This window comes from Bacteroides sp. 1001136B_160425_E2 (genome assembly GCF_015559655.1).
In the GTDB taxonomy this organism is placed as follows: domain Bacteria; phylum Bacteroidota; class Bacteroidia; order Bacteroidales; family Bacteroidaceae; genus Bacteroides; species Bacteroides luhongzhouii.
Genome location: NZ_JADMQH010000012.1, coordinates 115344 through 173014, shown reverse-complemented (window position 1 = coordinate 173014; position 57671 = coordinate 115344). Strand labels below are relative to the sequence as shown.

The 57671-nt window shown below is 42.4% G+C and carries 50 protein-coding genes, 3 tRNA genes and 5 pseudogenes (2 of these 58 cut by a window edge); 32 read left to right on the top strand and 26 right to left on the bottom strand.

The window, feature by feature from the left end:
- The 5 genes from I2I04_RS13885 to I2I04_RS13865 all read left to right on the top strand — a co-directional run.
- Nucleotides 1-487: the 3' portion of a pirin family protein gene (locus tag I2I04_RS13885; RefSeq protein WP_004314524.1), read on the top strand. Its footprint begins 218 nt before the window's first position; the window shows 487 of its 705 coding nt (coding positions 219-705); its start codon lies beyond the left edge, outside the window; it ends in the stop codon at nucleotides 485-487.
- 43 nt (nucleotides 488-530) lie between these two features.
- A complete protein-coding gene (gene pdxH / locus I2I04_RS13880) occupies nucleotides 531-1178 on the top strand; it encodes a pyridoxamine 5'-phosphate oxidase (protein WP_195473053.1) in 648 nt (215 codons plus the stop codon).
- Nucleotides 1179-1245: 67 nt separating this feature from the next.
- Nucleotides 1246-1977 (top strand): MBL fold metallo-hydrolase, encoded by a 732-nt coding sequence (locus I2I04_RS13875; RefSeq protein WP_143259481.1) that lies wholly within the window; start codon nucleotides 1246-1248, stop codon nucleotides 1975-1977.
- Nucleotides 1978-1990: 13 nt separating this feature from the next.
- Nucleotides 1991-3136, top strand: coding sequence for a DUF4468 domain-containing protein (locus I2I04_RS13870; RefSeq protein ID WP_195655274.1), 1146 nt, complete (start codon nucleotides 1991-1993; stop codon nucleotides 3134-3136).
- 14 nt (nucleotides 3137-3150) lie between these two features.
- Nucleotides 3151-3528, top strand: a complete 378-nt coding sequence (locus I2I04_RS13865; RefSeq protein ID WP_004304308.1) for a VOC family protein — start codon at nucleotides 3151-3153, stop codon at nucleotides 3526-3528.
- 166 nt (nucleotides 3529-3694) lie between these two features.
- Here the strand turns inward: I2I04_RS13865 and I2I04_RS13860 are convergent, their stop codons facing one another.
- Nucleotides 3695-4162: a DUF3592 domain-containing protein gene (locus I2I04_RS13860; RefSeq protein ID WP_143259479.1), complete on the bottom strand. Its 468-nt coding sequence runs from the start codon at nucleotides 4160-4162 to the stop codon at nucleotides 3695-3697.
- Between the two features lie 4 nt (nucleotides 4163-4166).
- The gene (locus tag I2I04_RS13855; protein ID WP_143259478.1) at nucleotides 4167-4352 is read right to left on the bottom strand and encodes a hypothetical protein; all 186 of its coding nucleotides are present in this window, start codon (nucleotides 4350-4352) and stop codon (nucleotides 4167-4169) included.
- Nucleotides 4353-4447: 95 nt separating this feature from the next.
- On the opposite strand from I2I04_RS13855, the gene I2I04_RS13850 reads away from it, so the two are divergent.
- The gene (locus I2I04_RS13850; RefSeq protein ID WP_195655273.1) at nucleotides 4448-5179 is read left to right on the top strand and encodes a class I SAM-dependent methyltransferase; all 732 of its coding nucleotides are present in this window, start codon (nucleotides 4448-4450) and stop codon (nucleotides 5177-5179) included.
- Nucleotides 5180-5324: 145 nt separating this feature from the next.
- Here the strand turns inward: I2I04_RS13850 and I2I04_RS13845 are convergent, their stop codons facing one another.
- A complete protein-coding gene (locus tag I2I04_RS13845; RefSeq protein WP_143259476.1) occupies nucleotides 5325-5927 on the bottom strand; it encodes a TlpA family protein disulfide reductase in 603 nt (200 codons plus the stop codon).
- Nucleotides 5928-6023: 96 nt separating this feature from the next.
- On the opposite strand from I2I04_RS13845, the gene I2I04_RS13840 reads away from it, so the two are divergent.
- Nucleotides 6024-6097: transfer RNA gene (locus I2I04_RS13840), tRNA-Thr, on the top strand.
- Nucleotides 6098-6458: 361 nt separating this feature from the next.
- On the opposite strand, the gene I2I04_RS13830 is transcribed toward I2I04_RS13840, so the two are convergent.
- The 3 genes from I2I04_RS13830 to feoB all read right to left on the bottom strand — a co-directional run bounded on the left by I2I04_RS13830 (nucleotide 6459) and on the right by feoB (nucleotide 9280).
- Nucleotides 6459-6530: transfer RNA gene (locus I2I04_RS13830), tRNA-Cys, on the bottom strand.
- A gap of 51 nt (nucleotides 6531-6581) precedes the next feature.
- The gene (locus I2I04_RS13825) at nucleotides 6582-6797 is read right to left on the bottom strand and encodes a hypothetical protein (RefSeq protein WP_143260700.1); all 216 of its coding nucleotides are present in this window, start codon (nucleotides 6795-6797) and stop codon (nucleotides 6582-6584) included.
- Nucleotides 6794-9280, bottom strand: a complete 2487-nt coding sequence (gene feoB, locus I2I04_RS13820) for a ferrous iron transport protein B (protein WP_195473063.1) — start codon at nucleotides 9278-9280, stop codon at nucleotides 6794-6796. The genes I2I04_RS13825 and feoB overlap by 4 nt, the downstream gene beginning before the upstream one ends.
- A gap of 146 nt (nucleotides 9281-9426) precedes the next feature.
- Here feoB and tilS point away from each other — a divergent pair, with 146 nt between their 5' ends.
- On the top strand, nucleotides 9427-10707 hold the full coding sequence (gene tilS / locus I2I04_RS13815) for a tRNA lysidine(34) synthetase TilS (protein ID WP_195655271.1): 1281 nt from the start codon (nucleotides 9427-9429) through the stop codon (nucleotides 10705-10707).
- Here the strand turns inward: tilS and I2I04_RS13810 are convergent.
- A complete protein-coding gene (locus tag I2I04_RS13810; protein ID WP_195655270.1) occupies nucleotides 10692-11528 on the bottom strand; it encodes a 4Fe-4S binding protein in 837 nt (278 codons plus the stop codon). The genes tilS and I2I04_RS13810 overlap by 16 nt on opposite strands.
- Before the next feature lie 235 nt (nucleotides 11529-11763).
- On the opposite strand from I2I04_RS13810, the gene rho reads away from it, so the two are divergent.
- The 13 genes and pseudogenes from rho to I2I04_RS23670 all read left to right on the top strand — a co-directional run.
- Nucleotides 11764-14010, top strand: coding sequence for a transcription termination factor Rho (gene rho, locus I2I04_RS13805; protein ID WP_195655269.1), 2247 nt, complete (start codon nucleotides 11764-11766; stop codon nucleotides 14008-14010).
- 286 nt (nucleotides 14011-14296) lie between these two features.
- Nucleotides 14297-15763, top strand: coding sequence for a sulfatase (locus I2I04_RS13800; protein ID WP_195655268.1), 1467 nt, complete (start codon nucleotides 14297-14299; stop codon nucleotides 15761-15763).
- A 90-nt stretch (nucleotides 15764-15853) separates the two neighbouring features.
- Nucleotides 15854-17704, top strand: a complete 1851-nt coding sequence (locus I2I04_RS13795; protein ID WP_195655267.1) for an ATP-binding protein — start codon at nucleotides 15854-15856, stop codon at nucleotides 17702-17704.
- Entirely contained in the window at nucleotides 17701-19659 is a 1959-nt protein-coding gene (locus I2I04_RS13790) for a histidine kinase dimerization/phospho-acceptor domain-containing protein (protein ID WP_195655266.1), read from the top strand. Before I2I04_RS13795 ends, I2I04_RS13790 begins: the two co-directional genes overlap by 4 nt.
- 39 nt (nucleotides 19660-19698) lie before the next feature.
- Entirely contained in the window at nucleotides 19699-21021 is a 1323-nt protein-coding gene (locus I2I04_RS13785) for an MATE family efflux transporter (protein WP_143260687.1), read from the top strand.
- 104 nt (nucleotides 21022-21125) lie between these two features.
- Entirely contained in the window at nucleotides 21126-22448 is a 1323-nt protein-coding gene (gene ffh, locus I2I04_RS13780) for a signal recognition particle protein (protein ID WP_004312925.1), read from the top strand.
- Nucleotides 22449-22656: 208 nt separating this feature from the next.
- A complete protein-coding gene (locus I2I04_RS13775; RefSeq protein WP_195655265.1) occupies nucleotides 22657-23535 on the top strand; it encodes a cytochrome c biogenesis protein ResB in 879 nt (292 codons plus the stop codon).
- Nucleotides 23519-24307: a cytochrome c biogenesis protein gene (locus I2I04_RS13770; RefSeq protein WP_195655264.1), complete on the top strand. Its 789-nt coding sequence runs from the start codon at nucleotides 23519-23521 to the stop codon at nucleotides 24305-24307. Before I2I04_RS13775 ends, I2I04_RS13770 begins: the two co-directional genes overlap by 17 nt.
- Nucleotides 24308-24324: 17 nt before the next feature.
- Nucleotides 24325-25707, top strand: a complete 1383-nt coding sequence (locus tag I2I04_RS13765; RefSeq protein ID WP_195655263.1) for a cytochrome c peroxidase — start codon at nucleotides 24325-24327, stop codon at nucleotides 25705-25707.
- Nucleotides 25708-25837: 130 nt separating this feature from the next.
- Nucleotides 25838-26719, top strand: a complete 882-nt coding sequence (folD, locus tag I2I04_RS13760) for a bifunctional methylenetetrahydrofolate dehydrogenase/methenyltetrahydrofolate cyclohydrolase FolD (RefSeq protein ID WP_143260679.1) — start codon at nucleotides 25838-25840, stop codon at nucleotides 26717-26719.
- Nucleotides 26716-27870, top strand: coding sequence for a CapA family protein (locus tag I2I04_RS13755; RefSeq protein WP_195655262.1), 1155 nt, complete (start codon nucleotides 26716-26718; stop codon nucleotides 27868-27870). The genes folD and I2I04_RS13755 overlap by 4 nt, the downstream gene beginning before the upstream one ends.
- A gap of 64 nt (nucleotides 27871-27934) precedes the next feature.
- A tRNA-His gene (locus I2I04_RS13750) sits at nucleotides 27935-28010 on the top strand.
- 238 nt (nucleotides 28011-28248) lie between these two features.
- Nucleotides 28249-28353 (top strand): annotated as a pseudogene (locus tag I2I04_RS23670) (VOC family protein); the annotation flags it as partial.
- On the opposite strand, the gene I2I04_RS13745 reads toward I2I04_RS23670, so the two are convergent.
- Nucleotides 28345-30210 (bottom strand): DNA polymerase III subunit gamma/tau, encoded by a 1866-nt coding sequence (locus I2I04_RS13745; protein ID WP_195655261.1) that lies wholly within the window; start codon nucleotides 30208-30210, stop codon nucleotides 28345-28347. The pseudogene I2I04_RS23670 and the gene I2I04_RS13745 sit on opposite strands and share 9 nt — an antisense overlap.
- Before the next feature lie 158 nt (nucleotides 30211-30368).
- On the opposite strand from I2I04_RS13745, the gene I2I04_RS13740 reads away from it, so the two are divergent.
- Together I2I04_RS13740 and I2I04_RS13735 are read left to right on the top strand one after the other, a co-directional pair.
- Complete coding sequence (locus tag I2I04_RS13740) at nucleotides 30369-30665, top strand: FtsB family cell division protein (RefSeq protein WP_143259457.1); 297 nt, start codon at nucleotides 30369-30371, stop codon at nucleotides 30663-30665.
- A gap of 3 nt (nucleotides 30666-30668) precedes the next feature.
- Nucleotides 30669-31010 carry a hypothetical protein gene (locus tag I2I04_RS13735; RefSeq protein WP_143259456.1) on the top strand — a complete coding sequence of 114 codons (342 nt, stop codon included), beginning with the start codon at nucleotides 30669-30671 and terminating at the stop codon, nucleotides 31008-31010.
- 111 nt (nucleotides 31011-31121) lie between these two features.
- Here the strand turns inward: I2I04_RS13735 and I2I04_RS13730 are convergent, their stop codons facing one another.
- Both I2I04_RS13730 and I2I04_RS13725 read right to left on the bottom strand, forming a co-directional pair.
- Complete coding sequence (locus I2I04_RS13730) at nucleotides 31122-31724, bottom strand: OmpH family outer membrane protein (protein ID WP_008771479.1); 603 nt, start codon at nucleotides 31722-31724, stop codon at nucleotides 31122-31124.
- Between the two features lie 28 nt (nucleotides 31725-31752).
- Nucleotides 31753-31986, bottom strand: a complete 234-nt coding sequence (locus tag I2I04_RS13725; protein WP_143259455.1) for a hypothetical protein — start codon at nucleotides 31984-31986, stop codon at nucleotides 31753-31755.
- A gap of 133 nt (nucleotides 31987-32119) precedes the next feature.
- On the opposite strand from I2I04_RS13725, the gene I2I04_RS13720 reads away from it, so the two are divergent.
- Together I2I04_RS13720 and I2I04_RS13715 are read left to right on the top strand one after the other, a co-directional pair.
- A complete protein-coding gene (locus I2I04_RS13720; protein WP_143259454.1) occupies nucleotides 32120-33580 on the top strand; it encodes an aminoacyl-histidine dipeptidase in 1461 nt (486 codons plus the stop codon).
- Nucleotides 33561-34763, top strand: a complete 1203-nt coding sequence (locus I2I04_RS13715; RefSeq protein WP_195655260.1) for an endonuclease/exonuclease/phosphatase family protein — start codon at nucleotides 33561-33563, stop codon at nucleotides 34761-34763. Before I2I04_RS13720 ends, I2I04_RS13715 begins: the two co-directional genes overlap by 20 nt.
- Nucleotides 34764-34987: 224 nt before the next feature.
- Here I2I04_RS13715 and I2I04_RS13710 read toward each other — a convergent pair whose 3' ends face one another.
- From I2I04_RS13710 to I2I04_RS13665, 10 genes and pseudogenes are all read right to left on the bottom strand, one after another.
- Nucleotides 34988-36163 (bottom strand): mechanosensitive ion channel family protein, encoded by a 1176-nt coding sequence (locus I2I04_RS13710; protein ID WP_143259452.1) that lies wholly within the window; start codon nucleotides 36161-36163, stop codon nucleotides 34988-34990.
- A gap of 120 nt (nucleotides 36164-36283) precedes the next feature.
- Nucleotides 36284-36442: a hypothetical protein gene (locus I2I04_RS13705; RefSeq protein WP_195655286.1), complete on the bottom strand. Its 159-nt coding sequence runs from the start codon at nucleotides 36440-36442 to the stop codon at nucleotides 36284-36286.
- Between the two features lie 240 nt (nucleotides 36443-36682).
- Nucleotides 36683-37732 (bottom strand): PD-(D/E)XK nuclease family transposase, encoded by a 1050-nt coding sequence (locus I2I04_RS13700; protein ID WP_195655259.1) that lies wholly within the window; start codon nucleotides 37730-37732, stop codon nucleotides 36683-36685.
- 661 nt (nucleotides 37733-38393) lie between these two features.
- A pseudogene (locus tag I2I04_RS13695) lies at nucleotides 38394-38801 on the bottom strand (response regulator); the annotation flags it as partial.
- The gene (locus I2I04_RS13690; protein WP_185911517.1) at nucleotides 38798-39532 is read right to left on the bottom strand and encodes a nucleotidyltransferase family protein; all 735 of its coding nucleotides are present in this window, start codon (nucleotides 39530-39532) and stop codon (nucleotides 38798-38800) included. The gene I2I04_RS13690 and the pseudogene I2I04_RS13695, both read right to left, overlap by 4 nt.
- A gap of 35 nt (nucleotides 39533-39567) precedes the next feature.
- Nucleotides 39568-40998, bottom strand: coding sequence for a phosphotransferase (locus I2I04_RS13685; protein WP_143259449.1), 1431 nt, complete (start codon nucleotides 40996-40998; stop codon nucleotides 39568-39570).
- Nucleotides 40999-41125: 127 nt separating this feature from the next.
- Nucleotides 41126-41779, bottom strand: coding sequence for a flavodoxin (locus I2I04_RS13680; RefSeq protein WP_195470930.1), 654 nt, complete (start codon nucleotides 41777-41779; stop codon nucleotides 41126-41128).
- A gap of 210 nt (nucleotides 41780-41989) precedes the next feature.
- The gene (locus tag I2I04_RS13675; RefSeq protein ID WP_195655258.1) at nucleotides 41990-42928 is read right to left on the bottom strand and encodes an EFR1 family ferrodoxin; all 939 of its coding nucleotides are present in this window, start codon (nucleotides 42926-42928) and stop codon (nucleotides 41990-41992) included.
- A gap of 63 nt (nucleotides 42929-42991) precedes the next feature.
- Nucleotides 42992-43486, bottom strand: coding sequence for a cupin domain-containing protein (locus tag I2I04_RS13670; RefSeq protein ID WP_195655257.1), 495 nt, complete (start codon nucleotides 43484-43486; stop codon nucleotides 42992-42994).
- 9 nt (nucleotides 43487-43495) lie between these two features.
- Nucleotides 43496-45172 carry an alpha/beta fold hydrolase gene (locus I2I04_RS13665; RefSeq protein WP_195655284.1) on the bottom strand — a complete coding sequence of 559 codons (1677 nt, stop codon included), beginning with the start codon at nucleotides 45170-45172 and terminating at the stop codon, nucleotides 43496-43498.
- 342 nt (nucleotides 45173-45514) lie between these two features.
- On the opposite strand from I2I04_RS13665, the gene I2I04_RS13660 reads away from it, so the two are divergent.
- The 6 genes and pseudogenes from I2I04_RS13660 to I2I04_RS13635 form a co-directional block, all read left to right on the top strand.
- Nucleotides 45515-46411 carry a helix-turn-helix domain-containing protein gene (locus I2I04_RS13660; RefSeq protein ID WP_143259445.1) on the top strand — a complete coding sequence of 299 codons (897 nt, stop codon included), beginning with the start codon at nucleotides 45515-45517 and terminating at the stop codon, nucleotides 46409-46411.
- Between the two features lie 333 nt (nucleotides 46412-46744).
- Entirely contained in the window at nucleotides 46745-47611 is an 867-nt protein-coding gene (locus I2I04_RS13655; RefSeq protein WP_195655256.1) for a hypothetical protein, read from the top strand.
- 35 nt (nucleotides 47612-47646) lie between these two features.
- A complete protein-coding gene (locus tag I2I04_RS13650) occupies nucleotides 47647-48729 on the top strand; it encodes a FimB/Mfa2 family fimbrial subunit (RefSeq protein ID WP_143259443.1) in 1083 nt (360 codons plus the stop codon).
- Nucleotides 48730-48763: 34 nt separating this feature from the next.
- Nucleotides 48764-49789: a hypothetical protein gene (locus I2I04_RS13645; protein ID WP_195655255.1), complete on the top strand. Its 1026-nt coding sequence runs from the start codon at nucleotides 48764-48766 to the stop codon at nucleotides 49787-49789.
- 14 nt (nucleotides 49790-49803) lie between these two features.
- The gene (locus I2I04_RS13640; protein WP_195655254.1) at nucleotides 49804-51336 is read left to right on the top strand and encodes a FimB/Mfa2 family fimbrial subunit; all 1533 of its coding nucleotides are present in this window, start codon (nucleotides 49804-49806) and stop codon (nucleotides 51334-51336) included.
- 41 nt (nucleotides 51337-51377) lie between these two features.
- Nucleotides 51378-51674 (top strand): annotated as a pseudogene (locus tag I2I04_RS13635) (hypothetical protein); the annotation flags it as partial.
- A gap of 182 nt (nucleotides 51675-51856) precedes the next feature.
- Here I2I04_RS13635 and fsa read toward each other — a convergent pair.
- The 4 genes and pseudogenes from fsa to I2I04_RS13615 form a co-directional block, all read right to left on the bottom strand.
- Nucleotides 51857-52513, bottom strand: coding sequence for a fructose-6-phosphate aldolase (gene fsa / locus I2I04_RS13630; protein ID WP_143259441.1), 657 nt, complete (start codon nucleotides 52511-52513; stop codon nucleotides 51857-51859).
- A 67-nt stretch (nucleotides 52514-52580) separates the two neighbouring features.
- Nucleotides 52581-53633 (bottom strand): class I fructose-bisphosphate aldolase, encoded by a 1053-nt coding sequence (locus I2I04_RS13625; RefSeq protein WP_143259440.1) that lies wholly within the window; start codon nucleotides 53631-53633, stop codon nucleotides 52581-52583.
- A gap of 27 nt (nucleotides 53634-53660) precedes the next feature.
- Nucleotides 53661-54407, bottom strand: a complete 747-nt coding sequence (gene gpmA / locus I2I04_RS13620; RefSeq protein WP_195655252.1) for a 2,3-diphosphoglycerate-dependent phosphoglycerate mutase — start codon at nucleotides 54405-54407, stop codon at nucleotides 53661-53663.
- A 114-nt stretch (nucleotides 54408-54521) separates the two neighbouring features.
- A pseudogene (locus I2I04_RS13615) lies at nucleotides 54522-55182 on the bottom strand (DUF5117 domain-containing protein); the annotation flags it as partial.
- Between the two features lie 155 nt (nucleotides 55183-55337).
- On the opposite strand from I2I04_RS13615, the pseudogene I2I04_RS13610 reads away from it, so the two are divergent.
- Nucleotides 55338-55590: pseudogene (locus I2I04_RS13610) on the top strand (ATP-binding protein); the annotation flags it as partial.
- 39 nt (nucleotides 55591-55629) lie between these two features.
- Here I2I04_RS13610 and I2I04_RS13605 read toward each other — a convergent pair.
- Both I2I04_RS13605 and I2I04_RS13600 read right to left on the bottom strand, forming a co-directional pair.
- Nucleotides 55630-57084, bottom strand: coding sequence for an ATP-binding cassette domain-containing protein (locus I2I04_RS13605; RefSeq protein ID WP_195655251.1), 1455 nt, complete (start codon nucleotides 57082-57084; stop codon nucleotides 55630-55632).
- 130 nt (nucleotides 57085-57214) lie between these two features.
- Nucleotides 57215-57671: the end of an alpha-glucuronidase family glycosyl hydrolase gene (locus I2I04_RS13600; protein WP_195655250.1), read on the bottom strand. It continues 1685 nt past the right edge of the window; only the last 457 of its 2142 coding nucleotides appear in the window; its start codon lies off the right edge, out of view — the gene reads right to left on this strand; it ends in the stop codon at nucleotides 57215-57217.

The following is a 57671-nucleotide window of genomic DNA, read 5'->3' as shown; positions in this document are numbered from 1 at the left end:
TCTGCAACATGGAGACAGCAAGAAGAACAGCCGCATTATTACTGTCGGAGAAATTCAGACAATGAGTGCAGGAACAGGAATCTTCCATAGTGAAGTAAATGCAAGTCCGGTAGAACCGGTGGAATTCCTGCAGATTTGGATTATGCCGAGAGAACGGAACACCCGTCCCGTATATCAGGATTTCAGCATTGCAGAACTGGAGCGTCCGAACGAACTGGCAGTCATCGTATCTCCCGACGGTAGCACGCCTGCTTCCCTTTTGCAAGATACCTGGTTCTCCATCGGCAAAGTAGAAGCCGGAAAGAAATTAGGTTATCACATGCATCAAAGTCATGCAGGTGTCTATATTTTTCTCATTGAAGGAGAAATAGTAGTAGACGGTGAAGTTCTGAAACGTCGTGACGGCATGGGTGTTTACGATACGAACAGCGTTGAACTGGAGACATTGAAAGACTCACATATTCTATTAATAGAAGTACCTATGTGATCTCATCATTAAAAATAATAAACTAAAGCTGCCAGATAATCTTATGGCGAAATTAAACATAGCAGATATCCGACAGGAATATACGAAAGGCGGGTTGCGGGAAAGTGAACTTCCCGGCGACCCGCTTTCGCTTTTCAGTCGTTGGCTGCAAGAAGCGATTGGCGCAGAGGTGGACGAACCGACTGCGGTCATTGTAGGGACTGTATCCCCCGAAGGAAAACCGTCCACACGTACAGTATTGTTAAAAGGACTCCATGATGGAAAATTTATCTTTTATACCAATTACGAAAGCCGCAAAGGCAAACAATTGGCACAAAATCCATATATCTCCCTCTCTTTTGTCTGGCACGCCCTCGAAAGACAAATACATATAGAAGGAATAGCAACGAAAGTTTCACCGGAAGAATCGGATGAATACTTCCGGAAGCGTCCTTATAAAAGCCGGATTGGTGCACGAATTTCTCCGCAAAGTCAACCGATAACAAGTAGAATGCAGTTGATACGATCCTTCGTCAAAGAAGCCGCCCGATGGATTGGAAAAGAAGTGGAAAGACCTGATAATTGGGGCGGATATGCCGTCGCACCTACAAGGATTGAATTCTGGCAAGGACGCCCCAACCGACTGCACGACCGCTTTCTATACACCCTACAACCGGACGGAGAATGGAAAATCAGTCGTCTTGCTCCTTGATTTCGTCGATTTTTCTTGGCAACTCCAACTAGAATACGTAATATTGCAACTATAAAATAGTCAGCTTATGACACTGGATTATATTTATCACAGCGGTTTCGCCATCGAAATGGAAGGTGTAACCGTTATCATCGATTACTACAAAGATTCTTCCGAAACGGAACACAACCGGGGAATCGTGCATGATTATCTCCTGCAAAGGCCGGGTAAACTGTACGTATTGGCCACTCATTTCCATCCCGACCACTTTAACCGTGAAATATTGACTTGGAAAGAGCAACGCCCCGACATTCAATATATCTTCTCCAAAGATATTCTGAAGTCCCATCGCGCTAAAGCCGAAGATGCTTTCTATATAAAAAAAGGAGAAACATACGAAGACGACACGATCCGCATCGACGCCTTCGGATCGACGGATGTCGGCAGTTCGTTCCTTCTTCACTTACAAGATTGGAGTATCTTCCATGCCGGCGACTTGAACAACTGGCACTGGAGTGAAGAATCGACCGAAGAAGAGATACGAAAAGCCAATGGTGATTTCCTTGCAGAAGTTAAATATTTAAAAGAAAAAGTGCCAAATATCGATCTAGTGCTATTCCCGGTGGATCGGAGAATGGGAAAAGATTACATGAAAGGGGCAAAACAGTTCATCGAACAAATAAAAACTACTATATTTGTGCCCATGCACTTCAGTGAAGATTATGAAGGAGGAAATGCGCTCCGTAGTTTTGCTGAAAATGCAGGATGCCGTTTTATCAGCATCACCCGTCGGGGTGAAAGTTTTGAGATTACCAAATAAACACATTATAATTATGAATAAATTTACGATTCTGTTTCTTACCCTGTTTCTCGCATTGCCGATGGCAATGAAGGCAGATTCTGCAAAAGAGAAGAAAGATGACACCAGGTACCTTGCAGGAGCTGTTCCTGAAGTAGAAGGTAAAGTAGTATTTTCCAAAGAGTTCCAGATTCCCGGAATGAGTCAGGCACAAATCTATGACACAATGACAAAGTGGATGGATGAGCGTCTGAAAGAGAATAAAAATATCGACAGCCGCATTGTTTTCTCCGACGAAGCAAAAGGAACAATTGCCGGTATCGGAGAAGAATGGATTGTTTTCAGTTCCAGTGCCCTGTCATTAGACCGTACATTAATTAACTATCAGATTACAGTTACCTGTAAACCCGGAAATTGCCTGGTAGAGCTTGAAAAAATCCGTTTTACTTATCGTGAAACAGAAAAATATAAAGCCGAAGAATGGATTACTGATAAATATGCGCTCAATAAAGCTAAGACTAAATTAGTACGTGGCTTGGCTAAATGGCGTAGAAAAACCGTAGACTTCGCTGATGATATATTTATGGATGTAGCGGTAGCTTTCGGAGCACCCGACACCCGTCCGAAAACAGAGAAAAAGAAGAAAGAAGAAGAGCAGCAAAAACCATCAATCGTTGCAGCCGCAGGTCCTATTGTCATTGGTGGCGCAGATAAAAAGACTGACATAAAAGTGACAACTGGCGAACCTGCTCAAACCACTATTCCGGCGGCAACATTAACTCCTGCCACTCCGGCTGCCAAAGTTTCATCTGACGCATCCGGCTATACAGAAGTTGATTTGAAACAAATTCCGGGCGAAGTATATGCTTTGATGGGAAGCGGCAAATTAGTGATCAGCATTGGAAAAGATGAGTTTAACATGACTAATATGACAGCAAACGCAGGTGGTGCACTCGGCTATCAATCAGGAAAAGCAGTTGCCTATTGTACGCTTTCACCCGATCAAGCTTACGATGCAATAGAAAAGGCAGATAGCTATACATTAAAATTGTACGCTCCGAACCAAACGACACCTTCAGCTGTTATCGAATGTAAGAAAATGCCTTCACAGACAACCCCGCAAGCCGGACAACCGCGCACATATGTCGGAGAAATCGTGAAGCTCTTAATGAAAAAATAAGGAAAATCGCAACAATGGAAATAAAAAGTAAATTTGACCATTTTAATATCAACGTTACCAATCTGGAGCGGAGTATCGCTTTTTATGAAAAAGCACTCGGCTTAAAAGAACATCATCGGAAAGAAGCATCCGACGGCTCGTTCACATTAGTCTACCTGACTGATAACGAAACAGGTTTCTTGCTGGAATTGACGTGGTTGAAAGATCATACTGCCCCATATGAACTGGGAGAAAACGAAAGCCATCTCTGCTTTCGTGTAGCCGGCGATTACGATGCAATCAGAGCTTATCACAAAGAAATGAATTGTGTATGTTTTGAGAACACTGCCATGGGGCTTTATTTCATCAATGACCCGGATGATTACTGGATTGAAATACTTCCACAAAAGTAAAAGGCCGTCCGTAAAGTTCCTAAAAAGAAAAGGGATGTCTAAAAGTCTCTTTTTTACAAGTTCACCCACGTTACAGATAATTGTAGCGTGGGTGAATTTTCGTTTTTAGAACTTTTTAGACAACCCCTTTATAATATCAAGATTTTCCGAACAGCCTTTACTGTTTCTAAAAAACAAAGGATAGTCCCAAAATTGCCGCCAGTATAAAAAAACAACCAGGAACAAATTGGTTAACAAGCAGCCTCATTAGTTGCATTCTGGGCAACACAAACATATCATTCGCCTTATCTTTATCATACAATATGGTAACCTTATCATCTATATGATACTGTTTTGGATAAAGGTAAATGTTATTTTCCTCTTCACTCTTTAGATTAGAAGGAAAAAATTGGCAACACTTCTCGTCTTCTCCCTCCAATTTATATTTTATTTTTGGTATACATACATCAGTAATATTCATACCATCAGACTTTACCTGTGTCTCTATATCCACTACCTTTCCATGTGTTTTCCTGCTATACGCTTTTATTATCCTGCAATGAAGCATCCACAAGAGTCCCATTTTCAGAATTAGAAAAGCACCCCGCAACATAAGTATAACAGATACTACACAAATTATTATATTTATAACCATACTTTTATTTCTTATGACGGTTAGCTCTTTTCTTCCGGATATCTGCTTTCATCTTCGCTGCACCCGAACCATGCTGTCCGCGAATATACGTCGCTTTTTTTGCTTTCGTTTTCACCTTTTCCTCTTCTTGGGGCTTATCTTTCTTACCTTTAAAGACGATTCCACCCATGATTGCTTCTTCTATACTCATATAATCATTGATTAGTATTCAACATTTCCGACGGCAAAGATAACCCTTTTCTGCGGATTTATTTATCTTTGCAGAGTTAACAATCGTAACCACCAATGGCAACAACAACTCTTTCTGCAGAAAAGGACCCGATGGGAACCGCTATTTCTGATTATTTTAATCATCACAGAGCTGATCGTTTGCGGGTATTTTCTTCTCAATTCGAAGAAGATGAAATTCCCGTCAAAGAACTGTTTCGTAGTACACAGTCTATGCCTATACTAGAGCGTACTGCCCTACAAATGGCTACAGGGCGAATATTGGATGTAGGTGCCGGAAGCGGATGTCATGCACTGGCACTTCAGGAAATGGGAAAAGAAGTGTGTGCCATTGATATTTCTCCGCTATCCGTCGAAGTGATGCAACAACGTGGAGTGAACGATCCGCGCCTCATCAATCTTTTTGACGAAACATTTACCGAAACATTCGATACGATCCTGATGCTTATGAATGGCTCCGGAATTATCGGAAAACTGAATAATATGCCCGGATTCTTCCAACGGATGAAACGTATTCTCCGCCCCGGTGGATGTATACTCATGGATTCCAGCGATTTGCACTATCTTTTTGAAGAAGAGGACGGCAGCATAGTTATTGATCTGGCCGGAGATTATTATGGAGAGATTGACTTCCAAATGCAATATAAAAATGTAAAAGGAGACACATTCGACTGGTTATATGTAGATTTTCAGACTCTTAGCTTATACGCTTCCGAATGTGGTTTTAAGGCAGAACTGGTGAAAGAAGGAAAACATTACGATTACCTGGTCAAACTTAGCATTGCTTGAGAAGCTCATCATTATATAGTGACGGTATGCTTCCCGGATAGCGACACTATATAACCAAAATAGTGACACCATCACATCAGGATAGCGTCACTATTTTTATATACTCATAAATGTTCTGTCAGAAACATCTGATGAAGGCTTTCTTTTATTTCAGCATTTCATTAATCGCCTGTACAAGAGAAGCAAACTCTTCTTCATTATACAAACGAGTCAGTTTTACAATTTTCCCTTCCTTGTCGATTAACACATTTCTTGTTATTCCTGATTCACGTAATGCATATTTCGCAAAAATATCAGCACCCGGGTCCAGTCCTAACGGATAAGTCACTCCGGTGGCCTTAGCAAAAGCCAGTACTTTGTCAAGAGGTTCGTCACGATCAATGCCAATTAAAGCAAAGTCAGGATTATTTTTATGCTTCAGCCAAATATCCTTTTCGATAAACGGCATTTCTTTACGACAAACTCCACACCAACTGGCAGTAAACTGCAACATGACCACTTTACCACGAAGGGAAGATAAACTCACTTGCTTACCATCTGTCAAGGTAATCGTAAAATCCGGAGCCGTCTCTCCTACCCGAACAATATATCCTGTACTGTCTGCCCGAACAGATATAGTATCCGCAGCTACTTCTACACTATCTGTTGCAACCTCTACATTTGCCGTCCCCTTTTTCTGTCCGGAACAAGCCCATATACCTATGGCTAAAAGCGCCATATTACATACATTCATAATTTTCATTTTCATCTAATCATTGGTAACTTTGCAAATATAAAAAAAGTGTGCGATGTATTTGCATTTTTAAAAGAAATTCATACCTTTGCACCCGCAAAAGAAAAAAATGCCTCTTTAGCTCAGTTGGCCAGAGCACGTGATTTGTAATCTCGGGGTCGTTGGTTCGAATCCGACAAGAGGCTCTCCAGAATAAATGCTGTTTATCACATCAGATAAGCAGCATTTTTTATTAAGTCTCCTCTCAATATCTCTGTTTACAAAATGCTACCATACTCACAGCCAACAGAATTAATATCTTAAAAGTAAACTTATCCAAAGTTTGCCCCCTATTTGCGTCCCTCAAAAATGGAAAGATTTCTTCCATTTCTTCTTTTATAGTGAGCCTAAACCAGGATAGACAAATACTTCCATAAAGCAGTTGTCTCGGCTTCAACAATCAACTTCTTAAAATCTTCCGGCAACTGTTCCGTATATGACTTTTCCAAAGCCTCCTGAATCGGATATAGAAAAACCCTTCCAGAAAACATCTGAAAGGGCTTCGTGAGGTTCCTGGCGGATTCGAACCGCCGTACACGGTTTTGCAGACCGCTGACTAAGCCACTCATCCAAGGAACCATTATTTCTCGTTTGCGGTTGCAAAGGTAGTACAAATTTTGAAACTACCAACTATCCGCAGCAATTTTTCTTTGTACTTTTTTTCTTTACATCACATTCTCTGCGTTTCTTCTCCATCATATCCTTTAGTTCACAGCCACTTACGCAGCTGTCACAAGGATTCTGATTTTCTCGCGTATGACGAAAAAAAAGAAATATCCCATATATGACGCGGGCAATGCAGAGCACAACGAGTACTCCGACTACCCACTCTTGCCAATTATTCATACAAACAATCCTCCAATCTGATAAACAGCAAATGATACAAGCCAAGCTAATGCCGTTGTATAGCAGGCAGCAAAAAGTGCCCATTTCCAACTACCCGATTCCTGTTTGATAGCCGCTATCGCCGCAATACACGGGAAGTAAATTAATACAAACAGCATATAACAGAAAGCAACCAATGGAGTAATCGGAATACGTTCTGCCAAACTTACCGAATCAGCATCCGGATCATCTGCATACAAAACGCCTAACGTACTTACCACCAATTCTTTCGCCCCTACACCGGAAAGCAAGCCAATACCTAATTTCCAATCAAATCCCAATGGCTTTATTACCGGCTCTATTCCACGCCCCAACTGACCGATATAGGAATTTTCCTGCTGCTCGGCAACCGTTTCATAGGCATCGTGATTCGGATAATATCCCAAAAACCAGATAATAATAGAAGCAATCATAATAATTCCTCCCATCTTTTTCAGATACTGTGCTCCCTTTTCCCATGTATGACGGAAGATAGACTTCGCAGTCGGCATTCGGTAAGGAGGAAGTTCCATCACAAACGGTGTATCATCACCCTTTATCAGAAACTTGCTAAACAAGCGAGCCATTACCACAGCCAGTACAATACCAATCACATAAATACTTAACAACACCAAACTTGCATTGTTCGGGAAGAAAGCACCCACCAATAATAAATAAATCGGCAGACGCGCACTACAAGACATCAATGGATTCACCAACATGGTAATAAGACGACTCTTCCGGTTCTCAATAGTACGGGAAGCTATAATCGCAGGCACATTACATCCGAATCCCATAATCAGAGGAATAAACGACTTTCCGTGCAGCCCCATTTTATGCATGATCTTATCCATGATAAAAGCCGCACGAGCCATATAACCGGAATCTTCCATGATAGAAATACAGAAATACAGAATCAGGATATTCGGTAAGAAAACAATGACAGCTCCTACCCCACCGATAATTCCATCAATCAGCAGATCTTTAAATGGACCTTCCGACATATTATTGCGCAGCAATTCACCAATCTGTTCTACCACCCATTCAATCCCCATCATCGGATATTCGCCAATAACAAATGTACCTTCAAACATCAGATACATAAAAAGAAAGAAAATAGGAAATCCCCAGACACGATGAGTTACAATCGAATCCAGCACTTTTGTTGTCTGCGCCTGTTCCAGATGATTATCCGTGAACGTTTCTTTCAACGCGCCACTGATAAATCCATATTTAGCATCAGTAATAGCCGATTCACAATCCTCATTCATTGTCTCCTGAACACGCTTCGACATCTTGTCGCGGACATGGAAAATTTCATCCGCATTCGGCAGTGTGCGTACAATACGCTCAATGTCAGGATCATTCTCCAACAACTTAATGGAAAGGAAACGGGTGGAATATTTATGCCGGATAAACTCGTTCTTGGAGACTTCACTTTTTACAGCCTCAATCGCTTTTTCTATATCAGGACCGTGATTTATATGAATATGCCGGAAGACACGCCCCGTCTTTTTATGTTCACGCACATAATCTTCCAAATGCTCTTCCTCATGGTTCTTACGATCTTCCAAAGAGTCATGCCATTCAGTCAAATCTTTGAGAACTTCCGGATTCATGTTTCCCTGTTTATCAAAGAAGTCTACTCCTTCATACAGATTGATAACCACATGAAACAACGTATCCAATCCACGATTTTTCTTACTGACAGTAGGCAACATCGGTACCCCGAACAACTTGCTCAACAGATGATAATCCAATGTATTTCCACTGGCTTCCAACTCATCATAAATATTCAGAGCCACTACCATGCGGACATTCATATCGATCAATTGAGTAGTCAGATATAAGTTTCGCTCCAGATTAGAAGAATCGACGACATTAATAATCACATCAGGAGTTTCATCAATAATATGACGACGAACATAGATTTCTTCCGGTGTATAAGCAGATAAAGAATAAGTTCCCGGCAGATCGACAATACGGAAATGATAACCTTCGAAGTCAAAATAACCTTCTTTGGCATCCACGGTCACACCGCTGTAATTTCCTACATGCTCATGAGCACCGGACGCAAGATTAAACAACGAAGTCTTACCACTGTTCGGATTTCCGACCAAGGCAACATTGATGGTACGACGTTTACCTAACGCCAACCGTTTCATATCTTCTTCTTTCACAGAAAGGTCTTCGGGTAATCCTTCATGATAAACAGTCTTTTCAGCCAGTTCCTTTGCCTCCTCCTCGCTGATTACTTCGATCATTTCAGCTTCCTGACGACGAAGAGATATTTCATAACCTAAGACTTTATATTTTATGGGATCTTTTAGCGGAGCGTTCAACAGCACTTCAACCGTTTTACCTTTAATGAAGCCCATCTCCACAATACGTTTACGAAAACCACCGTGCCCCAATACCTTTACAATAACACCTTTTTCTCCTGTTTTTAATTCGGACAAACGCATAATTCTCAAAATTTTCGGCAAAGATAATTCATAACTTCGGAGCACGCAAATTATTTAGAATGTTTTTAAATAGCAGTCATTTTTCTCCTCCAAAAGATTTAGAAAAAAATAAAAAAACTTATTGATAAACTCGTATCTTTGCAAGTATGATACAACAACGGGTTACAAAATATATAGAAAAGGAACATTTGTTCTCATTGGATGCCAAAGTCTTGATTGCATTGAGTGGTGGTGCCGATTCGGTGGCACTGTTATGTATTCTACACACAGCAGGTTATCATTGCGAAGCCGCACATTGTAATTTCCACCTGCGAGGCAAAGAATCAGACCGGGATGAACTGTTTGTACGTCAACTTTGCGAAAGAACCGGAATCCATTTGCATACAATTGATTTTAACACGACACAATACGCAAAGGAAAAACATATTTCGATTGAAATGGCTGCACGGGAATTACGCTATGACTGGTTCGAGAAAACGAGAAAAGAATGCCAGGCAGAGGTGATCGCCGTAGCACATCATCAGGATGACAGCGTAGAAACCATACTACTTAACCTGATTCGAGGAACAGGAATTACCGGTTTATTAGGAATCCGCCCACGCAACGGAGCAATCGTACGTCCTCTGCTTTGCGTCAATCGGGAAGATATCATCCATTATCTGGAGAGCATCGGGCAAGATTATGTAACAGACAGCACTAATCTGGAAGACGAATATACCCGTAATAAAATCCGGCTCAATCTCCTTCCACTTATGCAGGAAATCAATCCGTCAATCAAAAACAATCTGATAGACACGAGCAACTATCTGAATGATATAGCCACAATATATAATAAATGTATAGAGGAAACCAAAAAGAATATTGTGACAACAGAAGGTATCCGAATCAGTGATTTAGTAAAGGAACCGGCACCCAAAGCTATTCTATTCGAAATTTTGCATCCTCTAGGCTTCAATTCTGCACAAATCAAAGATATAGCCCATTCACTTCACAGCCAACCGGGCAAACAATTTTGCAGTAAAAAATGGAGAGTGATAAAAGACAGAGAATTCTTATTAACAGAAGCTATCGAATCTAAAAATGAGACTCTTCCTCCTTTTCAAATCATCAAAGAAGAAAAAGAATACACTCCTGATTTTCTAATTCCACGCGAAAAAGGAATAGCCTGTTTTGATGCCGACAAACTGAATGGAGATATTCATTACCGGAAATGGCAGACAGGAGACACTTTTATTCCTTTTGGAATGAAAGGAAAGAAAAAAATAAGCGATTATCTGACCGACCGCAAATTTTCTATCAGTCAAAAAGAACGCCAGTGGGTACTCTGCTGTGGAGAACACATTGCGTGGCTGATAGGCGAACGAACAGACAACCGCTTTCGTATTGATGAAACGACTAAGCGCGTCGTGATCTACAAAATAGTTTGAGGTAATTTCTGTTTCTTGAAGCAATCTGACAACAAAGCCGCAAAAGGAGTATCATACACCCGTGCTTTCTTAACACAGGTTTTTACACAGGCACAACACTTAATACATTTAACTTCATCCGTATGCAGTTCATCCCCTTTCGTTATAGCCCCTACCGGACAATGAACTACACACAGCCCACAATGGGTACACAAATTTTCATCCTCCACCCAAGGTGTGCGGGGAAGCGGTGTTCCACTTTTACGCAACTTGATAACTTTCCTCAAAAAACGGAACAAAGGAAAGAATGGCTGACTCGGACGTTTGATAGCACGTACATCTACCGGATAAAGGGTATCCATACTATCGGCAGTCTGTATTTTTTCCATGATTTTCTTCCCAAATTCCGCAGCAAAGGCTAAATCCGACTCATCAGGACGTCCCATCGCAATCGGATGTTTATCAGTACTATACGAATGTTCTCCAATAAAAGTTGCCCCAGCAATCACTTTCAATCCATGAGGAATAGCAAAAGCATCCAATTCCATTAAAGCTTTTTCATAAGCACGGTTCCCATACACCACCACCAAAACGGTCGGAGTATCCACTCCCCGGATGTACTGCAAACGCTCCATTGCCAGAGGAGCGACATGACCTCCATACACAGGCACTACAATAACGGCCAAAGCAGATGCAGGAATTACAATTTCATCTGCAATCTGCTGCGTCACATTAATAGGAAAGATATTTTTTATGCCCGTGCCGTGAACAATCGCTTCCGCAACTTGTTTAGATGTGTGTGTAGGCGAAAAATAAATTAAATGAGCTTCATTTACTGTCATACTATTTTCTTTTATGTAGCAAAGATACACTTTTACGTGGAAAAAAATGGTTGATTGTTCATGAAACCAAAAAAAATTATTATCTTTGCCCCGTTGAAACATTCTACGATTCAACATATACATCCCTAATTCAGAATAAAAAACAAAACGTATGCTTGCATATCTGTAGCCATGAGCTGTAGTAATGCTGTCCATAATTCAGCAAAAAAGAAATATTAATAACTTACCATACTATATGTATAACATTATCCAATTAAACGACAAAAATCTGTCGGAACTTCAAGTTATTGCCAAAGAGTTAGGCATAAAAAAAGCAGACTCATACAAAAAAGAAGACCTTGTTTATAAGATACTCGATGAACAGGCTATTGTAGGAGCTACTAAGAAAGTTGCCGCAGATAAACTCAAAGAAGAACGCAAAAATGAAGAACAAAAGAAAAAGCGTTCACGGGTAGCTCCTACCAAAAAAGAAGACAAGGTAGTTTCCGCAACAAAGAGTGGAGAGGTTAGTAAAACAAAAGAAGCCACTCCTGCAAAAGCACAACAACCTTCCAAGAAAGAAGAAAGTACAAACAAAGAAAAAGAAGCTCCTGTTGTAGAAGTTAAAGCAGAAAACACAGCAGCTCCCAAGCGTAAAGTAGGCCGTCCACGTAAAGGCGCTGACACAGAAGAGAAGAAAGAAGTAGAAAATGCAAAACTAACTGTTCCCAAAGTAGTGGAAACTAAGCCTGTTGTTGCAGAGAAAACTACTGAAACGAAAGAAAAAGCTGCTCCAGTACAACAGCCGACTGCTGAAAAGAAAACAAAAAGCAAACCGGCTGCAGAAACAAATAAACCAGCCGCAGAGCCAAACAAACCTGCTGTAGAGAAAAAGGTTATAGATAAACCACAAAAGAAAGCTGCACCCGTTATCGACGAGGAAAGCAATATCTTATCCAGCGTTGACGATGATGATTTTATTCCAATCGAAGATCTGCCTTCTGAAAAAATAGAGCTTCCTACCGAACTCTTCGGCAAATTCGAAGTAACTAAAACAGAACCTGTACAAACAGCGTCTGAACAACCGTCTCATCCTCAACAACAACCATCTCAACAACAGCAGCAACGCCCGCGTATTGTCCGTCCACGCGACAATAACAACGGTAATAGCAACGCTAACAATAATAGTAATAACGCTAATAATAATTTCCAGCGTAACAATAATCAGAATCAGGTTCAGAATCCAAATCAAAATCAAAACCCGAATCAGAACCAACAGCGCTTACCGATGCCACGCGCCACTCAACAGAGTAATGCGAGCGAAAATCTTCCGGCACAGCTGCAGGAGCGCAAAGTTATTGAGCGCGAAAAGCCTTACGAATTCGACGATATTCTCAACGGAGTAGGTGTTTTGGAAATTATGCAGGATGGATACGGATTCCTCCGTTCTTCCGATTATAACTACCTTTCTTCTCCGGACGATATTTATGTATCACAGTCTCAAATCAAACTCTTTGGTTTGAAAACCGGTGATGTAGTGGAAGGCGTTATCCGTCCACCCAAAGAAGGAGAAAAATATTTCCCGTTGGTAAAAGTGTCGAAAATCAACGGACGTGACGCAGCTTTCGTTCGCGACCGTGTTCCTTTCGAACATCTGACACCTCTCTTCCCGGATGAAAAGTTCAAACTTTGCAAAGGCGGTTATTCAGACTCTATGTCTGCACGCGTTGTTGATCTTTTCGCTCCTATCGGTAAAGGACAGCGTGCTTTGATCGTCGCCCAGCCAAAGACAGGTAAGACTATCTTAATGAAAGATATCGCTAATGCTATCGCAGCCAATCACCCGGAAGTTTACATGATCATGCTGCTGATTGACGAACGTCCGGAAGAAGTAACCGATATGGCACGTAGCGTTAATGCAGAAGTTATCGCTTCTACTTTCGACGAACCGGCAGAACGTCACGTGAAAATTGCAGGTATTGTATTGGAAAAGGCAAAACGTTTGGTAGAATGTGGTCACGATGTAGTGATCTTCCTTGATTCTATCACCCGTCTGGCTCGTGCATACAATACAGTATCTCCTGCATCCGGCAAAGTTCTTTCCGGTGGTGTTGATGCAAATGCACTTCATAAACCTAAACGTTTCTTCGGTGCTGCCCGTAATATTGAAAACGGCGGCTCGTTGACCATCATCGCTACCGCATTGATCGACACCGGTTCTAAAATGGACGAAGTTATCTTCGAAGAATTTAAGGGTACCGGTAACATGGAGTTACAGCTCGACCGCAACCTGTCCAACAAACGTATCTTCCCGGCAGTCAACATTACTGCATCCAGCACTCGTCGCGACGACCTGTTGCTTGATAAGACAACTCTTGACCGCATGTGGATATTACGTAAATATCTTGCCGACATGAATCCGATCGAAGCAATGGACTTCGTTAAAGACCGTTTGGAAAAGACCAGAGATAACGATGAATTCCTGATGAGCATGAACAGCTAATTAGCAATAAATTATAAATGATGAACGGTGAGCAAACTACAATTATTATGACGCAGTTTGTTCACCGTTCTCTTTTTTAGCCGCCCGGTTAATCAATGACCACTTACCGTTTATCCTTTACAATCCAACATTCATCAGCAATAGTTTCCCCTAATAGCCCATCACATATTACATTTTTGTACAAAATACTTTCATTTGCGTCCAAAACCACTACTTCCCCCTTTTTTGCGTTTCCTTTTTTCCTACTTTTGTTTCAAAATCAAATATTACTTAATTCTAGCCAGTAATGAAAACTATTTATCCATTCATGGGATTAGCCCTGTGCGGCGTAGCAGCCCAGGCTCAAGAAAAACCCAATTTTCTGATTATCCAGTGCGACCATCTGACACAACGCGTCGTGGGAGCTTACGGGCAAACACAAGGCTGCACCCTCCCTATTGACGAAGTCGCTTCACGAGGAGTTATCTTCTCCAATGCTTATGTAGGCTGCCCTCTCAGCCAACCTTCACGCGCAGCTTTATGGAGTGGCATGATGCCTCATCAAACGAATGTGCGTTCGAACTCCAGCGAACCTATCAACCCACGTATCCCCGAAAATGTACCGACATTAGGAAGCCTTTTCTCTGAAAACGGTTACGAAGCCGTACACTTCGGAAAAACACACGACATGGGATCCCTAAGAGGATTCAAGCACAAAGAACCGGTAGCCAAACCATTCACTGATCCGGAGTTCCCGGTTAATAACGACAGCTTCCTGGACGTAGGAACATGCGAAGACGCTGTTGCTTATTTAAGCAATCCTCCCAAAGAACCATTCATCTGCATTGCCGATTTTCAGAACCCTCACAACATTTGCGGATTCGTAGGAGCAAATGAAGGAGTACATACCGACCGTCCCATCAGCGGAACTCTTCCTGAACTACCAGCCAATTTTGACGTGGAAGACTGGAACAATATCCCCAAACCGGTGCAATACATCTGTTGCAGCCATCGGCGTATGACTCAGGCATCTCATTGGAATGAAGAGAATTACCGTCATTACATTGCCGCTTTCCAACACTATACCAAAATGGTTTCCAAACAAGTAGACAGCGTATTAAAAGCTCTTTACTCCACTCCTGCCGGAAAAAATACCATCGTTGTTATCATGGCCGATCATGGCGACGGAATGGCTTCACACCGCATGGTGACCAAGCATATCAGTTTTTACGATGAAATGACAAACGTTCCGTTTATCTTTGCAGGCCCCGGCATCAAACAACAGAAAAAACCGGTAAACCAACTATTAACACAGCCCACGCTGGATCTTTTACCTACTCTTTGTGATTTGGCAGGAATTTCCGTTCCGGCCGAAAAAACGGGAATCAGTCTCGCGCCTATATTAAAAGGAGAGAAACAGAAAAAGACTCACCCTTATGTAATTTCCGAATGGCACAGCGAATATGAATATGTCGTTACCCCCGGACGTATGGTACGCGGACCGAGATACAAGTACACGCACTATTTGGAAGGCAATGGAGAAGAACTATATGATATGAAAAAAGATCCGGGAGAACGCAAGAATCTCGCCAAAGATCCGAAATACAGTAAAGTTCTAGCAGAACACCGTGCCATGCTTGATGATTACATCGCCCGCACAAAAGATGACTACCGAAGCTTGAAAGTAGATGCTGATCCACGATGCAGAAACCATACTCCCGGTTACCCCAACCACGAAGGTCCTGGAGCCCGGGAAATACTCAAAAGAAAATAAATAATAAAAAAGAGTGAAGATTTCTTTGTAATCTTCACTCTTTTTAGTTCTTTTGCAAGTAAACTTACAAGCAAGCAATTCTTATATCAAGTGAAAGAACACAGTCATCATATAATTGCAGTGGTCGTAACCGTATTTATATCGGTCACCTTATATGCAACACACACAAGTACAGACCATCTTTCTTTATTACAACCATTGCTTGAATACAATCATCCATTCAGTCCGGAAACGCCTACAGACAGTATCATTGTTTGGGAAAAACTTTTAGAACCGGAATTACAAAGACAACAGCAATACCCACTTCTGTTCCAGATAAATCTGCTGACAGTCCAGGCTTTGATAGCAGAAGGGAATATCAGTCTGGCTATTAACCAAGCCAACCAGATGTATCAAAAAGCCAGAGAAATGGATTATCCTTTGGGAACAGCACTCGCATTACACGCCATCGGAAACACTTACTTAAGTTCATCCACACCACAAGCTGCCATCAAATCGTATAAGGAAGCATTAGAAATTGTTCAGAAAATCCCTCATGCCAACCCATACGCCAAAGCGATCTTGGTCCAGCTCATTCTGTCTAAGCTCAAATATCATCAAATGACAGATATAGAGAACAATATACGGGAACTCGAATCAATTACCAACAAGGACGGAAATCCCCAGGATGGTTTTCATCTTGTTTATAGTCAGGCATTCTACTGTATCCAGACACACCATCTTCCTGAAGCATTAAACCATATACAGCAGGCCGAGCAAATTAACCGGCAACACCCATATCCATATTTTCATTTAATGATTCAATACCTGTATTCGTGCTACTACACTGAATCCAAAGAGTACACTCAAGCATTAGCCATACTTGATGAAATTCTATCGCATACGAAATCAGCCGACTCATATAAATCCTTGGAAATACAAAAAGAGCGTGCACATATACTTACACTGATGGGTAAAAATGAGGAAGCGTGCGAAACTTATGAAAGGTTTAATACGCGCAAAGATTCTTTGGACGCAATGAATTATATTCGCCAAATCAATGAATTGCACACCCTTTACCAAATAGATAAAAACGAACTGGATAACCTAAACAGGCAAAAAACAATCCTCTATTGGAGCTGGTTTACAATCCTGTTTATAGTCATGATGATTGTATTTTTCATCCTTTTGGTTAAACGGAGCAATAAGAAGCTGCGTCAATCTCAGGAAGAACTGGAAAAAGCCAAGAAACAAGAAGAAAATTCCATCCGGGCAAAGAGCCTTTTCCTTTCCAACATGAGCCATGAAATCCGTACGCCACTCAATGCGTTGGCAGGCTTCTCTTCCATTCTGACAGAAGAATCGATCGACAACGAGACACGAAAACAATGCAGTGACATTATTCAGCAAAATTCAGAGCTCTTACTCAAACTGATTAATGACGTAATCGACTTGTCCAGTCTCGAAGTTGGCAAGATGAAATTTAAATATGAGCGATGTGACGCAGTGGCAATATGCAGGAATGTTATCGACATGGTTGAAAAAATAAAGCAAACGAATGCCAATGTCCGTTTTTCATCTTCTCTCCATTCATTGGAATTAATAACAGACAATGCAAGGTTGCAACAATTATTAATCAACCTTCTCATCAACGCGACCAAATTTACTCCGCAAGGTTCTATCACCATGGAATTGGAAAAACAGACAGAAGATATAGCACTGTTTTCCGTGACCGACACCGGTTGCGGAATCTCTTCGGAGAATCAGGATAAAATATTCAATCGTTTTGAGAAATTGAACGAAAACGCTCAAGGAACGGGACTTGGTTTGTCTATCTGCCAACTCATTATCGAGCAGTTGGGCGGTAAAATATGGATTGACTCCAATTATAAAGAAGGAGCCCGCTTCCTGTTCATACACCCCATTTGTCATGAGCAACCAAGAAAGGAGGAAGCTGAATGAAACAAGTCCTGCTCCTGTTCGTCCTATTATGCTACACCGTCACCGGGAAAGCCAGTACCGAAATCGCTCTGGAGTCAGACAGTCTGATAGAGGTGTTGCAAACTTTACCACACGATACGACACGACTGAATGTTCTTAACCAAATCATCAGAATAGAACAGAACAACTATCAATGTATCCAATATTCAGATACATTAATGAAAGAAGCCATACAACTGGGCAATGACAAATATGCCGGTATGGCTGCCTATTACCATATCTTATACTATTACAATCGGAATAATCAAGACAGTGTCACCAAATGGCTCACCATCATGGAACCTTATGTCCGGAAGTCCGATTTATGGAATTACTTCTTTGATGCCAAGCGTTTCCAGATAGACTTGTACACATTCAATGAACAATACGAGCTTGCTATCAACGAATCTCAAAAAATGAAACAGCAAGCTTCCCTAATAAATAGTAACCGGGGTACCATAGCTGCCTATCAATGCTTGAGCAATGCATATATCGGCAGCCAGCGCTGGGACAAGGGAATAGAAGCACTCGAAGCTGCCTATCAAATGCTTACCCCGACAGAAAATCCGGTAGTCCGTATCTCGGTATTATCACAGTTAGTATCCGTTACCAAAGAAAAGAAAGATAATAAAAGGTTACTCAAATATTTGCGGGAGCTGGAAAACACTCTACATAACCATATCAGTGCGAACCCATCTTTAAAAGGAGGATTTGCCGACGTATATCTGTTCAATGAACTTTTCTACAGCTATTATTACCTGAATATCCATCAGCCACAACAGGCTTATGAACATCTCATAAAGTCTAAGGAATATCTGGACGAGAATACATATTTCATGTATAAGGTACTCTATTTCGACACATTTGCCAGATATTATCAGGCCACAGGAGCCTATCAGCAAGCATCGGATTATATCGATACAACCCTGACAATGTTGAAGAAAGACTTCCCCAGCGACTATGCCGAACAGCTACTCGAAAAGGCCAGAATATGGAAACAGGCAGGACAAAGCGAAAAAGCCATCCCTATGTATGAGCAGGCACTAGCCATCAAAGATTCGGCAGCTACTGAACTTGCCAACAATCAGATGGAACAGATACAGAGCAAATACAATATCGATAAAACGGAACTGGAACAAAAAAGGGAAAACAACAAAACCCAGCTCACTTATCTAATCTTTATATTCGTGATCCTGATTCTGCTTTTTATCTTTATGGCACGGCTCTTCATTGTACGAAAGGCACTAAAATACGCGGAAAACGAAATCCGGAAAACGACAGAAAACGTGCGAAAAACCAATGAAATAAAAAATCGCTTCTTGTCGAATATGAGTTATAACATCCGTACCCCGCTCAATAATGTAGTCGGCTTCTCACAGCTCATAGCCAGTGATCCTGACATAGACAAAGAAATAAGACAAGAATACTCGAACATCATCCACAAGAGTTCGGAGAAATTGATGAGACTTGTCAATGACGTTCTTGACTTATCCCGTCTGGAAGCTCAAATGATGAAGTTCCAGTTGCAGGACTATGACGCTATTGCAATATGCAAGGAGGCATGCTACATGGCGCAGATGAAAAATGAGAAAACAGGTATCAAAATTGAGTTTTCTACCGAGACGGATGCTCAAATCATCCATTCCGATATAGCGCGGCTGACACAAGCATTGCTTAGTGCACTGGTGTACCCGCAAGAACACCGGCAAGCACGAACCATCCGGTTCATATTAAGCCGGGAGGAAAATATGCTTTATTTCCGGATCAGCAATTCACCTTTGGCAGACCATGCATTCGTATCGCAGGAGACCATTATCCGGCATGATATCAACTTGTTATTATTAAAACATTTCGGAGGAAACTATCTCATTAACAATAAAACTCCCGAAGGTCCGGAAATAGTTTTCATCTACCCCATCGCTTCCGAATCGAAATAAAGCACTATCTTTGCAAAGTGTAAACTTAAACACTTAATTATGTACACCAACAAACAGATTTGGAGTGTCAGTTATCCGATACTACTAAGCTTGCTGGCACAAAATGTCATCAACGTCACCGACACAGCATTCCTCGGACACGTGAGCGAGGTAGCCCTTGGAGCATCGGCTATGGGCGGGTTATTTTATATCTGTGTATTCACCATCGCATTCGGATTCAGTACCGGTTCGCAGATTGTCATAGCACGACGCAATGGCGAAGGACGCTATTCGGATGTCGGTCCTGTCATGATTCAGGGAGTCATGTTCCTGTTCGTGATGGCACTGCTTCTATTTGGATTCACCAAGGCATTCGGTGGAAACATCATGCGTTTGCTAGTTTCTTCAGAATCCATCTACGAGGGAACAATGGAGTTTCTGGACTGGCGTATTTACGGATTCTTTTTCTCTTTTATCAATGTCATGTTCCGGGCATTGTACATCGGTATTACACGCACTAAAGTGCTAACCGTCAATGCCATTATTATGGCATTAATCAATGTCGTACTGGACTATGCATTAATCTTCGGAAAGTTCGGTTTGCCGGAAATGGGTATCAAAGGGGCTGCTATTGCTTCCGTATTGGCAGAAGCCTCCTCCATCCTCTTTTTCGTCATCTATACGTATGCCACGGTCGATTTGAAGAAATACGGTATGAACCGCCTGCGCACATTCGACCCTGCATTGCTGATGCGGATCCTCAGTATCTCCTGCTTCACCATGTTACAATATTTCCTGTCGATGGCCACCTGGTTCGTTTTCTTCGTAGCCGTAGAACGGTTGGGACAACGGGAACTGGCGATTGCCAATATCGTCCGAAGTATTTATGTCGTACTACTGATTCCGGTCAATGCACTGGCTACGACTACCAACAGCCTTGTCAGCAACGCTATCGGTGCAGGAGGTATCCAGCACGTAATGCCACTCATTAATAAAATTGCGCGTTTCTCCTTTTTCATCATGTTGGGGTTAGTAGCGGTATCGGCACTGTTTCCACAGTTCCTGCTCTCTATTTACACCAGTGAAACCGCGCTCATCACGGAGTCCGTACCTTCGGTATATGTGATTTGTTTTGCCATGCTCATCGCATCCGTAGCCAATGTAGTGTTCAATGGTATCTCCGGAACAGGAAATACACAGGCAGCCCTGTTGCTCGAAACGATTACAATCATCATCTACGGATCATACATCATTTTCATCGGAATGTGGCTGAAAGCACCGATCGAAATTTGCTTTACGATTGAGATTGTGTATTATAGCTTACTGTTGATAACAAGTTATATTTATCTCAAAAAAGCAAAATGGCAGAATAAAAAGATATAAATACAAGAGATTTTTGTACATTTGCAAGCTCAAATAAAGAGTAGACGGAAAAGTCCCTCTTTCGCCCAAGTAAATTGTAATTAGTAATTCGTAATTAAATAACTATGTTCGATAATTTAAGTGAAAGACTAGAACGGTCATTCAAGATCCTGAAAGGTGAAGGCAAAATCACCGAAATCAACGTGGCGGAGACGCTGAAAGACGTACGTAAAGCACTTCTCGACGCCGACGTAAACTACAAGGTGGCAAAAAATTTCACGGATACAGTGAAAGAAAAAGCTCTTGGCCAGAATGTGCTTACGGCTGTGAAGCCAAGCCAGTTGATGGTAAAGATCGTACATGATGAACTTACGCAGTTGATGGGTGGAGAGACAGCAGAGATCAATATCGACGCCCGTCCGGCAGTCATCCTGATGTCAGGTTTGCAGGGTTCGGGTAAGACCACCTTCTCCGGTAAGTTGGCACGGATGCTGAAAACCAAGAAAAACCGTAAGCCATTACTGGTCGCTTGTGACGTTTACCGTCCGGCAGCTATCGAACAGTTGCGCGTATTGGCAGAACAAATCGAAGTACCGATGTACTGCGAACTGGATAGCAAGAATCCGGTAGAAATCGCACAACACGCTATTCAGGAAGCTAAAGCCAAAGGATATGACCTCGTTATCGTCGATACAGCCGGACGTCTGGCAGTAGACGAACAAATGATGAACGAAATCGCTGCTATTAAAGAAGCAATCAACCCGAACGAAATTCTGTTCGTGGTAGACTCCATGACCGGTCAGGATGCTGTAAACACAGCTAAAGAATTCAACGAGCGTCTGGACTTCAACGGTGTGGTACTGACCAAACTCGATGGTGATACCCGCGGTGGTGCGGCTCTTTCTATCCGTTCGGTAGTGAACAAACCGATCAAATTTGTTGGTACAGGCGAAAAGCTGGAAGCAATCGACCAATTCCACCCTGCCCGTATGGCCGACCGTATTCTCGGTATGGGTGACATCGTTTCATTGGTAGAACGCGCACAAGAACAATACGATGAAGAAGAGGCTAAACGTTTACAGAAGAAAATAGCCAAGAACCAATTCGACTTCAACGACTTCCTTAGCCAGATTGCACAAATCAAGAAAATGGGTAATCTGAAAGATCTTGCCTCCATGATTCCGGGAGTAGGAAAGGCAATCAAAGATATTGATATTGACGACAATGCTTTCAAAAGCATCGAAGCTATCATCTATTCCATGACTCCGGCAGAACGTTCTAATCCGGAAATTCTGAACGGATCACGTCGTACACGTATTGCCAAAGGTAGCGGAACGACTATTCAGGAAGTAAACCGCCTGCTGAAACAGTTTGACCAGACTCGCAAAATGATGAAGATGGTAACTAGCAGCAAGATGGGTAAGATGATGCCTAAGATGAAAAGATAAGAAAAAAGATTCTTTCCCCCATAAAAAAAAGAGGAAGCCGTGGCTTCCTCTTTTTTTTATTCCTCCACCCAAAAGACTGTATATATAATATTGAAGCTGCAATAACAGAATTTATTTACTTGTAACGAATACAATTTTATAAAGATTTTAGCAATTTATTCGTTTTTATTTTATTACTTTGCAAAAGATTACAAACAAAAACACAAGTATGCGCTATATCTATACGACCGGATATATATTATTAGCAATTGCCATGCAACTATTTACAGGAAATTTTCCGGTTTCCTTCCTCTCCTTTCCGCTTAATATTATTTTTGCAGGAATCTGGCTCGTCATGTTATGGATATTACATAAAGAGTACAAGAAATCGTTTTTTACCCGGTTACTTTGTTCACCTCAGACCAGTGTACTATCTATCGGGTTATTCATCAGCGGCTGCTTAGTCATAGGACTTCTCCCCCAGTTATCGGACATATCTGCAAAAAACCGTGAAGGAATTCTTGCCCAATTGGGATGCTACAACTTTATGACTAGCTGGATCTTCATAGCCATTCTTTTTTTATTGTTAAGCAATCTTGGAATGATCACCATCCACGCTTTTCAACACCGCAAACGAGCCCGGTGGCGTTTCATCCTGAATCATGCAGGTTTGTGGCTGGCACTTTTTGCCGGTTTTCTTGGTAGTAGCGATACTCAAACTCTGCGCATACCCATATATAGAAGTGAACCTGCACATGAAGCATTCGACATGAACGGCACATCGCATTATCTGGATTATGAAATAGAGCTCAACTCTTTCACCGTAGAATATTACCCGAACGGACGTCCTTCCCGCTTTGCGGCAAACGTACGGCTGGGAAATAAAAAAGCAGTACTCGAAGTAAACCACCCGTATGCCTACCGGCTAGGAGAAGATGTATATCTCACCGGTTATGACGTAATGAAAGGCAGCGAAAGTGAATATTGCATCCTGCAAGTAGTAAAGCAGCCTTGGAAATATGTGATAGTGGCAGGTATCCTGATGATGCTTGCCGGAGCTGTTCTTTTATTCATTAACGGACCTGAAACATATGATAAACTGGGATAATTTCTATGTATTTGCAGCAGTATCTGCCTGTTTATGGCTGGCAGGAGCTGCATGTGCTTTTCGCTCCTCAACGAAAAGCAAGATAGCAATAGCCTTTACATCAGGCGGCATCATCACCTTAGGCATATTCATTGCCGGATTGTGGATATTCCTCCAACGTCCCCCATTACGCACTATGGGAGAAACTCGTCTGTGGTACTCTTTCTTCATGGGTATTGCAGGACTGCTAACTTATATCAGATGGCAATATCGCTGGATTCTGTCTTTCTCTACACTGCTCTCCACAGTATTTATCATCATTAACCTGATGAAGCCCGAAATACACGACCAGTCGCTGATGCCGGCCCTGCAAAGCGTATGGTTCATCCCTCATGTCACCGTATATATGTTCTCCTATTCCGTACTGGGATGTGCATTTATAATCGCTTTGACCGGATTGTTCCGACATAAGGAAGAGTACCTCCACACAGCGGATAACCTTGTTTATGCAGGGATAGCCTTCCTTTCTATCGGTATGCTGCTTGGTTCCCTCTGGGCAAAAGAAGCATGGGGAAACTACTGGAATTGGGACCCCAAAGAGACTTGGGCAGTCATCACTTGGATGGGATATTTACTTTACATACACCTCCGGCTTTTCAGAAAAGTCGGACGGAAAAGCCTATATGCATTGCTCATCATCTCCTTTCTAGCCTTACAAATGTGCTGGTATGGAGTGAACTACTTACCGGCCGCTCAGCAAAGCGTGCATTTATATAATCGTAATAACAACTAATTTAATTCAAATGTGAAATGAAGAAAAGTTCAAAACTAATTGTAGCACTGTTGGTGGTAGTGGCAGCACTGGCAGTCACCTACCGGCTCATGCACCGAGTACCTTCCAGCGACTTGGAAGCAAATCTCAGGATGCAACAAATCATTACAGATGCAGGATGTCTGCGGTGTCACACTTCAACTCCTGATCTCCCATTCTACGCAAGCGTGCCTGTTGCCGGAAAAATCGTGATGGAAGATATAAGCAATGCTTACCGTGCATTCGACATGACCCAAATAGAACAGAATTTAAAAGAGGGACGTCCTCTTAATCCGGTAGACCTGGCTAAAATAGAAAAAGTGATCCTCGACGGAAAAATGCCGCAGGCAAAGTATTATCTCGTACACTGGGGCTCTTCTTTCAACGATGCCAAAAAGGAAATGGCACTTAATTGGATAAAGAACCACCGCATGGGACTATATACCGACGTAACGGTAGCTCCGGATTTTATCAACGAACCAATCCGCCCCATCGCCGACTCCATTGCAGTGGATGTACGCAAAGTAGTTCTTGGAGATTTACTCTATCATGACACCCGTCTGTCTGCAGACAACACCGTATCATGTGCCAGTTGCCACGGATTGGACACCGGAGGCGTAGACAATAAACAATATTCCGAAGGCGTAGGCGGACAGTTTGGCGGTGTGAATGCTCCGACAGTCTACAATGCAGCTTATAATTTTGTTCAATTCTGGGACGGACGTGCCGGAACACTTGCCGAACAAGCTGCCGGTCCTCCGTTGAACCCGGTGGAAATGGCCTGTGAATCTTTCGACCAGATTATTAACAAACTGGCAGAAGATAAAAGTTTCGTTCTGGCATTCAATGAAGTATATCCCGACGGACTCAGCGAAAAGAATATCACAAACGCCATTCAGGAATTTGAAAAGACATTGCTGACTCCCAATTCACGTTTCGACCGTTATCTGAAAGGCCAGAAAGAGGCTGTCACAGCAGATGAAATAGCCGGATACGAGCTTTTCAAGAAGTACGATTGTGCCACTTGCCACGTAGGAGAAATCCTTGGCGGACAGTCATACGAACTAATCGGCGTTAAACATGATTATTTTGCCGAACGACAGGCAGAAATGACCGAAGAAGACAACGGACGATTCAAGCAAACCCAGACCGAACGTGACCGTCATCGTTTCAAAGTTCCTGGTTTGAGAAACATTGAACTTACCGCTCCTTACTTCCATGATGGTAGCATGGCTACTATGGACGATGCAGTTCGTGCCATGGCCAAATACCAGTTAGGTATTGATTTGCCACAACAGGAAGTAGATAAAATAGTCGGCTTCCTCCGTACACTGACAGGAGAATACAAAGGCAAACTACTGACCAATAAGAATATGATTTAAAAGATAAAAGACATATGTCCTATAAAAAAAGAAGATGCCGGCAGCATCTTCTTTTTTTATGCTCCAATCTTCTTGGACAGTTCAGTTATTTATTTTACTTTTGCCCATCACCAATAAATACTCTGAAAATATGACTCTGATAGACGGAAAAGCCATTTCCGAACAAGTGAAACAAGAGATTGCAGCCGAGGTAGCCGAAATAGTGGCTCGTGGTGGAAAACGCCCGCATCTGGCGGCCATCCTTGTAGGACACGATGGTGGTAGCGAAACGTATGTAGCTGCCAAAGTAAAAGCCTGTGAAGTATGTGGATTCAAGTCCTCCCTCATCCGTTATGAAAGTGACGTGACCGAAGAAGAACTGCTTGCCAAAGTACGCGAACTGAACGAAGACAACGATGTAGACGGCTTTATCGTACAACTTCCCTTACCTAAACATATCTCCGAACAGAAAGTAATCGAAACGATTGATTACCGTAAAGACGTAGACGGCTTCCACCCGATCAACGTAGGCCGTATGTCCATCGGACTTCCGTGCTATGTATCCGCTACTCCCAACGGTATCCTCGAATTGTTGAAACGTTACGAAATAGAGACTTCCGGCAAAAAATGTGTTGTACTCGGACGTAGCAATATCGTCGGCAAACCGATGGCTGCCCTGATGATGCAGAAAGCCTATCCGGGCGATGCCACAGTGACAGTATGCCACAGCCGCAGCAAAGACCTGATAAAAGAATGTCAGGAAGCTGATATTATCATTGCTGCCTTGGGACAGCCCAACTTTGTAAAAGCCGAAATGGTAAAAGAAGGTGCGGTAGTTATCGACGTAGGTACTACGCGTGTGCCGGATGCAACCAAGAAATCAGGTTTTAAACTGACCGGTGACGTGAAGTTTGACGAAGTTGCCCCAAAATGTTCCTTCATCACTCCCGTACCGGGTGGTGTTGGACCGATGACAATTGTATCGTTAATGAAAAATACACTCTTAGCTGGTAAGAAAGCCATTTATCAATGAGGCATAGCTTGTTTCTGATGATTTTACTTCTCTCTTTATCCTGCACCTCCCGGTCGCAGGCAAAGAGAGATTCTATCATCGATACCCTGTCGGACAGCCTTTCCGCAACCGACAGTATTTCCCCCACTGATACCCTACGAGTCCTTTTCGTAGGTGACCTCATGCAACATCAAGGACAAATCAACGCTGCACGAACCTCAACCGGCTATGATTATTCCACCTGTTTTACGTACGTTAAAGAAGAAATAAGGAGAGCCGATCTCGCTATCGCCAATCTGGAAGTTACGTTAGGAGGCAAACCCTACAAAGGTTATCCTGCTTTCAGCGCACCGGACGAATTTCTGACCGCAATTCACGACGCAGGTTTCAATGTTTTAGTGACTGCCAACAATCATAGTCTCGACCGTGGTAAATCCGGGCTGGAGCGTACCATTCAACTTATCGACTCCTTGAAAATCCCACACGCAGGCACGTATATCAACACCGAAGAACGCGAAAAGAAATATCCTCTTTTATTGGAAAAGAACGGCTTCCGCATCGCCTTACTCAACTATACGTATGGAACAAACGGTATCCCTGTTACTCCTCCCAATATCGTGAACTATATTGATACGACAATTATCGCCAAAGATATTGAAGAGAGCAAAGCAATGAAACCAGACGCAATCATAGCCTGTATGCATTGGGGAATCGAATACCAGTCACTCCCGGACAAAGAACAGAAATTCCTTGCTGAATGGCTGATTCAAAAAGGAGTAAATCATGTCATCGGCTCCCATCCTCACGTAGTTCAGCCCATTGAAGTTCGCACAGACAGCCTGACGAATGATAAACATCTCGTAGTCTATTCGCTGGGAAATTATATTTCCAATATGTCCGCCCGCCGCACCGATGGTGGACTGATGGTAAGAATGGAATTAGTAAAAGACAGCACAGTCCGTCTCAATAATTGCGAGTATAGTTTAGTATGGACAGCCCGCCCCATTCAATCCGGGAAAAAAAATCATCAATTACTCCCAGTCAATCTCCCGATTGATTCAATTCCTTTACAAGCACGTAACTCACTGAAAATCTTCACGAATGACGCGCGAACCCTTTTCAGCAAGCATAATCAGGGAATAAAAGAATATACTTTTTTCGAAAAAAAATAGCAAAATCTTTTGGAGATTAGAAGATAATATCTATCTTTGCACCGCGTTAGAGAAACGCAGACATGGTGGATGTAGTTCAGTTGGTTAGAGCGTCAGATTGTGGTTCTGAATGTCGCCGGTTCGAGTCCGGTCTTCCACCCAACAAAAACCCTTATAAGTTAAGCACTTATGAGGGTTTTCTTGTTATTGGTGGTAACCACTCAGATACTGAAATCAGGGCTCAATATTCCCCTTCAAAGTATAGTTGTTGATCTATAGTTGCTCCCAAAACGGGGATCGCTTTAAAAAGACTATTTGTTGGCTAATTGTTGATAGAAAATGTTTCTCTCCAGCTCCATCCAAGTGAAATGAATCAATCAGAATCCAGAGGAATAGAGGATAGAGCTAGGTATAGTCCAACGTCAAGGTGCGCAAGGAACCATCCGGAGTATTTATTTCAGAGCCCCGGATGGTAATCTGATAGAAGTAAGTACATTAGTATAGTTCCAGTCCGAACTCATCTTTCAGTTGCATCAATGCCTGATTCTTTTGAGCCATCATTTGGAATTTCTCGACACGTCCCACAGGACGTATTGTTTCCGTTGCCTCACTTACCCGCACTGTCATCACCACTTTGCTGTTCTTCAGTCTGCCACGAAGATAATCCTGCAATTCTGGAATCAACGCTGTAAAATCCTTTGCAGCAAACTCATTATCAACCACCACTTCAAAAGTCGTAGAGTTATTAAGTAGCACCGGGCGGAGCATCTGCATACGCTTAGTAAGAGCATCCTGTTCTTTCGGCAACTGACCGGCATATTCCTGCCAGTAATAATTCAAATCCCGTTCATTGAAGATAAAATCTTCTTCCGGTTGCTGTACTCTGGGAATATGAGTTGTAGTCGTATTACGCGTTACCTGATCGCGCTGCGGATTCTTGATAGACACGCCTAAACTAGACATCTTCATCACCGGAATTTTCCGCTCTTCCTTAACAGTCGGGGCAGCTCCCGCTCCTTGCGATGGAGCAGACGAAGCCGAACCAGAAGAAGCCGATGCTCCCGGTTGCGCTGCCGCAGATGCTTGCGGATGCTGGGCAGTAGTGCCATTAGCAGCCTGTGTTGTTACTGAAGACGGAGACGAATGAACTGGAGCCTGCTGAACCTGGGTTGCAGAAGCGACCTGCGGCTGCTGAGCTGCGGCAGGCTGAGTAAATATGGGTTTTATGGTCTTCGTAGGGCCACGCCCACCACTCACGTCATCCCCCTCGGTGGTAAGCTGTGCAACCTGTATCAAGGTCAATTCTACCAGCAAACGCTTATTTTTGCTGATGCGGTAATTCAAATCGCACTCATTACAAAGCTTCATGGCCCGGTATAAGAAAGGTAACGGACATTTCTGCGCCTGTTCCTGATAGCGCTGGCGTATGCTCGCTCCCACTTCCAGTAAAGGCAATGTCACCGGGTCTTTCCCAACCAACAGGTCACGGAAATGAGATGATAATCCGGTAATAAAATGACTTCCGTCAAAGCCTTTATTCAATATATCATTGAAAAGCAACAAAGCATCACTTACCCTATTTTCGAGAAAACAATCTGTCAGGCGGAAATAATATTCATAATCAAGAACGTTCAGATTATCAATCACACTCTTATAGGTGATATTTCCTCCGGTGAAACTAACAACCTGGTCGAAGATAGACAAAGCATCACGCATACCACCGTCTGCCTTCATAGCTATCACGTTCAGTGCTTCCGGCTCTGCCGTGATTCCTTCTTTCGAAGCAACATACGCCAAATGATTCACCGTATCTTCCACGCTAATCCGGTTAAAATCATAAATCTGACAACGGGAAAGAATAGTAGGGAGAATCTTATGTTTCTCCGTCGTAGCCAGGATAAAGATAGCATGCCGGGGAGGTTCTTCCAGCGTTTTCAGGAACGCATTGAAAGCAGATGCCGAAAGCATGTGCACCTCGTCAATGATATATACCTTATATTTACCAATCTGCGGCGGGATGCGTACTTGCTCCACCAATTGGCGAATATCATCTACCGAGTTGTTAGAAGCAGCATCAAGCTCGTGAATATTGTATGATCGCTGTTCGTTGAAAGCTACACATGACTCACACTGATTGCAAGCCTCTCCGTCGGCAGTAGGCGTCATACAATTGATAGTTTTGGCAAAGATACGCGCGCAAGTAGTCTTTCCTACCCCACGCGGTCCGCAAAACAAATAAGCATGAGCCAGTTTCTGGGTAGCGATTGCATTTTTCAGCGTAGTAGTCAACGCCCGCTGTCCTACCACCGATTCGAACGTGGACGGACGGTACTTGCGGGCTGAAACAATATAGTTTTCCATATCCGGGATTCTCTCTGTTTTTTTGAATTTTCGCTTATTCTGCAAATGTACACAAAAAAAGTGAGATGTAATAAGGGATAAAGAGAGAAGTTTTGAAGCCGAAGCGATAAGTTTTTAAGTTATTAGTTTTATCTTTGCGGATATTAAAAGGAGAAATTATGGGTAAACTAATCAATATCTGGAGTTTCATATGCAGACGGAAGTATCTCATTACGGTCGTTGCGTTTGCTGTTATCATTGGTTTCCTGGACGAGAACAGCCTGGTTCGTCGTTTCGGATATGAACGGGAGATCAGCCAGTTGAAAGAAGAGATAGAAAAATATCGGGCAGATTACGAAGAGAACACCAAGCGCCTCAACGAAATAAGCACCAATCCGGACGCCATCGAGCAGATCGCCCGTGAAAAGTACCTGATGAAGAAACCCAACGAAGATATTTACGTTTTTGAAGATTAAAGAATGAAACAATTAGTACCCGCCCTTTTTGTCGTAGGCGCCATCATGGCTCTCACCGGAGCAGCTGTATTTATCACCGGATGGATTTATGCTCCTTACATATATACTATCGGAGCCGGACTTTTTGCATTGGCACAAGTGAACACGCCTGTCAAAGGAAAAGGCAAAACACTGAAACGCCTGCGCGTTCAGCAGATATTCGGAGCACTGGCGCTGGTCCTGACCGGAGCTTTTATGTTTACCACCCGAGGCAATGAATGGATTGCCTGCCTCACGATTGCCGCTATCCTCGAACTTTACACCGCTTTCCGTATTCCGCAGGAAGAAGAAAAAGAAAAGTTATAAAAAAGCCTGTTCATAGCTTCGCAGTCTTGAACAGGCAGAAATCGAAAAATTATTAAGTTACGTTCCGTCCTTTTATCAGGAAACGGAACGTTTATTTTTTATCATTCACTATTATTTCTTTACAGGTGAATATCTTGCATTCAACCCGTCAACAATTTCTTTTGTGATATTAAAAGCGCTGTCAGCATAAAGCAGGTTATCAAAACCAGTGTTGCTGAAAATCAGACTATATCCGTGAGTCTTATTATATTCTTTCAGGAAAGCGTTGATAGAATCGCGGAACTGCAAGCTGTTCTTGTTGTTCTCTTCCATCAAACCATTCTGAAGTTTGTTGCTCAACTCTTGCAAATCCTGTTCCAACTTCACCAGACGATTGTATTCTTGCTGTGCTCTATCTTGTGACAGGAAAGCATTGTTTTCTACTTTCTTCTGGAAATCTTGTTTTTCCTTGTTCAAAGAGGTGGCCTTCTGATTCAATGTCATACGAACGTTTTCGCTCTTCTTTACCATCGCCTCATTCAAGTCAATACAGAAATTGTATTTGGCAAGCAGCGTATCTATTTCGACATAGGCAATTTTCATTCCTGACAGTTCGGCATTAGCCTGAGCCGGAGTACTTGTAGTTTGATTGTCAGTTTTGCCAGCACATTGTGAAAATAAAACGATAAACGCAAGAGCAGCCAAACCGTTCATGAGGTAGTTCATTCTATTCATAATTTAATAAGTATTGTTTTTAATAAATTTAATTCATACTATCGTTCAAGGCTTTTTCCAACTCATCAATAGAAAAACGCGGTTTCTTTTGTGCTTCGCGATCCTGCGACTGTGCGCATCCGATTCCTTTCTGACGCAACGCTTTATTCCCGCTCACATGACCATTCGGAAATTTCCCACCCTTCGTAAAGAATACTTTCACCCCTAATAATACCAGGGAAATAGCAACTATTAACAAAGTTATCAGTATAGTCTCAACCATTTCTATTAATTTTGTGAGTGCAAAGATAGGCTTTAATGAGATATGAGTTCAGATAAGTCAATCAAATTAACCATATTTAGCAATAGAAGAAGTGAAAACAGCCCTTCTATTCCTATTATAAAATAGAAACAGCATGGAAAAAAAAGAATTAAAGCCGGCTGGCGTATTCAAGTATTTCGAAGAAATCTGCCAAGTGCCACGTCCTTCGAAGAAGGAAGAGAAAATGATTGCCTACCTGAAGGCATTCGGTGCAAAACATAACCTGGAAACTAAGGTGGACGAAGCCGGTAACGTATTGATTAAAAAGCCCGCTACTCCGGGAAAAGAAAATCTTCAAACCGTCGTATTGCAATCACATATCGACATGGTGTGCGAAAAGAACAATGACGTTCAACATGACTTCCTCACCGACCCCATCGAAACAGAAATCGACGGCGAATGGCTGAAGGCCAAAGGTACTACTCTCGGAGCCGACAACGGTATCGGTGTAGCCACCGAATTGGCCATCCTGGCTGACGACAGCATCGAACATGGTCCGTTGGAATGTCTGTTTACCGTAGACGAAGAAACGGGGCTTACCGGAGCTTTCGCCCTGCAGGAAGGCTTTATGAGCGGTGATATTCTTCTGAACCTCGATTCGGAAGATGAAGGGGAAATCTTTATCGGCTGTGCCGGAGGTATTGACTCCGTTGCAGAATTTACGTATAAAGAAGTGGAAGTTCCTGCCGGATATTTCTTCTTCAAGGTGGAAGTGAAAGGTCTGAAAGGTGGTCACTCCGGTGGTGACATTCATTTGGGACGGGGCAATGCCAACAAAATACTGAACCGTTTTCTTTCACGCATGGCTGGCAGACAGGATCTGTATCTTTGTGAAATCAACGGAGGTAATCTGCGTAACGCTATTCCCCGCGAGGCTTATGCGGTCTGCGCAGTTCCCGAAGATGCCAAGCATGATGTCCGCACCGAACTGAATATCTTCACCAGCGAAATGGAAGACGAATTATCCGTTGTAGAACCTGACTTAAAGTTGGTTCTCGAATCGGAAGCTCCCCGCAAGACGGCTATCGATCAGGATACCACTGCCCGTTTATTAAAAGCCCTCTATGCAGCTCCTCACGGTGTATACGCCATGAGCCAGGATATTCCCGGGCTGGTGGAAACTTCTACCAATCTGGCATCTGTCAAGATGAAACCGAATCATATCATCCGCATTGAAACCAGTCAGCGCAGCTCGATACTATCCGCACGCAACGATATGGCGAACACGGTTCGTGCCGTATTCCAACTGGCGGGAGCCAATGTTACGTTTGGCGAAGGCTATCCGGGATGGAAACCGAATCCGCACTCGGCTATCCTCGAAGTGGCAGTTGAATCTTACAAGCGTTTATTTGGTGTAGACGCGAAAGTTAAAGCCATCCATGCAGGATTGGAATGTGGCCTGTTCCTTGATAAATATCCAACACTGGATATGATCTCTTTCGGACCGACACTGACAGGTGTTCACTCTCCTGACGAACGAATGCTTATTCCTACTGTAGAAAAGTTCTGGAAACATCTGTTGGACATCCTGGCACATGTACCTGCCAAGAAGTAACAGACAGATAAGTCAACATAAAGAAGAGTATGGTAACAGTCGAAAAAAAGTAGCTGTTACTGTGCTCTTTTTTACTATGATTTTATCAGGTGTAGTAAGCTTCTTCGCTCTTTCCGATGTCATAGCACAAGAGGTTCACGGCAGACAAGCCCCCTTTCAACAAGAAAGAATCCCTTTCCGCGTTGCAAGTTGGAACATAGAAAACCTGTTCGACACACGCCACGACAGTCTGAAGAACGATCATGAATTTCTTCCCGACGCGATGCGTCATTGGAATGATAGCAGATATAAGAAAAAGCTGGCTGATGTCGCCCGTGTAATTACCGCTATTGGTGAATGGAGTCCGCCTGCATTGGTCGGACTATGTGAAGTAGAAAATGATACAGTGCTTCGTGACCTTACCCGCCGCTCTCCTTTAAAAGAGCTTAGTTATCGTTATGTAATGACCGACTCCCCAGATTTAAGAGGAATTGACGTAGCCTTGCTTTATCAACGGGATTTATTCAAACTATTATCTTTCCGTTCTATTTCCATCCCTCCATTTAAGCAATACCGCCCGACAAGAGATTTACTACACGTCAGCGGACTTCTACTGACGGGAGATACACTCGACGTATTTGTCTGCCATCTCCCCAGCCGTTCGGGTGGAGCCAAAGAATCAGAACCCTATCGTTTATATGCAGCTCACATTCTGCGTATGGAAGTCGATAGCATTATGAACATTCGTTCTCTTCCGCAAGTCATTATCATGGGGGATTTCAACGATTACCCGACCAATCAATCTATTCAGAAAATACTGGAAGCCGAAGCGCCTCCCGTTACTACCAATGACCTAGCCCCAACAACCGGCTCCACCAACTTCTCAACAGTTGTCCCCTCCTCCCTACAACTATATCATCTACTTGCCCGAAAAGTTAAGTCAAAAGACTTCGGTTCTTACAAATATCGTGGTGAATGGGGATTACTTGACCACTTGATTGTATCAGGCACTCTATTAAATCAATCAAGCCACTTTTTCACCAGCGAAGAAAAGGCAAATGTCTGCCTTCTCCCTTTTTTACTGAAAGATGACGAAAAATATGGCGATAAAGAACCTTTCCGCACTTATAAGGGAATGAAATATCAAGGAGGCATCAGTGACCATCTTCCTATCTATACAGATTTTGAACTGATTCTATATTAATTTAGACGGTAATAGCCCAATTAGCAGGTTTTTACAAAAAGGACAGTCAACCATTATCAGGCTATTACAAACGCTGTTACAGCATGCTCTGACAAGGGACAATTCTCACCGCAATGAGAAAATATTCTCATAACTATGAGAAACTTTTCTCATTACTATGAGTATTTTTTCTCATTGCGATAAGTATAGTTGAGAAAATGTAACGCCTCATCATAGTTTATAAATTAATCCGAATACTGATAAACCTTCAAATCGAACTTCGGAACCATTGCCAGCAAATGGTCGAAGATATCCGACTGAATACGCTCATATTCTTTCCATACCTTATTGCGAGAGAAAAAATAAACCTGAATAGGTACTCCATACATCGTAGCTTCTTTCTGACTGATAATCAAATCCAACTCTTGATTGACCACAGGCAGACTACACAAATAGCGTTCAATATATGCCCTGTACACTTGAGAATTGGTAGGAACGACTCCTTCTTCCGGCTGATAATCCGCCATTAGTGGAATCTCTTTTCGATAACGGTCCAGCATTTCCGGTGTACAGAATTGAAGTGTAGTCAAGTCTAAAGTTATATTCTTCATCACCCGTCGTCCTCCCGACTGTGTCATTCCCCGCCAATTCTGAAAAGGACTGCTCACTAATGTATAAGGGGGAACGGTGGAAATGGTATTATCAAAATTTTGAATCTTGACTGTATTCAACGTTATTTCCTGTACAATACCGTTTGCGTCACCGGAAGGAAGCGTCACCCAATCCCCCGGACGAACCATATCGTTAGCAGAAAGCTGGATACCCGCCACAAAACCTAGGATGGAATCTTTGAATACTAACATTAAAATAGCAGCCGAAGCACCCAAGCCCGCAAATAAAGTGGCCGGAGACTTATTCACAATAATAGCGACGATTACAATTCCGCCTACAAAGAAAAGAAGCACCTGCAACACTTGGATAAATCCTTTCATCGGGCGGTCTTTCATCGACTCTCTTCCGTCATAGATATCCATTATCATCAACAGAATTCCATTAATAGCCAATAGTAAGGAGAAAATAATATAAATGACGCACGCTTTCTGGGAAATCAGTAACAACTCTTTTCCACGGATAAAAGCCATTGGCAACAACGAATAAACTAGAAAAGCCGGGATAGTATGAATCAAATGATGAAATACCTTGCGCTTCATCAACAACGTGTTCCATTGATGGGGTTTCCGTCTCGTATACTGTTTCATACCTCCGATAAGAATCGCCTGGCAGAGGTAATTCAGAACGATAGCAATCACTATCATCAGTAAAGCCATAATAGTCTCATCAAAACGATCGGCAACTGCCGGGTCTATCCCCCAACCTATGAGGGTTTTATTCATCCATTTTCCTAAATCTACTACTAACATAACTTCTGTCTTTTTTAATAAATAACAGTAAAAGATTCATTTGGTTTAGAAAAAAAGAGACCGGCATCCGATTCATCAAGAAACAAGACGCCAGTGCATACCTTTCAATGAAGTGACTCATCAGGGAGTCACTATCACTTCTATTTCATTCATGTTTACTTCTGCAATAGTATCATCAGGGATAGTTGCCTCCAGTTTAATGAAACGTGACTGCACCTTCTGCCTGAAAAGTACTGCTGATAGGATTAACAAAGTTCGTTTCTTAAAGCTAATGTTCATAAGCATGTCATCATAATTAGTTTATACAAGATTGTTTTACAATATGTATGTTCTATTTTTACTATAATTCTTCCATTTTTGTCTAAAATCGTCCAATTCATCAACAAATTACGGCACTATAGACATCATTGAAAATCTTACAAATCAAAAAAAGAAAGCGGAAGTATTCACTCCTGAATATTCCCGCCTCTTTTATATTTTATCCTAATATAACTACAACAATTTTCCTACGAAGATATATTATAGGTTTTCTATATCAGAAGATTGAAGACCCGTGTATTTGATAATTATATCAACAGATATTCCGTCCTCTCTCATCTTTCGAGCAATTTCAATTTGCTTCTTTTGCTCTCCTTTCTCCATTCCTTCCTTTCTTCCTTCTTTTATTCCCTCTAGCCTTCCTTTTTTCACTCCTTTTTCCAACCCGGCCTTCATCCCTTCCTTCATTCCTTCCTTCATCCCTTCCTTCATCCCTTCCTTCATCCCTTCTTCGGCCGCTTTTCTCCGCATCTCTTCATTTTTACGTCGTTCATCCTCCTCTACAATTTGGTTGACCCTATACCGATCTAACGCCTTATCATAAGCGATACGGTTTTCTTCCGAAAGATCGGCAACAGCTGCCAATCTCGCCAAATGTTCAAACACTTGTTCTTTCAAAGCATCCGGCATTCTATTCCAATTGCTCATATTCTTCAGTGCATAAATTAATTTATCATATAATGTATGGCAGTCCGACAAATCCTTTGTAAAATAAGGAAATTGCAAATAAATCTGCCGGAGATGCGGATTGACAATCTTCCCTGTATCACGATCGGAAAGAACCGTATCCGTACGGAATTTAGCCTCTAAGTTTTCCTCTTTGAAATTCATCAAGAAAATTCCATATATAGTAGGTAGTCTATACTGCTTTCCATAAGAGACAAGTGATTCTCTTGCAGTCATCGGATCTTCAGGGACAGGGACTTCTTTTGAAGAAGGAGATTCTATCTGCCGACTCACAGCACGACAGACATAATAAAGTGTACGATCTAAAAAATTACTGTGCCAACGGTTCTGCATCTCCACAATTATATACTCACCACTTGCTGTACGGCAATAAAGATCATAAATGATACCTTTATCACTCACATTGTCTGCATGATCTTCCTTATCGAGAAAAGTAAGTTCTGTAATATGATGTTCACCTGCAAGTAGTTCGTTCAACAAAGTGATGAGTAAATCCTTGCTGGCCCGTTGACCAAAAATTATTTTAAATCCTATATCAGTAAAAGGATTGACGTATTTGGACATGATATTCTATTTTTGTAGCAAAGGTAACTATTTAAATCCATAAATATGAGGAACAAGCCTAATCTTTACAGATTTACAGTCCTTTATAGTAAGTTGTCTCCCTTTCAATTCCTCCAAATAAACAAAAGAAATGTTCTATTTTTTAGATTAAGAAAGAAAACAAAACTATTGAAGATGGTAGTCTGAAATTAAAAGCATCCATATTATCACATATATATGCATATTACTGCCACAATACAGCATATATTTTCAGAGGATATGCGTTTTCTTTAAAGAAATAAATGATTTTCCTCGGTGAGCAACAAGCCATTCCTCGATAAGGAACACATCCTTTCTCACCGAGAAAGCTTTCCATACTCACCGACCAAGTTATTAAAGCTCTCGGAAAAGCCCGTTTATATGCCAGTTCATCATCACATGCGAACAAGAAAAGAATGACAAAGCGAACTACATACAGGCAAATAACAAGCATATAGACATTAATACAAAGATATTATTTGTTTTTAGACAAGAACTATCTAGAATAACAAACACTCCTGCATTCTTTCATTTAAAATGCAGAGCGTTTTTTCCTTCACCACAAGCAAGTGACTGATATATTAAAAACAGAAAGAATAGAATATACCTTTTTTTAGATCAGCACATTTTTAATTCCATCCTTTCAACAACCATACTCTTTTAGAGTCTGCATCAACTTCGCGCCATTGATCAGCTTCACCAGATAATCATCACAACCGGCTTTCAACGCAGCTACCCGGTCGGCATCAAAGGCATGAGCAGTCAGAGCGATAATTGGAATTTCCGCATTAAACTTCCGGATCTCTGAGGTTGCAGTACGCCCGTCCATCACAGGCATCTTCATATCCATCAATACCAAATCCACCGGTTGGGTACGGACAATCTCAACTGCCTCCAGTCCATTCGATGCGTGTAACAACTGGCATTTGTTTTTCAAGATAGCATTAGTTACAAAGTTAGTGAGAATCTGCGCTAACCGGTTTTTATCCAAACGAACGGTACAGGTCTCATAAGGATTCACGGGAACCAAACAAACCTGCGGATTTACTATAAAAAGTCTTCTGCTTTCGCTAAAGTTTCCGGTTTGCCTATATCAATCAGATGTAACTTTTCTGTCAAATAACCACCATAGTTTACTTGCTGACAAGTGGCAAGATAGAAATCCATAATAGAGAATTTACCCTCCCAACAGGGAGAAGCCATCCATTGGAAAATGGCAGGCGAAAGTACATGGATGCCACTGAATGCATATTCGTGATAAAGGGAAGGATCATACTGGAAACCTTCCGGTTTCACTTGTTCCGTATCCTTGTTTATCCATCCGCAAAGTCTCTTGCCTGCATCAAAAAGAAGATAGCGGGAGGTTTTACGTTGGCTGGCCAGTAAAGTGGCAACAGCACCGCTTTGTAGATGGTAGTCATATAAATCTTTCAAATTCACGTCTGAAAGAATATCTACATTGTGTATCAGGAAAGGCTCATCGGAGTTTTCAAAGAAAGAACGGGCTTTCTTAACTCCCCCACCCGTGTCGAGTAACAGGTCACGTTCGTCAGAAATATGTATGATAAGTCCAAAATTCTCATTGGCTTTCAAGAAGTCAAGTATCTGTTCGCCAAAATGGTGAATGTTAATCACTATTTCTGTGAAGCCGGCAGCTTTCAGTTTTAAGATCACATGTTCCAACATCGGACGTCCGGCTATGGGGACCAAAGCCTTAGGCATGGTATCGGTGAGTGGCTTCAGCCGGCTACCCAAACCGGCTGCAAATATCATTGCTTTCATTCTTTCAGTTACTTTCTTCTTTATATTTACTCTTCTTAGATTCTTGCCTCAAACGTATGTTCGATATTCTGTTCCCGATGTACCAGTTCGACTTTCACACCAAATTTCTGATTCAGGTGCTCTGCCAGGTGCTGGGCGGAATAAACAGAACGGTGCTGTCCACCGGTGCAACCGAAGCAGACGGACAAATTGCTGAATCCACGTTCCATATAACGTTGCACGGAGGCATCTACCAAAGCATAGACATGATCGAGGAAACGGAGTATTTCTCCATCTTCTTCCAAGAAAGTGATAACAGGTTCATCCAGTCCGGTGAAAGGTTTGTAACGCTCATACTTGCCAGGATTATTCACGGCGCGGCAGTCGAATACATAACCTCCTCCATTGCCGGTAGAGTCATCAGGAATTCCTTTCTTATAGGCAAAGCTCATTACTTTAACGGTTAGCTGTCGCTTTTTCAGGTCGTCCGTAAATTGTTTCAGTCCGGTAAGCTCCCGCAAAACGTTACAGAGATATGGATACTCCGGATATTCTTCTTTCAACAATTCACGCAGGTTTTCGATAGCATAAGGGACGCTTTGGATAAAATGCGGTTTCTTTTCAAAATAACCACGGAAGCCATAGGCTCCCAGCACTTGCAGCGTACGGAAAAGAACGAAGTGACGAAGTTGGCTATAAAAATAGGATTCGTCAATCGGTTGGTATTTGCGAAGAGCTTCCATATACTCTTGCAGCAGTTCTTTACGGAGGCTATCGGGATATTTCGCTTTCGCCTGCCACAGGAAAGAGGCTATGTCATAATAAAACGGGCCTTTGCGTCCGCCCTGAAAGTCGATAAACCACGGTTCCCCGTCTTTTATCATCACATTGCGGCTTTGAAAATCACGATACATAAAAGTAGCGGAAGAACTGCGAAGCAAGACATCGCTCATTTTTTGGAAATCATCTTCCAGTTTATCTTCCTGAAACTCCATACCGGTAGCTTTCAGAAAGCAATATTTGAAGTAATTCAAATCCCACAGAATGGAACGTTGATTAAACTCCGGTTGAGGATAACAACGGGAAAAATCAAATCCATCCGCCCCGGCAAACTGAATAGCAGGAAGCAGACGAATCGTTTTGCGAAGCAACTCTTTCTCCTCTTCTGAAAAGACACTGGTAACACGCCCTTTCTCTATGGCATGGAACAACAGAGTATCGCCCAAATCTTCCTGCAAATAATAAGTCTTATCTTCCGAGGCGATACGCACTTCGGGAACAGGCAGTCCACACTTGCGGAAGTGTCCTGCCATATAAAGAAATGCTTCATTTTCATCGTTAGAAGCTCCGTAGACTCCAATCAATGTTTCTATACCCGTCAGCCGAAAATAACGACGGTTGGAACCGGAAGACGGTAATTCTGTTATGTTTTCAGCGGGAACGCCCGTATATGACTGATAAAGTTTCTGTAGTTCTTCGGTAATCATAGTCGTATATTTTCGAGCAAAGATAGAGAATCTAGTTAAATAATACTATCTTCCCGCTGATAAAAACCGGCTACTTTACCAAATCTGCTGTATACAGGCCTTTACTTCCGAATACATGATACATTGCTCATTTAACCGTTAGTCCTATCCTTCTCAACCATGCTTCTACCCCACTGGCATGACCAGGCATATCGATTCCGTCATCATCGGGACGTCCGGGAGTCGTAATATCATCCGGATCAAGATCCTCCGGAAGAGTTTCCGGGATATGTTTCGAATTGGGAGTCAGTTTATAAATTTTCTGCATTGATTCGTTCAGATAAGTGGTTGCGCCGTAAGTGATAAACGGAATAATCGTTTTACCGCTCAAATCATAATTTTCCAGGAATGTGCAGACAACCATAGCAGGTTGATGCCACCAGCAAGGCGAACCGACGAAAATCGTATCATACTGTGCTATCGTTTCGGCAGAAGGCAGATTGGCTACCCCCGGGCGTAGATCGTTGTAGGCTTCTTTCTGAACACGGTCGCTGTCGTCATAAGGATTCGACGCATAGGGAACAGATGCCCTGATGCGGTATACATCAGCTCCTGTCAATTCTATAATACGTTCTGCAACCGCTTGTGTATTACCTGTTGCAGAGAAATAAGCAACCAAAATCTTACTGTCACCTGATAATCGGTCGGGAGTGTCCGGTTGTTCAGTATCATCACTCCCGGAACAAGCAGCCGCTATTGTCAGGGAAAAAAATAAAAAAGGGACTAAAAGTAACTTTCTCATACGTTGTAGTTTTTATATTATTTATCCAATTTATTATTATGCAACCACTCGGTCAGAAAAATCAGCAGTTTTCATATCGTGACGACTGATGTCGGAGGTCATTTGGCGAAAGAAATGTCAAACCAGAATTGCTCACCCACATAAGAAGGATGAATAAATTTATAGATAATCGTTTCATACACATTGTTTTTTAGGTGATTACACATCTTTTTATTGTCTGTTAGCTCTCTTTATATCCACCAGTGAGATATGCTCATTCCGGTAGCGGGCATTCGGATTTCGTTCGCCATTTGCCAATAAAGGGTCCTCATCATTTTTCTTGAACTGAATGGCTTTCTGCGGACAATTCTGGATACAGGCAAAACAGAAATCACAATCCCCCTGCATTTTAATACCGTTTGAAGTAAACTCATAATTGCCACGCGGACAGACATCTGTACAAGCTCCACAATCAATGCAATTTTTGGTGACAACAAAATAGTTTTCGCTCCTTTTGAGAAAACCGACTTCCGGATCAAGCCCTGAACGGGCCATGAACCCAGCATGCATCTGTCGTTCTTCTTCACTTACCGGTTCGTGCCAATGTCGTCTTTGTGATAAGTCTTCGGTAATCTTCCGCAAGTTCTCCGGAATATGTTTGTCTATTTTTATCTGTTCATTCATATCGAAGTTCGGCAACCAGTTATCTACCATAACGAGCGTGTTGATATAGTCAAATTTGTTACCGGCCTTACTCGATATATCGTTCCATATCTCTACCGAATCGCATTTCCTCGCTCCATAAGTAAGCACTGCAAATTTATATGCTGCTTTCAACTTTGCTTTCTTTATGAAATTCCGTACCATATTAGGCGGCATATGACCGTATATCGGATAAACAAGCCCTATCTCATCAGCCTCAAACTCATACTGGTTTTGCTTAACCATTTGCGGAATACTCAACAATTGTTCTTCCGACTCTGCTAATTGACGGGCAACATGCAAACAGTTTCCCGTGGCAGTGAAATACAAAATGATGCGTTTCTTTTGAGGCTTTTCAGCACAGGAAGTTAAAGCCGGCAGTCCTATGGATGAGGCGGCTGCCCCGGCAACAATCATCCCCATTCGTGTCAAAGCTTCCCTACGACTGATTCTTTTATCTGTTTCCATATCGTTATTTTTTTTATTATCAGTTACCACTACTCCTGCATTCTTAAAACGGAAATACTCATTTTACTTATTTTCAGTCGATTCTAATTCATTATACTCTTTATCCGTTACCGGTTCGAACCATTTGACCGGACCTTTCGCCACCTGCGTACCAATGGCAATATGCATAAACTCGCTGTCGGGAGCCGCACCGTGCCAATGTACTATATCGGGAGCGATTCTCACAACATCACCGGGATGAAGCACTTGTATGCTCTTCCCTTTTTCCTGATAATATCCCTTACCGGAAGTACAAAGCAAAATCTGACCGCCCGGATGCGAATGCCAGCTATTGCGTACACTTGGCGCGAAAGTCACATTACTGACAGTGCAGTCCATTGAATCAGCTGCCGTGACAAATCTATCAAGCCATGCTTCCCCTGTAAAGTTCGGATGATCTACTATCAAAGAGCCTTTAGAGAACACATCTTTTTGAACAGCAGTTCCCATCTCTTTTTCATTTTGATTACAGCAGGCACTCATCAACGCCGCAACAGCAATTATAAATATTTGTTTCATATCGAATTGTTATTTTAGGTATTGTTTGAAGTAATTATCCAACTTGGGAAGCGTTATTCTCAGATACTCCGGACGGTCGTAAAGATCGACATGAGTAGCACCCGGTACAACGAACAGTTCCTTGGGTTCGGCAGCTTTTGCATAGGCATCTTCCGAAAAATAGGCAGAAACGGCATTCTCTCCTACGATGAAAAGTAACGGGCGCGGTGAGATCGTTTCAATCTGCGCGAACGGGAAGAAGTTCATCATCGGCGCAAGGCTCGTATAAGAATAATAAGCCGTAGAGTTAGGATGCTGTCCACGTGCAGGATTATCATAATAATCGAGGAAATCGAGTGCGTATTTCGGCGTCGAAGCATCTACCTTCTCCGGCAGGGCACGGATATCTTTACGGTCTGCTCCACCAAACTCTGCCGTGCGTTGACGGCCTACTGCCTCGAGTGTCGCCATCCGCTGTTCGTAAGTCATCGAATCACCTACTCCCTGGCGGCGGGCACGTCCCATATCGTACATACTGATTGTTGCCACAGCTTTGATACGATGGTCTATTTGTGCAGCACTCACCGAATAGCATCCACCACCACAAATACCAATCACTCCGATTTTATCCGCATCAACTGCCGGATGATTCGACAGAAAATCGACCGCTGCGCTGAAATCCTCCACCCGTACTTCGGGAGATTCGATACGTCGCGGATAACCGCCGCTTTCACCGTAATAAGAAGCATCGAATGCCAGTGTAACATACCCCTGTTCTGCCAAACGGCGTGCATAGAGTCCCGAAGTCTGTTCCTTCACACCACCGAAAGGATGACCGACAACCAGCGTCGGGTATTTCCTTGCCGGATCATAGTTGGCAGGAAGATAAAGATCACCGACCACATCAATCAAAAAACGGTTGTGAAATGTAACTTTCTGCTTCTTCACCCCATTTTCCACAGATATAACCGGTGTGTCGGGATTGGCTATTAATCCTTTACTTTGTAATACTTCATTCAACACTATGCGTCCGGCATCAGCCTCGCGATGACCAATCTGCTTCTCAACAATAATAAACAGATGGCGCAACTCGTCGGGTGTAACGCCTACATTCAGCGCAATACCCATATGACCTTTCATCATCGGTTCTACCCCACCAATGGCCGCTAACACTGCTACGGTAGCAATTTCACGTTCGGCATGGGTCAGTACGTCACGTTCGAAAATATCGGCAAAAAGATGTTCTTTAAGAAACACTTCTATTTCGGGAGCCAATACAGCATAATCCGCTTTCGGAGCATCAACCGGCGCACCCGAAATTTTGGAAAGGATATCCCGTCCGCGCTCGTACTTGCTGCGGGTATTGGTAATCGGTGAAGCTTCACGCCCTCTTTTATCCTCAATACCGTTTGCCTTACGCTCATCAAGTACAGCGACAAAAGTCTGTAATCCGCGAAGAGCTCGTGGAAAACCACAATAAGCATAAGAATGAACCATTACTTCTTTCAATTCATTGACGGTCATTCCGTCCTCCAATCCTGCAACGAGGACCGGTTTCAGTTTTGCAAGATCTCCTTTACCCACAAGGGCGGCAATCTCTACAATGTATTGCTGTTTCTTATTCATAACTTGTTCTGCTTTCGGAGTTTGTGCCATGCCTAAAGAAGCAAGACAAACCATCCATATTACTAAAATATACTTTTTCATTATCTCCCTTTTTCCTGGCGGACTAAGCAGCACGGAACCGACATCCAGTCCGATAGCGGACATTTGTGATTTCTTGTTTCCTAATTTTCTGTACCTCATATTCTCGTTATTTAGATGATTCAAATAATCTACTTTCGATGATGCAAAATTATGCGATAAATAGAAGCACGTCCATAGACGAATTACGGTTTCAACTACCAATTTTACTGATTGGATATTGCTTGCTTTCAATAGAATAACACAAATTACATATTCACTAACCGATATTACGGATTCTTCCGGAGAAAGGTTGCTTGTATATAAAAATCTGCTATCTTTGCCATAGAAAAAAAAGAATAGAGTATGGGAACAATCATAAAGTTAGATTCGGTGCAAGACTACAACGAACTGTTGGGAGTAGAGACTGTTCATCCATTGGTAAGCGTAGTCGATTTTTCGGAATTGGAGAGTGTCCGCCACTGCCTCAAGAATTTTGGTTTTTACTGCATTTTCCTCAAACATATCGATTGTGGTCCGCTACTTTACGGACGTAACCAATACGATTATCAAGAAGGAACATTAGTCTTTATTGCACCGGGGCAGGTTGCCGGCGTTGATGATGGCAAAGTATCGTACCGATACAAAGGATGGTGTCTGATGTTCCACCCCGATTTGTTGCGTGGCACTTCTCTCGGACGTCGCATGGCAGATTACTCATTCTTTTCCTACTCGTCAAACGAAGCATTGCATATGTCCGAACGCGAACAGCAAATTATCATTAACTGTTTCCACGAAATCAAGGAAGAACTGCAACACGTCATAGACAAACACTCGAAACAAATTATTGCAGCCAATATTGAAGTGTTGCTCAACCATTGCGTCCGTTTTTACGACCGCCAGTTCGTAACACGTGAAACGGTGAACAAAGACTCACTAACTCGTTTTGAAGAACTATTACGTGGTTACTTTGCTTCGGATAAACCCCAGCAACTCGGTTTGCCCTCGGTGGCATGGTGTGCCGACCAACTGCATTTATCCGCCAATTATTTCGGTGATCTTATTAAGAAAGAAACCGGAAAATCAGCACAAGAATATATCCAGCTGACCACCATCGACCGTGCTAAAGAATTGCTGATTGAAGGTAACAAATCGGTTAGCGAAATCGCCTACGAATTAGGATTTAAATATCCACATCATTTAAGCCGGTTATTTAAAAAAGTGGTAGGGTTGGCTCCGAATGAATATAAGATGGCTAATTAGTCAATAATAAACTTTCATTTTATTATTGTATTTAAGATCTTCCAGAGCAAAGAATAAAGAATTTCAGTGCAAAAACTTATAATAGTTTATGCACTCGGGTAGTCGTCACCTTATAATAGGACAATAGTCACCTTATAAAAAGATAAATGTCACTTTATAATAGCGCAACAGGAAATTAGTATCAACCTGGCACACAAAATGCAGCACTTTAAAGGGCTTGCCTAATCTTATCAATGATTTAACAGAAAATATATTCATTGCGCAAAAACAAATCTGAAATAACGTTGTTCATATCGAATTCTATTTTGATTTTCTGTTTAAATCTTGACTATTATGAATGTACGGTTCATGCATTCTTTATATTTGGCAGCTTTATTGGGATTTACCAATTCCTGCATCTCCGATGATCTTTCCAATTGTCCCAATCCTCAATATATAGTGCAGGTATCTGTAAAAGATAAGAATTACAAGAATATTGTAGACTTCCCACAACTTGGATCTAAAGAAGAGAATGCACCGTTCCAACGTTTTGAAGGTACGATCTATTATACTTTAAGCGAATCGACTACCCGTGCCCGGGTGAAAGAGTCTTCCGTGATGACTGTTTATGGCGAAGACCGGACATACTCTATTATTCTTACCGATATTCCGGAGGGAGAATATATTCTGACCGTATGGGGAAACATGACATCGGAATACCCGGCAGGTATCTTGCACCAGAATACCAAAGAGCATACGGACATTTATATGACTACCCGTACACTCCGGCTTGACCGTTCCTATCAGACAACCGAACTTTCATTGGAACGAACTAAAGGTCTGTTCCTGTTACTTTGCTCCAACTTCCCGGCTACAGTGACAAGTGTAGGTCAAAGTATCAACCATCTCTATCAGTCAGTAGATGCAAATTTCAATTATACAGGTAATACGAATATAGAAAAACGTGTACCAATGCAACCAACCATATCTACATGGCTTGCCCCCACTTCAGAAGGCCCTTCAAAGGTAAAACTCATTTTTTATACAGATGATACAAGGGCAACCGCTCCCTTTCCGGAACTGCCGGAGATGGACCTTACCATGAAGCGCAACGAAATATCAGCTATCGCTGTAGATTATAAAAAAACAGATGGCGTATGTGAAGTCTGGATGTTCATCCAAGAACAATGGGTCATGATTCATCGTCTGGATATACAATGATTATTCCCTTATTTTTTACTAAAACCTTTACAATTATGAAGAAATGGATGTTTTTTGTAGCAGCAAGCCTGTCCGTATTTGCTGCATGCTCTAATGAAGATGATCTGACTGTTCAGCCCCAACCGGAGGACGGTAGCGTTATTTTTGAACTTTCGGCCGTAAATAAACTTAGTGACGGCATTTCCACGCGCACTCCGGTGTATAGCCAGGAAGCTTCCCAACATGTCACCCGAGTTAGCATTTATGCTTTCCAGTTTGCTTCTGCCAGTTCCAGCTATCTGTATTATAAGACTTATACGGTGACAGACTGGAGTGATGGAACCACTTTTAAGCACTTTGCTGTGCCTGATGGAAACAAACTTCCTGGGGGAACCTATAAGTTTTTGGCAGTAGGACGTGATGCATCAGACTTGTTCAATATAACTACGCCAACATCTACTACGACTTATGGTGATATGCTGGCTACGATTGCGAGTACGGGACAGGAATCTGAAATCTTTTCCGGTTCGGCAGAAGCTATGGTCACCGATCAAGGTGCCCGTGTAAGCATTGAAATGACCCGTAAAGTTGCCGGTGTGCTCGGATATTTTAAAAATGTACCACAACAGTTGAATAACAGTACAGTGCGATACTTACGCCTGGCGGTGAGCAACTCTAATCAACAAGTGAATCTGACCACCGGAACAGGTATTAATACAACTCCCGTCTCCTATAATATCATAGATCTTGATTTGTCCGGACAGGCAGTGTCCAATGGTGTATTTGCAGGGAATGATCTGTCATCGCAGGGAGTCGTAAAAGTTGCTAACTCACAGTTGGGCGGTGCTTTCTATATGCCGGTTAGCGGAGTAACCATGACTCTTGGACTTTATGACACTTCGGGTACGGCCATTAAGGAATGGACTGTAAAAGATAATACCAGTAATGCCACCACTTTTGATATTCTGGCTAATCACTTCTATTCTTTGGGAACGAAAGGAGCTGCCGGCAGCACGAATGGTGGCACTCCGGGTGACCCGGGTGATGATGACAATCCGATCGATTTATTAATTGATCAGAATATAGTAATCACGATCAGTCCGGCATGGTCACTGATTCATAACCTCATCATCCAGTAAAAAACTTGAATCGTAGATTTTGAGAACAACAGGTATGAAATTGACAAATCATATAATAGCCTTGTTTACGGGAATAGGAATGATTCTCTTGGGTGGATGTTCCACGGAAGAGAACCGGGACCTGTTCCCAGATGAAAGCATCGTTCCTGTGCATTTGGCTATAAGCGGAAACAGCAATTATACTCGTGCCCCAGGTGATGCTGCCCTTTCAGTGAACAGGATACTGATTTTACCTTTCCGTAAAACGAATGAAGCATTGACGGATGATCCTGCCAATTTCGTACCTGAATATAGTTCGGCACGCCAACTGAATGTCAGTTCGTTTCCAGCAGTCGCTACCATGCTGAACTTATCCGCCGCATCCACTTATCAGCTGGTTATAATCGGTTATAACCAAAACGATTATGATTTTGCCAATCAGAATAGTGCTACACGGAAGTTCAGTATTCTTTCTACCGTTACACCTGCCACACTGGCAAACTTGTATCTGCAACCAACCAACACACCGGTTGTGCCGGAATTATTTTCCTGTACCGGGACCGGTTATTTGAAAAACGCTCTGGTAGGACAAAAATTCAAACCTTCGCAGGTGGACAATGTGAAAGGAACGCTTACACGGTTAGTAAGCGCCCTAAGCCTGCAAGTAAATAACGTTCCGGGCTACGTAAACGCTATGACTCTAGCAGCCGAACAACTGGTAACGGGTACTAGGATTACGGATGCCGCCCCCTTGACATGGCAGACAGCAGGCGATAGTGGAATAAAGACATTAGGAACGAAAATGCCTGTTTCGGGCAGTGTGAGTTTTAATCTTTATATGCTGCCAACTACCACAACCAGAAACACACTGCTCTATCTGGATGTAGCGTATGGCACCGGTTTCAAGGAACGATATACAGTAAAAATTCCCGATCAGACAGGAGTCGTGTCAGGAAACCGTATTACGTTCGATTCTAATCATTGGGTAAAGATTACTGGAGATTATTCTTCTATTAATCTGGGATTTACCTTATCTGGCAACATCAATCTGGATGATAATGCATGGGATGGTATTCAATAATAATGATAAAAGCCATGAAAACAGCTTGTTTGGTAATAGTAGCTTTATTTTTTTCTTTTCTCTTTGCCGGCTGTGACAAGGAGGAGGACAATCTATCGGAACCGTCTTCCGGGAATCAATCTTCGGAGGAAGTTACATCGGATATACCTGACGGATATTTTGAGGTTATGTTTTCGCCAAAGAAATCCCCCGATACTCGTGCCGCAGTTTCCGGTTCAGATCTCCGGGTGCGTAGTATTCGTTACGTCATCTATAAGACTACCGGCGAGTTTGTGAAAGAAAAAGTAGTATTAAAACCTACTGATTCCGCTCCGGTATGGCCTTTAGCCGCCATGAGAGATACGCTTCCCAAAGGACAATATACTGCTGTATTCCTTGCGAATATGGATAAAACACAATTTCCGATATCAGGAACAGGAGGAAGCACTTATTCGGATCTATTGACCGATTATCAGACTATGCGTGCCAATGCGCGTATCAATCTGCCCGGTTCGGAGTTCTCCGACACTTCTGAATTTTATTTTGCCAACGTGAGTTTTTCGAATACGACATCACAACCTTCTGTTTTGTTACAGCGTATCATTACGATGCTCAATCTCCGCCGCGTGTTTGTAGATTCGCAAACGGCATTGAACTCGCTAAGCAATAATATCGTAACTCAAATCGGTTATAAGAATATAATAAAGACTACAGTACAAGGAGTTCTTCCGGGTTTGTTGAAAACAGCTATGGATCTGGGGGCACTGGGGAATGCAGTATATGCCGTGGTGGGAGGATTGGATGCTGCTGTCAACTTGGTGGTCGGTGTACTGGTTCAACCAGTTACTGATGCATTATATAATCAGTTGTTGCAACAGTTAGTGAATGAAATGGGCCGGACCCTTTCCGGTAACGCCACACAGGATGGCGCTCTGGGAGCTTTGGGAAATTTGTTGAATCCCTGGCGTGGCAGTGATGCCGCCTATGCTTTGGTTACCATTAATAACTTTCCGAAAGCTATGGATTTAGATTTGAACGTAACGGACACTTATTCCGGCAATCATCGCTTCCGTTACAGCTTCACCCCTACTCCCGGAACCACTAATAGTGAAAAAGATATTCTTATCAGAGGATTCCATGGTGTGTTTAACGTACGGGAGATTCATGTAGCCAAACCCGGGCTTATCTCCGGCTTACTGATTGATGAAGTTATAGACGGTAGTCTGTTGCTGAATGGCGCACTGGTAAATATAACCGATCCTATTCAGGCTACAGTAGAGACTAACTATCGCTATCGGTCGGATTACTCTTTCGTCAGCCTGGGATTGAAATCATATACCCAACAAACGGATGGCAATCACTCGTTGACTCTTTCTGTGAAATTGTCCAATATAGCTAATTTGAACGGTATCTTGGAGGGGATTCCACTCCTGGGTCCTGTATTGAATATTACGATTAAAGGGTTAATAGGTAATATTACGGTCAGCGTGCCTATCAATCTGCCTTTATTGGGAGCCGATAATTTAAGCTTGTCCGGTAGCTGGAAAACACCACCAGTGAAATATTAGACTGTTATATGCTCTCTTACTCATAAGGGAAGCATATACACATTCGCAGTCAGGAAGTATTGGAACTAACCATTCTCCCTCCCTGGTATCAGACATGGTGGTTTATTCTCTGTTGTGTAATTTTCATTGCCGCTATCATTATTGAAGCTTTCCGAAGAACCCTGAAACGTAAGGAAGAGAAGCTGAAATGGGTTATGAAGGAACATGAGCAACAGGTATATGAAGAAAAAGTACGTTTCCTTATTAATATCAGTCACGAGTTGCGCACACCTTTAACGCTCATACATGCGCCACTTAGAGCTTTCAAACAATATACAGGAGAAACACCGACTCAATATAAAGAAAAGCAGAAGCAGGAAAGGAAAAAAGAGTAATAAGAGCTACCCGGGAAATAACTATTTTTAAGGCACAGATTACGCAGATTTCACAGTTGTTTTATGATAACTATCATTCTAAAAACCGTGAAATCCGTGCAACCCGTGCCTGAAAATTTTAATATATTGCAGGTCTCATTGCATACTCAACCATTGACTTTTTTATAGTCTTCCAGGAACTTCTTCAATCCCGAATCAGTCAGCGGATGATTGAGCAATCCTTTGATAGCATTCAACGGGCAAGTAGCAACGTCGGCTCCTACTTCTACACATTCGATAATATGCTTCGTATTACGGATAGAAGCAGCCAATACCTGTGTTTTATAGTCATACGTACGATACATACGTACAATATCCCCCACAAGCCTTACTCCATCTTCACAAATGTCGTCCAAACGACCGACAAACGGTGAAACATAAGTAGCTCCGGCTTTAGCTGCCAGCAACGCCTGTCCTACTGAAAAGACTAATGTACAGTTCGTGCGAATTCCCTTTTCCGTGAAATGTTTGATGGCTTTAATGCCATCGGCAATACAGGGAACTTTTACTACGATGTGCGGATTGAGCGCGGCAAGTTCTTCGCCTTCACGAATCATTCCCTCATAATCGGTTGCTATCACTTCGGCACTTACATCTCCGTTGACAATCTCGCATATCTTGATATAATGTTCACGCTGATTCTGCGTTCCTTTGATACCTTCTTTCGCCATCAGCGAAGGGTTGGTAGTCACTCCGTCAAGTACTCCGAGGTCATAAGCCTCTTGGATTTGCTCCAAATTGGCTGTGTCAATAAAAAACTTCATACTCTTAATTTTTAATGGTTAACGATCTAATAGTCAAAGATAAGAATTTATTTCTATTCATCTCTGATTAAGCAATCGTAATTGACGAATCAAGATATACATCCTGAATGGCATTCAATAATTCCACCCCTTCGTTCATTGGTTTCTGGAACGCTTTACGTCCGCTAATCAATCCCATACCACCGGCACGTTTGTTGACAACGGCTGTAATGACAGCATCACGCAAATCGGAAGAACCGTGAGATTCTCCACCGGAGTTAATCAAACCAACGCGTCCCATATAACCATTGGCAACTTGGTAACGACAAAGGTCAATCGGGTGTTCGGAAGCCAGTTCGGTATACATACGTTCGTCTACCTTGCCGAAGCCGATGGCTTTAAAACCACCATTATTAGTAGGAAGTTTCTGTTTTACGATATCAGCTTTAATAGTCACTCCCAAACGGTCGGCTTGTCCTGTTAAATCGGCAGCCGCATGATAATCGACAGCACCTTTCTTGAAATCATTATTGCGCAGGTAACACCAAAGAATGGTTGCCATCCCCAGTTCGTGAGCATATTCAAAAGCTTCGGCAATCTCCACGAGCTGACGGCGGCTCTGTTCAGAACCGAAATAGATGGTGGCTCCTACCGCTACTGCTCCCATATTCCAAGCTTCTTTGACTGTACCAAACAGTACTTGGTCGAAACTGTTGGGATAAGAAAGTAATTCATTGTGATTCAACTTGACGATGAAAGGTATTTTATGGGCATATTTACGTGCTACGGAACCAAGGATACCAAAGGTAGAAGCTACCCCATTACAGCCTCCTTCAATGGCCAGTTTCACGATATTCTCCGGATCGAAATAGATCGGATTGGGAGCAAATGATGCTCCGGCAGTATGTTCGATGTCCTGATCGACAGGAAGTATGGACACATAACCGGTATTTGCCAGGCGGCCATGTCCCAACAACGTTTGCAGACTGTTTAATACTCTGATGTTCCGGTCCGAATCAATCCATACTTTATCTATTGTATCGGGAGACGGAACGTGAATCAGTGATTTATCAATGGTTTCGCAAGTGTGGTCCAAATAATAACAGGCCTTATCTCTTAATAATTCTACTACTTTACTCATAACTTCATTTTTTAATGTGTAACTTTTCTATTTTTTCTTTCCCTGATTGGCTACTGCTTCCATCAGTTTTTTGATTTCTTCCGGATTTCCCAGGAAATAGTCGTTGCCCACATTCAGGTTTTCATCAAACTCAAAAACGTAAGGCACGGCAGTAGGCAGATTCAGTTTTATTATATCTTCATCGGAGATATTTTTCAAATGTTTTATGATACCCCGCAGACTATTACCATGAGCCACAACCAATAAAGTATGGGCTGTTTTCAGGCTGGGGAATATATCACTTTCCCAGTAAGGCATGATACGTTCAATGGTATCTTTCAATGATTCGGTACGAGGTAACTCCGCGTCGGACACTTCATGATAACGGTAATCAAAACGCGGGTTTCGCAAATCACTCTCCGAAAGTGGATTAGGGGCTATATCATAACTACGACGCCACACGAGCACTTGTTTTTCTCCATATTTCTCGGCAGTCTCAGCTTTATTCAATCCCTGCAATTCACCATAATGCTTTTCATTCAGGCGCCAGTTTTTCTCTACAGGTATCCAGTCCAGATTCATCTTATCGAGAACACAGTTCAAGGTTTTCACTGCACGTTTCAAATAGGAAGTATAAGCCTTATCAAAATTGAAACCATATTCTTTCAATGTCTCTCCGGCTTTTTCAGCTTCGGCAACTCCCTTTTCTGTCAGATCTACATCTGTCCAGCCCGTGAAGCGGTTTTCTTTATTCCATGCACTCTCTCCGTGACGAAGTAATACTATCTTTTTCATTTCTAAAATTCTCCTTTCTTCTTTTTATATATACAACAGATTGTTTCTTCACAAAGTTCACTAGAAAACAAATAGTTATCAATACCCAGAAATAATGATTCTTTCTGCAAAGAAGGTATGCGGATCTACAATACGCAACCCGTAGGCATTCTCTGTTTCCGAAGGCAGATAACGCAATACGCTATAACGTGCCATCATCTAAGCTCATTGTGGGATCGTCCGGCCACTCTTTGGCAATAATGGCATTTTTAAATCCTGCTGCTTCAAAAGCAACATTCCAGTCGTTCACACCAGCTTTAAGATAAGGGATCCATTTCTTGGGTATCGCCGGGTCTATATAGTATACAATGGAGCGTTTCGGTTCGGTGAGTTGTTCCCGACGATAACGTTCCGGGCCTTTCGGTTCCAATCGGTAACGCTGAATGATAACTCCACGCGATGTGACTTGCTGTTCATCAGAGAATTCTATCACCGGATTCTGAAAAAAGCCAATCCTTTCATCTGCCAGTCGCGGCCGCATCGGTTCCTTAGGCAACATCACCATACTAGTGTTCAGTTTCACAGTCACTGATCCTGTTGCCGCAGCCGGCAGTTTACCGGAAGTTATGTTATAAGTACGCAAAGTTACTACTTCCACATTAATAGGATAGGTCTTTATGGTATCCATAAATGTACGATCCTGCACCAAAGAACCAATACCAAGAATAGAACGGTCACTTGACGTAAAGCCACATGTCTTGTTATCACTTAAAAGAAACTTGGAGACGTGTACTATGATTTACCAATGAAATCACAATGTTAGAGTGTAAGATGTATTGATAACAGTTTGCATACAGATTATTATCACTTAATTCTTTACAATCGGAATCCTCATTAAAAGTCATATTGATCCCATCAAAGGTAAGATATTCCCTGCCGATAATATTCGATTCTTTTGACATTGATTACCGGATTAATGGGAATGAAGTACGATTCTCCGTCAAGGATACAGAAATAGGCATCGCTCCGGAAAAACAAGAAGCTATCTTCACCCGGTTTGTGAAACTGAACAGTTTCACAAACCGGCACTAGACTGGGACTTCCTATCTGCGAAAGCATTATCACACAATTGGGAGGTAAGATCGGAGTGGAATCGGAACCAGGAAAAGGCTCTTGTTTTTGGTTTACACATCCGCTTCATTAGAAGCGAGATGCCCACTACATATAATCAACCCCAAAATAGTTATCGATTTCTCTTTAAGAAAATACGGTCTGTTATAGTGTTCGGAAGTTCCGATTCATAATGCGTCACCATAATCATCGTTTTATCCCTACGCTGGCAGAAAGCTTCGATAACTTTCTTTACCCGGCGACGATTATAGGTATCCAATCCATGAAGCGGCTCATCCAGAATGAGCAGTTCGGGGTCTTTGACGAAAGCTCTTGCCAGCAAAGCCAAACGCTGCTCTCCGCTGGAAAGTTGCAGGAAAGGTTTATCTTTCAAGTCTGCAATGCCGAATATATCCATCCACCATTCACAGATAGCCATTTGCTCCGGTTGAGGACGTTTGTACAGACCGATACTGTCATGCAGACCGCTGGCTACGATTTCAATAGCCGGCAAGTTTTTGAGATAAGCACGATGCATCTCCGGACTTACATAACCGATGTGTTTCTTGATTTCCCAAATACTTTCTCCTGTTCCTCGCTTACGTCCGAAAAGACTGATGTCGCAAGCATACGATTGCGGATTATCCGCACAGACAAGGCTCAACAATGTTGATTTTCCTGCACCGTTCTCGCCACTCAATGCCCATTTTTCACCACGAGACACGGTCCAGTCCAGTTCTTTCAGAATGGTTCGGTCACCATAACGGATGCTGACTTTATTCAGTTTTACTACTTCATCCGAGTCGTAATTATTGCCATTATAAGGCAAGTTTATAATCCGCTGCTGCAAGTCATCGAAAGAGGCAGTCACATCTCTACTGCGAAAAGCGTCCAAATAGGCTTCATGCTCCATTTTAGGAAAGACTTCCATCTTATCCACAGGAATGACATGAGTGATAAATGAAGGTATATCATCCAACATGGAAAGTACCAGAATAATCTGCACGGACGACATTTTCGTCAGGCGTTCAAGTAAAGAGAATAACAATTCGCGTGTAGGAGCATCCAGTCCGATGAACGGATTATCCATTATTAAGACACGGGGAGCTGTTAATAAAGTTTTGGTAAGTTGGAATTTGCGTAATTCACCACTGGAAAGAAGAATGATTTTCTTATCAAGTAACGGTTCGATACGGAAGAGTTCAAACAGTTCATGTTGCAGATGTTCGTCTTTGATTTCTCCCAGCATTTCACGAACATCGGGAGCCTCATCCTGATCATGAGCGTTCCAACGTTGCTGATAGTAGTAATTGGCATCAGCTGCTCCGTAAGTATCGCGAAAGGCAATGTATTTCACATTATCATAAAGAGTTTGGGTGGCAGAAGGGGAAAAATCATATTGCACAGTTCCTTCACGCAATGGATATTTTCCGATGAGGGTGTCTACAAAAAGACTTTTTCCACCACCATTGGGACCTACAATGGCTATGTGTTCGTTCGCTCCGATAGTTGCCGTGACAGGTTTGGCTAAACGCACAAGCGGGTTGCGTGCTACGCCCCCCGCCATGCAGAATGTATTTTGACTCATATTCTTTTATTCTGTTTCGTTATTGCCCGCAAAGGTAACAATTTTATCATAAAAGACGTCTATATGCAAACATATTCTTATCATTTCTATTGATTGGATAGCTTTAGTTCATAGAAAAACAAAGCTTCCTTTATTTAGTAAATCCATAAGGAGGACATTCAAAATTGGTCATATCAAGTTGATATTCCATCATGTCTTTCAACTCGTGTACCGGACGTTCTAGTTCGTAAGGTATCGGTTGCTTACTGAATTGCCCGAAGTAAAGCAAACAGGCATCCCGCCACCAGACTGCATCACGTGCCTGAATCTTCAAGCGATGTTGCACTTCCTGAAAACGTTCGGAATCAATATACGGCTGCATACTATCCCACACTTTCTGAAAGTTTCTCACTTCTTTTACGCCACGGTCATACGCATAACACATTTCTGTCCAAAGCGTACGTCCATTCTTCATCTGATGGTTCCAAGAAACATGGTGAAACCAAAGAAGCATATTTTCCGGGCAAGTATCCACATTGTCCAGTCGCTCACACAGTGGGGAATGATATTGTCCGGTAGCATTACTTCCCGTACTGCTACGGTCGAAA

Coding starts and splice junctions, on each gene's coding strand:
- I2I04_RS13745 (WP_195655261.1), bottom strand. CDS start 30,210: ATGGAAAACTATATTGTTTCAGCCCGCAAGTACCGTCCGTCCACGTTC.
- I2I04_RS13800 (WP_195655268.1), top strand. CDS start 14,297: ATGAAAACTATTTATCCATTCATGGGATTAGCCCTGTGCGGCGTAGCA.
- I2I04_RS13855 (WP_143259478.1), bottom strand. CDS start 4,352: ATGAGTATAGAAGAAGCAATCATGGGTGGAATCGTCTTTAAAGGTAAG.
- I2I04_RS13605 (WP_195655251.1), bottom strand. CDS start 57,084: ATGAGTCAAAATACATTCTGCATGGCGGGGGGCGTAGCACGCAACCCG.
- I2I04_RS13645 (WP_195655255.1), top strand. CDS start 48,764: ATGAAATTGACAAATCATATAATAGCCTTGTTTACGGGAATAGGAATG.
- I2I04_RS13650 (WP_143259443.1), top strand. CDS start 47,647: ATGAAGAAATGGATGTTTTTTGTAGCAGCAAGCCTGTCCGTATTTGCT.
- folD (WP_143260679.1), top strand. CDS start 25,838: ATGACTCTGATAGACGGAAAAGCCATTTCCGAACAAGTGAAACAAGAG.
- I2I04_RS13870 (WP_195655274.1), top strand. CDS start 1,991: ATGAATAAATTTACGATTCTGTTTCTTACCCTGTTTCTCGCATTGCCG.
- I2I04_RS13775 (WP_195655265.1), top strand. CDS start 22,657: ATGCGCTATATCTATACGACCGGATATATATTATTAGCAATTGCCATG.
- I2I04_RS13865 (WP_004304308.1), top strand. CDS start 3,151: ATGGAAATAAAAAGTAAATTTGACCATTTTAATATCAACGTTACCAAT.
- I2I04_RS13755 (WP_195655262.1), top strand. CDS start 26,716: ATGAGGCATAGCTTGTTTCTGATGATTTTACTTCTCTCTTTATCCTGC.
- pdxH (WP_195473053.1), top strand. CDS start 531: ATGGCGAAATTAAACATAGCAGATATCCGACAGGAATATACGAAAGGC.
- I2I04_RS13660 (WP_143259445.1), top strand. CDS start 45,515: ATGGGAACAATCATAAAGTTAGATTCGGTGCAAGACTACAACGAACTG.
- I2I04_RS13785 (WP_143260687.1), top strand. CDS start 19,699: ATGTACACCAACAAACAGATTTGGAGTGTCAGTTATCCGATACTACTA.
- I2I04_RS13715 (WP_195655260.1), top strand. CDS start 33,561: ATGTACCTGCCAAGAAGTAACAGACAGATAAGTCAACATAAAGAAGAG.
- I2I04_RS13825 (WP_143260700.1), bottom strand. CDS start 6,797: ATGAATAATTGGCAAGAGTGGGTAGTCGGAGTACTCGTTGTGCTCTGC.
- I2I04_RS13670 (WP_195655257.1), bottom strand. CDS start 43,486: ATGAAACAAATATTTATAATTGCTGTTGCGGCGTTGATGAGTGCCTGC.
- fsa (WP_143259441.1), bottom strand. CDS start 52,513: ATGAAGTTTTTTATTGACACAGCCAATTTGGAGCAAATCCAAGAGGCT.
- I2I04_RS13740 (WP_143259457.1), top strand. CDS start 30,369: ATGGGTAAACTAATCAATATCTGGAGTTTCATATGCAGACGGAAGTAT.
- I2I04_RS13710 (WP_143259452.1), bottom strand. CDS start 36,163: ATGTTAGTAGTAGATTTAGGAAAATGGATGAATAAAACCCTCATAGGT.
- I2I04_RS13675 (WP_195655258.1), bottom strand. CDS start 42,928: ATGGAAACAGATAAAAGAATCAGTCGTAGGGAAGCTTTGACACGAATG.
- rho (WP_195655269.1), top strand. CDS start 11,764: ATGTATAACATTATCCAATTAAACGACAAAAATCTGTCGGAACTTCAA.
- feoB (WP_195473063.1), bottom strand. CDS start 9,280: ATGCGTTTGTCCGAATTAAAAACAGGAGAAAAAGGTGTTATTGTAAAG.
- I2I04_RS13765 (WP_195655263.1), top strand. CDS start 24,325: ATGAAGAAAAGTTCAAAACTAATTGTAGCACTGTTGGTGGTAGTGGCA.
- ffh (WP_004312925.1), top strand. CDS start 21,126: ATGTTCGATAATTTAAGTGAAAGACTAGAACGGTCATTCAAGATCCTG.
- I2I04_RS13665 (WP_195655284.1), bottom strand. CDS start 45,172: ATGAAAAAGTATATTTTAGTAATATGGATGGTTTGTCTTGCTTCTTTA.
- I2I04_RS13850 (WP_195655273.1), top strand. CDS start 4,448: ATGGCAACAACAACTCTTTCTGCAGAAAAGGACCCGATGGGAACCGCT.
- I2I04_RS13705 (WP_195655286.1), bottom strand. CDS start 36,442: ATGAACATTAGCTTTAAGAAACGAACTTTGTTAATCCTATCAGCAGTA.
- I2I04_RS13845 (WP_143259476.1), bottom strand. CDS start 5,927: ATGAAAATGAAAATTATGAATGTATGTAATATGGCGCTTTTAGCCATA.
- I2I04_RS13625 (WP_143259440.1), bottom strand. CDS start 53,633: ATGAGTAAAGTAGTAGAATTATTAAGAGATAAGGCCTGTTATTATTTG.
- I2I04_RS13860 (WP_143259479.1), bottom strand. CDS start 4,162: ATGGTTATAAATATAATAATTTGTGTAGTATCTGTTATACTTATGTTG.
- I2I04_RS13790 (WP_195655266.1), top strand. CDS start 17,701: ATGAAACAAGTCCTGCTCCTGTTCGTCCTATTATGCTACACCGTCACC.
- I2I04_RS13725 (WP_143259455.1), bottom strand. CDS start 31,986: ATGGTTGAGACTATACTGATAACTTTGTTAATAGTTGCTATTTCCCTG.
- I2I04_RS13810 (WP_195655270.1), bottom strand. CDS start 11,528: ATGACAGTAAATGAAGCTCATTTAATTTATTTTTCGCCTACACACACA.
- I2I04_RS13655 (WP_195655256.1), top strand. CDS start 46,745: ATGAATGTACGGTTCATGCATTCTTTATATTTGGCAGCTTTATTGGGA.
- I2I04_RS13730 (WP_008771479.1), bottom strand. CDS start 31,724: ATGAATAGAATGAACTACCTCATGAACGGTTTGGCTGCTCTTGCGTTT.
- I2I04_RS13640 (WP_195655254.1), top strand. CDS start 49,804: ATGAAAACAGCTTGTTTGGTAATAGTAGCTTTATTTTTTTCTTTTCTC.
- I2I04_RS13680 (WP_195470930.1), bottom strand. CDS start 41,779: ATGAGAAAGTTACTTTTAGTCCCTTTTTTATTTTTTTCCCTGACAATA.
- I2I04_RS13770 (WP_195655264.1), top strand. CDS start 23,519: ATGATAAACTGGGATAATTTCTATGTATTTGCAGCAGTATCTGCCTGT.
- I2I04_RS13690 (WP_185911517.1), bottom strand. CDS start 39,532: ATGAAAGCAATGATATTTGCAGCCGGTTTGGGTAGCCGGCTGAAGCCA.
- I2I04_RS13875 (WP_143259481.1), top strand. CDS start 1,246: ATGACACTGGATTATATTTATCACAGCGGTTTCGCCATCGAAATGGAA.
- gpmA (WP_195655252.1), bottom strand. CDS start 54,407: ATGAAAAAGATAGTATTACTTCGTCACGGAGAGAGTGCATGGAATAAA.
- I2I04_RS13685 (WP_143259449.1), bottom strand. CDS start 40,998: ATGATTACCGAAGAACTACAGAAACTTTATCAGTCATATACGGGCGTT.
- I2I04_RS13720 (WP_143259454.1), top strand. CDS start 32,120: ATGGAAAAAAAAGAATTAAAGCCGGCTGGCGTATTCAAGTATTTCGAA.
- I2I04_RS13735 (WP_143259456.1), top strand. CDS start 30,669: ATGAAACAATTAGTACCCGCCCTTTTTGTCGTAGGCGCCATCATGGCT.
- tilS (WP_195655271.1), top strand. CDS start 9,427: ATGATACAACAACGGGTTACAAAATATATAGAAAAGGAACATTTGTTC.
- I2I04_RS13700 (WP_195655259.1), bottom strand. CDS start 37,732: ATGTCCAAATACGTCAATCCTTTTACTGATATAGGATTTAAAATAATT.